The 52,886-nt window shown below is 50.8% G+C and carries 47 protein-coding genes and 3 tRNA genes; 31 read left to right on the top strand and 19 right to left on the bottom strand.

Going from position 1 to position 52,886, the window contains the following annotated elements; all coding sequences use genetic code 11:
• Positions 1-201 precede the first annotated feature (201 nt).
• The gene (gene katA, locus ACTHS8_RS10265; RefSeq protein WP_440373647.1) at positions 202-1,716 is read left to right on the top strand and encodes a catalase KatA; all 1,515 of its coding nucleotides are present in this window, start codon (positions 202-204) and stop codon (positions 1,714-1,716) included.
• 302 nt (positions 1,717-2,018) lie between these two features.
• On the opposite strand, the gene groL is transcribed toward katA, so the two are convergent.
• On the bottom strand, positions 2,019-3,653 hold the full coding sequence (groL, locus tag ACTHS8_RS10260) for a chaperonin GroEL (RefSeq protein ID WP_049322649.1): 1,635 nt from the start codon (positions 3,651-3,653) through the stop codon (positions 2,019-2,021).
• A gap of 98 nt (positions 3,654-3,751) precedes the next feature.
• Positions 3,752-4,039 carry a co-chaperone GroES gene (groES, locus tag ACTHS8_RS10255; RefSeq protein WP_003684150.1) on the bottom strand — a complete coding sequence of 96 codons (288 nt, stop codon included), beginning with the start codon at positions 4,037-4,039 and terminating at the stop codon, positions 3,752-3,754.
• 416 nt (positions 4,040-4,455) lie between these two features.
• Here groES and ACTHS8_RS10250 point away from each other — a divergent pair, with 416 nt between their 5' ends.
• The 7 genes from ACTHS8_RS10250 to ACTHS8_RS10220 all read left to right on the top strand — a co-directional run bounded on the left by ACTHS8_RS10250 (position 4,456) and on the right by ACTHS8_RS10220 (position 13,326).
• Positions 4,456-6,471: a TonB-dependent receptor domain-containing protein gene (locus ACTHS8_RS10250; RefSeq protein WP_440373646.1), complete on the top strand. Its 2,016-nt coding sequence runs from the start codon at positions 4,456-4,458 to the stop codon at positions 6,469-6,471.
• Between the two features lie 115 nt (positions 6,472-6,586).
• On the top strand, positions 6,587-7,549 hold the full coding sequence (locus tag ACTHS8_RS10245; protein ID WP_440373645.1) for a siderophore ABC transporter substrate-binding protein: 963 nt from the start codon (positions 6,587-6,589) through the stop codon (positions 7,547-7,549).
• 232 nt (positions 7,550-7,781) lie between these two features.
• Positions 7,782-8,750 (top strand): ABC transporter permease, encoded by a 969-nt coding sequence (locus ACTHS8_RS10240; protein WP_063068311.1) that lies wholly within the window; start codon positions 7,782-7,784, stop codon positions 8,748-8,750.
• Entirely contained in the window at positions 8,740-9,711 is a 972-nt protein-coding gene (locus ACTHS8_RS10235; RefSeq protein ID WP_440373644.1) for an iron chelate uptake ABC transporter family permease subunit, read from the top strand. The genes ACTHS8_RS10240 and ACTHS8_RS10235 overlap by 11 nt, the downstream gene beginning before the upstream one ends.
• 142 nt (positions 9,712-9,853) lie before the next feature.
• On the top strand, positions 9,854-11,719 hold the full coding sequence (locus tag ACTHS8_RS10230; protein WP_440373643.1) for an acyltransferase family protein: 1,866 nt from the start codon (positions 9,854-9,856) through the stop codon (positions 11,717-11,719).
• Between the two features lie 140 nt (positions 11,720-11,859).
• Positions 11,860-12,486 (top strand): FmdE family protein, encoded by a 627-nt coding sequence (locus tag ACTHS8_RS10225; RefSeq protein ID WP_004520976.1) that lies wholly within the window; start codon positions 11,860-11,862, stop codon positions 12,484-12,486.
• Positions 12,487-12,567: 81 nt separating this feature from the next.
• Positions 12,568-13,326, top strand: coding sequence for an iron ABC transporter ATP-binding protein (locus tag ACTHS8_RS10220; RefSeq protein WP_039862545.1), 759 nt, complete (start codon positions 12,568-12,570; stop codon positions 13,324-13,326).
• Positions 13,327-13,394: 68 nt separating this feature from the next.
• Here ACTHS8_RS10220 and ACTHS8_RS10215 read toward each other — a convergent pair whose 3' ends face one another.
• The 4 genes from ACTHS8_RS10215 to ACTHS8_RS10200 form a co-directional block, all read right to left on the bottom strand.
• Positions 13,395-14,687 (bottom strand): valine--pyruvate transaminase, encoded by a 1,293-nt coding sequence (locus tag ACTHS8_RS10215; RefSeq protein WP_004520973.1) that lies wholly within the window; start codon positions 14,685-14,687, stop codon positions 13,395-13,397.
• A 143-nt stretch (positions 14,688-14,830) separates the two neighbouring features.
• A complete protein-coding gene (locus ACTHS8_RS10210; RefSeq protein ID WP_039862543.1) occupies positions 14,831-14,989 on the bottom strand; it encodes a DUF1328 domain-containing protein in 159 nt (52 codons plus the stop codon).
• Positions 14,990-15,060: 71 nt separating this feature from the next.
• Complete coding sequence (locus ACTHS8_RS10205) at positions 15,061-15,255, bottom strand: CsbD family protein (protein WP_004520971.1); 195 nt, start codon at positions 15,253-15,255, stop codon at positions 15,061-15,063.
• Positions 15,256-15,556: 301 nt separating this feature from the next.
• On the bottom strand, positions 15,557-15,856 hold the full coding sequence (locus tag ACTHS8_RS10200; RefSeq protein WP_004520970.1) for a porin: 300 nt from the start codon (positions 15,854-15,856) through the stop codon (positions 15,557-15,559).
• Between the two features lie 94 nt (positions 15,857-15,950).
• On the opposite strand from ACTHS8_RS10200, the gene ACTHS8_RS10195 reads away from it, so the two are divergent.
• From ACTHS8_RS10195 to ACTHS8_RS10180, 4 genes are all read left to right on the top strand, one after another.
• The gene (locus tag ACTHS8_RS10195) at positions 15,951-16,781 is read left to right on the top strand and encodes a carbon-nitrogen hydrolase family protein (protein ID WP_004520969.1); all 831 of its coding nucleotides are present in this window, start codon (positions 15,951-15,953) and stop codon (positions 16,779-16,781) included.
• A 9-nt stretch (positions 16,782-16,790) separates the two neighbouring features.
• Positions 16,791-17,336, top strand: a complete 546-nt coding sequence (gene ruvC, locus ACTHS8_RS10190) for a crossover junction endodeoxyribonuclease RuvC (RefSeq protein ID WP_003684216.1) — start codon at positions 16,791-16,793, stop codon at positions 17,334-17,336.
• 77 nt (positions 17,337-17,413) lie between these two features.
• The gene (locus ACTHS8_RS10185) at positions 17,414-18,298 is read left to right on the top strand and encodes a lipid A biosynthesis lauroyl acyltransferase (protein WP_440373651.1); all 885 of its coding nucleotides are present in this window, start codon (positions 17,414-17,416) and stop codon (positions 18,296-18,298) included.
• Positions 18,299-19,068: 770 nt separating this feature from the next.
• A complete protein-coding gene (locus ACTHS8_RS10180) occupies positions 19,069-19,863 on the top strand; it encodes a 3'-5' exonuclease (RefSeq protein WP_039862538.1) in 795 nt (264 codons plus the stop codon).
• A gap of 84 nt (positions 19,864-19,947) precedes the next feature.
• Here ACTHS8_RS10180 and prmC read toward each other — a convergent pair whose 3' ends face one another.
• From prmC to tldD, 3 genes are read right to left on the bottom strand one after another with little or no spacing between them, the layout of a single operon-like run.
• Positions 19,948-20,760: a peptide chain release factor N(5)-glutamine methyltransferase gene (gene prmC, locus ACTHS8_RS10175; protein WP_440373642.1), complete on the bottom strand. Its 813-nt coding sequence runs from the start codon at positions 20,758-20,760 to the stop codon at positions 19,948-19,950.
• Entirely contained in the window at positions 20,750-21,211 is a 462-nt protein-coding gene (locus ACTHS8_RS10170) for a hypothetical protein (protein ID WP_440373641.1), read from the bottom strand. Before ACTHS8_RS10170 ends, prmC begins: the two co-directional genes overlap by 11 nt.
• 52 nt (positions 21,212-21,263) lie before the next feature.
• Positions 21,264-22,706: a metalloprotease TldD gene (gene tldD / locus ACTHS8_RS10165; RefSeq protein ID WP_440373640.1), complete on the bottom strand. Its 1,443-nt coding sequence runs from the start codon at positions 22,704-22,706 to the stop codon at positions 21,264-21,266.
• Between the two features lie 256 nt (positions 22,707-22,962).
• Here tldD and ACTHS8_RS10160 point away from each other — a divergent pair, with 256 nt between their 5' ends.
• Both ACTHS8_RS10160 and ACTHS8_RS10155 read left to right on the top strand, forming a co-directional pair.
• Positions 22,963-23,475 carry a DUF4189 domain-containing protein gene (locus ACTHS8_RS10160; RefSeq protein WP_440373639.1) on the top strand — a complete coding sequence of 171 codons (513 nt, stop codon included), beginning with the start codon at positions 22,963-22,965 and terminating at the stop codon, positions 23,473-23,475.
• A 215-nt stretch (positions 23,476-23,690) separates the two neighbouring features.
• Positions 23,691-24,224 carry a DUF4189 domain-containing protein gene (locus ACTHS8_RS10155; protein ID WP_440373638.1) on the top strand — a complete coding sequence of 178 codons (534 nt, stop codon included), beginning with the start codon at positions 23,691-23,693 and terminating at the stop codon, positions 24,222-24,224.
• A 363-nt stretch (positions 24,225-24,587) separates the two neighbouring features.
• Here ACTHS8_RS10155 and ACTHS8_RS10150 read toward each other — a convergent pair whose 3' ends face one another.
• The 6 genes from ACTHS8_RS10150 to ACTHS8_RS10125 all read right to left on the bottom strand — a co-directional run bounded on the left by ACTHS8_RS10150 (position 24,588) and on the right by ACTHS8_RS10125 (position 28,234).
• Positions 24,588-25,430, bottom strand: a complete 843-nt coding sequence (locus ACTHS8_RS10150; protein WP_440373637.1) for a cell division protein — start codon at positions 25,428-25,430, stop codon at positions 24,588-24,590.
• A gap of 15 nt (positions 25,431-25,445) precedes the next feature.
• On the bottom strand, positions 25,446-27,206 hold the full coding sequence (locus tag ACTHS8_RS10145; protein WP_440373636.1) for a bifunctional biotin--[acetyl-CoA-carboxylase] ligase/type III pantothenate kinase: 1,761 nt from the start codon (positions 27,204-27,206) through the stop codon (positions 25,446-25,448).
• Positions 27,203-27,709, bottom strand: coding sequence for a D-glycero-beta-D-manno-heptose 1-phosphate adenylyltransferase (gene rfaE2, locus ACTHS8_RS10140; protein WP_094192836.1), 507 nt, complete (start codon positions 27,707-27,709; stop codon positions 27,203-27,205). The genes ACTHS8_RS10145 and rfaE2 overlap by 4 nt, the downstream gene beginning before the upstream one ends.
• A gap of 258 nt (positions 27,710-27,967) precedes the next feature.
• Positions 27,968-28,043 (bottom strand) — tRNA-His (locus ACTHS8_RS10135).
• A 9-nt stretch (positions 28,044-28,052) separates the two neighbouring features.
• Positions 28,053-28,129, bottom strand: a tRNA-Arg gene (locus tag ACTHS8_RS10130).
• 27 nt (positions 28,130-28,156) lie between these two features.
• Positions 28,157-28,234, bottom strand: a tRNA-Pro gene (locus ACTHS8_RS10125).
• 201 nt (positions 28,235-28,435) lie between these two features.
• Between ACTHS8_RS10125 and folD the strand changes: the two genes are divergently transcribed.
• From folD to aroG, 13 genes are all read left to right on the top strand, one after another.
• Positions 28,436-29,287 carry a bifunctional methylenetetrahydrofolate dehydrogenase/methenyltetrahydrofolate cyclohydrolase FolD gene (folD, locus tag ACTHS8_RS10120; protein WP_440373635.1) on the top strand — a complete coding sequence of 284 codons (852 nt, stop codon included), beginning with the start codon at positions 28,436-28,438 and terminating at the stop codon, positions 29,285-29,287.
• 84 nt (positions 29,288-29,371) lie between these two features.
• Positions 29,372-30,445, top strand: a complete 1,074-nt coding sequence (locus ACTHS8_RS10115) for an AI-2E family transporter (protein ID WP_440373634.1) — start codon at positions 29,372-29,374, stop codon at positions 30,443-30,445.
• Between the two features lie 129 nt (positions 30,446-30,574).
• Complete coding sequence (locus ACTHS8_RS10110; RefSeq protein WP_440373633.1) at positions 30,575-31,816, top strand: aromatic amino acid transporter; 1,242 nt, start codon at positions 30,575-30,577, stop codon at positions 31,814-31,816.
• Positions 31,817-31,909: 93 nt separating this feature from the next.
• Entirely contained in the window at positions 31,910-32,362 is a 453-nt protein-coding gene (locus ACTHS8_RS10105) for a DUF7832 domain-containing protein (RefSeq protein WP_049336905.1), read from the top strand.
• An 11-nt stretch (positions 32,363-32,373) separates the two neighbouring features.
• Positions 32,374-32,952 carry a D-glycero-beta-D-manno-heptose 1,7-bisphosphate 7-phosphatase gene (gmhB, locus tag ACTHS8_RS10100; protein WP_440373632.1) on the top strand — a complete coding sequence of 193 codons (579 nt, stop codon included), beginning with the start codon at positions 32,374-32,376 and terminating at the stop codon, positions 32,950-32,952.
• An 83-nt stretch (positions 32,953-33,035) separates the two neighbouring features.
• Positions 33,036-33,767 (top strand): lysophospholipid acyltransferase family protein, encoded by a 732-nt coding sequence (locus tag ACTHS8_RS10095; protein WP_440373631.1) that lies wholly within the window; start codon positions 33,036-33,038, stop codon positions 33,765-33,767.
• Between the two features lie 65 nt (positions 33,768-33,832).
• Positions 33,833-34,528 carry a M48 family metallopeptidase gene (locus ACTHS8_RS10090; RefSeq protein WP_440373650.1) on the top strand — a complete coding sequence of 232 codons (696 nt, stop codon included), beginning with the start codon at positions 33,833-33,835 and terminating at the stop codon, positions 34,526-34,528.
• A gap of 172 nt (positions 34,529-34,700) precedes the next feature.
• Positions 34,701-35,072, top strand: coding sequence for a hypothetical protein (locus tag ACTHS8_RS10085; protein ID WP_049329501.1), 372 nt, complete (start codon positions 34,701-34,703; stop codon positions 35,070-35,072).
• Between the two features lie 156 nt (positions 35,073-35,228).
• A complete protein-coding gene (locus ACTHS8_RS10080) occupies positions 35,229-36,704 on the top strand; it encodes a surface lipoprotein assembly modifier (protein ID WP_440373649.1) in 1,476 nt (491 codons plus the stop codon).
• A 292-nt stretch (positions 36,705-36,996) separates the two neighbouring features.
• Positions 36,997-38,493, top strand: coding sequence for a subtype B tannase (locus ACTHS8_RS10075; RefSeq protein WP_440373648.1), 1,497 nt, complete (start codon positions 36,997-36,999; stop codon positions 38,491-38,493).
• Positions 38,494-38,751: 258 nt separating this feature from the next.
• The gene (locus ACTHS8_RS10070) at positions 38,752-39,249 is read left to right on the top strand and encodes an XAC2610-related protein (RefSeq protein ID WP_440373630.1); all 498 of its coding nucleotides are present in this window, start codon (positions 38,752-38,754) and stop codon (positions 39,247-39,249) included.
• Between the two features lie 242 nt (positions 39,250-39,491).
• Entirely contained in the window at positions 39,492-40,169 is a 678-nt protein-coding gene (locus tag ACTHS8_RS10065) for a TIGR02117 family protein (RefSeq protein WP_063076720.1), read from the top strand.
• A 279-nt stretch (positions 40,170-40,448) separates the two neighbouring features.
• The gene (gene aroG, locus ACTHS8_RS10060; protein ID WP_049329504.1) at positions 40,449-41,492 is read left to right on the top strand and encodes a 3-deoxy-7-phosphoheptulonate synthase AroG; all 1,044 of its coding nucleotides are present in this window, start codon (positions 40,449-40,451) and stop codon (positions 41,490-41,492) included.
• A 187-nt stretch (positions 41,493-41,679) separates the two neighbouring features.
• Here the strand turns inward: aroG and ACTHS8_RS10055 are convergent, their stop codons facing one another.
• Positions 41,680-43,860: a TonB-dependent siderophore receptor gene (locus tag ACTHS8_RS10055; protein ID WP_440373629.1), complete on the bottom strand. Its 2,181-nt coding sequence runs from the start codon at positions 43,858-43,860 to the stop codon at positions 41,680-41,682.
• Positions 43,861-44,073: 213 nt separating this feature from the next.
• Positions 44,074-44,679 (bottom strand): NAD(P)H:quinone oxidoreductase, encoded by a 606-nt coding sequence (gene wrbA, locus ACTHS8_RS10050; protein WP_295863806.1) that lies wholly within the window; start codon positions 44,677-44,679, stop codon positions 44,074-44,076.
• Between the two features lie 99 nt (positions 44,680-44,778).
• Here wrbA and ACTHS8_RS10045 point away from each other — a divergent pair, with 99 nt between their 5' ends.
• From ACTHS8_RS10045 to xth, 4 genes are all read left to right on the top strand, one after another.
• Complete coding sequence (locus ACTHS8_RS10045; protein ID WP_295863803.1) at positions 44,779-45,981, top strand: YihY family inner membrane protein; 1,203 nt, start codon at positions 44,779-44,781, stop codon at positions 45,979-45,981.
• Positions 45,982-46,080: 99 nt separating this feature from the next.
• Positions 46,081-47,862, top strand: a complete 1,782-nt coding sequence (locus ACTHS8_RS10040) for an extracellular solute-binding protein (protein ID WP_440373628.1) — start codon at positions 46,081-46,083, stop codon at positions 47,860-47,862.
• Positions 47,863-48,276: 414 nt separating this feature from the next.
• The gene (locus ACTHS8_RS10035) at positions 48,277-48,555 is read left to right on the top strand and encodes an ArsR/SmtB family transcription factor (RefSeq protein ID WP_254342413.1); all 279 of its coding nucleotides are present in this window, start codon (positions 48,277-48,279) and stop codon (positions 48,553-48,555) included.
• A gap of 167 nt (positions 48,556-48,722) precedes the next feature.
• Positions 48,723-49,493: an exodeoxyribonuclease III gene (xth, locus tag ACTHS8_RS10030; protein ID WP_440373627.1), complete on the top strand. Its 771-nt coding sequence runs from the start codon at positions 48,723-48,725 to the stop codon at positions 49,491-49,493.
• A gap of 236 nt (positions 49,494-49,729) precedes the next feature.
• Here xth and ACTHS8_RS10025 read toward each other — a convergent pair whose 3' ends face one another.
• Together ACTHS8_RS10025 and uvrB are read right to left on the bottom strand one after the other, a co-directional pair.
• Positions 49,730-50,536 carry a hypothetical protein gene (locus ACTHS8_RS10025; protein ID WP_295863787.1) on the bottom strand — a complete coding sequence of 269 codons (807 nt, stop codon included), beginning with the start codon at positions 50,534-50,536 and terminating at the stop codon, positions 49,730-49,732.
• Between the two features lie 91 nt (positions 50,537-50,627).
• Complete coding sequence (gene uvrB, locus ACTHS8_RS10020; RefSeq protein ID WP_440373626.1) at positions 50,628-52,655, bottom strand: excinuclease ABC subunit UvrB; 2,028 nt, start codon at positions 52,653-52,655, stop codon at positions 50,628-50,630.
• Between the last annotated feature and the right edge of the window lie 231 nt (positions 52,656-52,886).

The raw sequence follows: 52,886 nt of genomic DNA, 5'->3' as shown, positions 1-52,886 counted from the left end.
ATTAGATTATTAATTAATAATATTTATTCTAAATCGGTTTCATAGTTCCAATAGTGAAAATCTTTCTGTATAGTTTGATTCATAGCTTGAAACAAACTATATTTAAATATCGATATTGAAAATTTATTATATTTTGTATAGAAGCATTCCATCCTGGAAACCATCTCATCAACCTATAACAACTTCACAAAGGAAATCACTATGTCTATCTCTAAATGCCCAGTCACCCATCTGACCATGAACAACGGCGCGCCCGTTGCCGACAATCAAAACAGCCTGACCGCAGGCCCACGCGGCCCTCTGCTGGCGCAGGATTTGTGGCTGAATGAAAAACTCGCCGACTTCGTGCGCGAAGTCATCCCCGAACGCCGTATGCACGCCAAAGGTTCGGGCGCGTTCGGTACGTTCACCGTGACACACGACATCACAAAATACACCCGCGCCAAAATCTTCAGCGAAGTCGGTAAGAAAACCGAGATGTTCGCCCGTTTCACCACCGTGGCAGGCGAACGCGGCGCAGCCGATGCGGAACGCGACATCCGTGGCTTTGCGTTGAAGTTTTATACCGAAGAAGGCAACTGGGATATGGTCGGCAACAACACGCCCGTGTTCTTCCTGCGCGACCCGCGTAAATTCCCCGACCTGAACAAAGCCGTCAAACGCGACCCGCGCACCAATATGCGTTCTGCCACAAACAACTGGGACTTCTGGACGCTGCTGCCCGAAGCCCTGCACCAAGTTACCATCGTCATGAGCGACCGCGGTATCCCAGCCAGCTACCGCCATATGCACGGCTTCGGTTCGCATACTTATAGCTTCTGGAACAAAGCAGGCGAACGTTTCTGGGTGAAATTCCACTTCCGTAGCCAGCAAGGCATCAAAAACCTGACCAACGAAGAAGCCACGAAAATCATCGGAGACGACCGCGAAAGCCATCAGCGCGACCTGTACGAAGCCATCGAGCGCGGCGAGTTTCCGAAATGGACGATGTACATTCAAGTCATGCCTGAAGCTGATGCGGAAAAAGTACCTTATCATCCGTTTGACTTGACCAAAGTTTGGCCGAAAAAAGACTATCCGCTGATTGAAGTGGGCGAATTCGAGTTGAACCGCAATCCCGAAAACTTCTTCGCCGATGTGGAACAATCCGCCTTCGCACCGAGCAACCTTGTTCCCGGTATCGGCGCCAGCCCGGACAAAATGCTGCAAGCCCGTTTATTCAACTATGCCGACGCGCAACGCTACCGTTTAGGCGTGAACTTACACCAAATCCCCGTCAACCGCCCACGTTGTCCTGTTCACAGCAACCAGCGCGACGGACAAGGCCGTGCCGACGGCAACTACGGCAGTCTGCCGCACTACGAACCCAACAGCTTCGGCCAATGGCAGCAACAGCCCGACTTCGCCGAACCGCCTTTGAAAATCAACGGCGACGCGGCGCACTGGGACTACCGCCAAGACGATGACGACTATTTCAGCCAACCGCGCGCCTTGTTCAACCTGATGAACGACGCGCAGAAACAAGCTTTGTTCGGCAATACCGCCGCAGCCATGGGCGACGCCCCCGACTTCATCAAATACCGCCACATCCGCAACTGCCACCGTTGCGACCCGGCATACGGCGAAGGCGTAGCCAAAGCCCTTGGACTGACTGTCGAAGATGCCCAAGCGGCACGAGCCAACGACCCGGCTTTAGGTCAACCTGGTTTACTGTAAGGAGGCATTATGTGGATAGAAATTGAAGAAATCTTGTCTCAAGCTGTCCGATACAGCCGTTCAAGCAAAAAGTAACGGTTTAGATCATTAAGCAGGCCGTCTGAAACACAAAATAAAGTTTCAGACGGCCTTTTTTAATGATGAAGTTTATTTGATGGCTTCTGATTCAATGGAACTGGCAACCCTTATTTCTCTGTAAATCATGGCATGCCCTCACCATCTCACGCTTCTACTGGCAAATAAAAAACCGCACGGCTGATTACCGTGCGGTTTTGCTTTTTATCTGAAGGTTTCAGACGGCCTTACATCATGCCGCCCATACCACCCATGCCGCCCATATCAGGCATAGCAGGTTTTTCTTCAGGGATTTCAGCGATCATGCAGTCTGTGGTCAACATCAGGCCGGCAATAGATGCGGCGTGTTGCAGCGCAGAACGGGTTACTTTGGCAGGGTCGAGTACGCCCATTTCAATCATATCGCCGTATTCGCCGGAACCTGCGTTGTAACCGTAGTTGCCTTTGCCTTCCAACACTTTGTTCACAACCACGCTAGGTTCGCCGCCTGCGTTGGCAACGATTTGGCGCAGCGGAGACTCAACGGCGCGCAAGACGATTTGTACGCCTGCGTCTTGGTCGGCATTGCCGGTATGCAGGTTTTCCAAAGCGGCACGGGCACGCAACAGGGCTACGCCGCCGCCGGCAACCACGCCTTCTTCAACGGCTGCGCGGGTAGCGTGCAGCGCGTCTTCCACGCGGTCTTTTTTCTCTTTCATTTCCACTTCGGTAGCGGCACCGACTTTGATCACTGCCACACCGCCAGCCAATTTAGCCACGCGCTCTTGCAGTTTTTCTTTGTCGTATTCGCTGGTTGCGGTTTCGATTTGTTGGCGGATTTCGGCAACACGCGCTTCGATTTGGGCTGCGTCGCCGAAGCCGTCGATGATGGTAGTGTTTTCTTTACCGATTTCGATGCGTTTGGCTTGACCCAAGTCGTCCAAAGTCGCTTTTTCCAGAGACAGGCCGACTTCTTCGGAAATCACCACGCCGCCGGTCAGGATGGCGATGTCTTGCAACATGGCTTTGCGGCGGTCGCCGAAGCCAGGGGCTTTAACGGCAACGGTTTTCAGGATGCCGCGGATGTTGTTCACGACCAAGGTCGCCAAGGCTTCGCCTTCTACGTCTTCAGCGATAATCAAGAGCGGACGGCTGGCTTTAGCCACTTGTTCCAAAACAGGCAGCAAGTCGCGGATGTTGCTGATTTTTTTGTCGAACAACAATACAAACGGATTGTCCAAAGCAGCAATTTGTTTTTCAGCGTCGTTGATGAAGTAAGGAGACAGGTAGCCGCGGTCGAATTGCATACCTTCAACCACGTCCAGCTCGTTTTCTAAAGATTTGCCGTCTTCAACGGTAATCACGCCTTCTTTGCCGACTTTTTCCATCGCTTCGGCGATAATCGCACCGACTTGTTCGTCAGAGTTGGCGGAAATAGAGCCGACTTGGGCGATTTCTTTAGAAGTGTCGCAAGGTTTGGCAATGTTTTTCAGCTCGTCAACCAAAGCGGCAACGGCTTTATCGATACCGCGTTTCAGGTCGGTCGGGTTCATGCCGGCGGTAACGTATTTCATGCCTTCGGCAACGATGGATTGCGCCAATACGGTTGCAGTAGTGGTACCGTCACCGGCCACGTCGTTGGTTTTAGACGCAACTTCTTTCACCATTTGCGCACCCATGTTTTCGAATTTGTCTTTCAATTCGATTTCTTTTGCAACAGACACACCGTCTTTAGTGATGTGCGGGCCACCGAAAGCGCGGTCGAGTACCACGTTGCGGCCTTTAGGGCCCAGAGTTACGCGTACGGCGTTTGCCAATACATTAACGCCGTTTACCATTTTTTGGCGAACTTCATTGCCGAATTGTACGTCTTTTGCTGCCATTTAAATTCTCCAAATCAATATTAAAAATCTGTTCGAGGCCGTCTGAAAACTTCATGTTTGATTCAGACGGCTTTTGGTTCTGAAACTTAATTCAACAATTATTCAACGATACCGAAGATGTCTTCTTCACGCATTACCAACAGCTCTTCGCCGTCGGCTTTTACAGTTTGGCCGCTGTATTTGCCGAAGATCACTTTGTCGCCGACTTTAACATCCAGCGGACGGCGCTCGCCGTCTTTACCGATTTTGCCCGCACCCACGGCGATTACTTCGCCCATGTCGGGTTTTTCAGCAGCCGCACCTGGCAAAACGATACCTGATGCAGTTTTTTCTTCAGCTTCTAAGCGTTTGACGACTACGCGGTCGTGTAAAGGGCGGATGGTCATGTCTTAATGCTCCGATAAATAAATAGATTGAAAACAATTGTCTGTCGGACATGACAGACACGGTTTGCTTGGAAATAGCGACACGCTTATGGAAAGCCTGCCTTAATGGCGGGTAGATTTGGGTTGTTTGCGACAAATTCAAGGGAAAAAGTAAAAATTTCTATGCAGTCTTTCCAAATATTTTCATACGCAAAAATGCCCGATCACATATTTTTCAGACAGCCTGATATACCAACTGCAAAGTTCGTTTAAAAACAAGCTACTTTCTTTACAAATTCAATACAACTCTTTACAACCGTTTCTTTTATATGCATTATTATAAATGATGATTATTATTAATTGCATATTTTAAAGATAATTTCTCTTTATTTGCTTTTATTTTTTTATTACTGTCATTTTATTAAGGACATTTCTCAATGAATACGCCCCTGTTCCGACTGAGCCTGCTGTCACTGACACTGGCAGCCGGTTTTGCACACGCAGAAAATGAAGCCAAAGACAATGTTGTGCTTGATACCGTTACCGTTAAAGGTCAGGCCACAAGCGCCACACATCGTGTAACGACAAAACGTATGGAAGAAACGACTTCCACTGATTTAAAAGACGTATTGTTCAACGAACCCTCTATCAGTTTCGGCGGCGGCAACGGTCAGTCGCAGTGGGTAACCATCCGCGGCATGGGTCAAGACCAAATAGACTATAAAGTTGACGATACCTACACCGACAGCCAGATTTTCCACCACAACGGCCGCTTTATGCTTGACCCCGCATTGGTAAAAGTCGTTGCCGTGCAAAAAGGTACGGGTTCGGCCTCAGCAGGCATCGGCGCAACCAGCGGCGCGATTGTTGCCGAAACGGTTGAAGCCAAAGATTTGCTGAGAGAAGGTCAAAACGTCGGTTTCAAAGTCAATGCCGGTATCAGCAGCAATAAAGGCTATTCGCGCGGCGCAAGCGTTTATGGTCAGGCAGGCGGTTTTGATGCTTTGGTTTCAGGCAATTTCGTACGCGACAAAGAATACACGGCAGGCAAAGGCTACCGTAATCTGCTTGGAAGCGATAAGGTTTTAAACAGTGGATTGGGTTCACGCGGCTTGTTGGGCAAAATCGGCTATCGTTTCAACGAAGACAACCGTATTGAATTAAGCCACCGCCAAGAGAAACAATATGGGGAACGCGCCCTGCGCGAAGAGTTCGATTTCTCGCAAGTCTTCCAAACCGACCGCCGTACGGGTCAATACGTTTTGGATGCCAACGGCAACCGTATTCCGAATACCGCTAACAACTCGCCGCGTTACCGCACGCTGACCCAAGACACCACCAACTTGGAATTCAAAGGCGGAAACTTGGGCTTTATCGACAAAATCAAAGCCAATGTTTACCGTTTGAACACCAAACGTGACGAAGTCCCCAATCCAAATTATGAATTAGACGGCGAAGTACGGACATACGGAGCCAATCTGAATCTCGACAGCCGTCTATTTGACCGCCATACCTTAAAATACGGAGTAAACTGGCGCACTCAAAAAAGCAGCTCAAACGGAGAAAACAACGAGAAGAAAAGCGATGCCGGCGTATATGTAGAAGGCATTTGGGATTTCTCTCCGGTTACGCTGACCACAGGTTTGCGCTATGACCGCTGGAAAATGAAAACCAGCAGTAATACAGAAAATTCAGACGGCAACCTCAATCCAAGCATCGGGTTGGTTTATGACATTACCCCTGATTTTTCCATCAACACCAGCCTGAACTATGCAACCCGCAGCCCTCGCCTGTACGAAGCGGCTTTAATGAGTTCCAGATCAATTATCTCATCTCCTGATTTGAAAGCGGAACGCTCGCGAAATGCAGAAATCGGCTTCAACTATCACTGGAATTCCGCCCTGACATTGTCCGGCAGCTATTTCCATCAACAAATCAAAGATGTACAAGCTATCCGCCAAGCAGGGCAAAACTATGTTTGGTTTAACGGCGGCAAGCTGAAAAACAGAGGTTACGAACTGAACGCCGCCTACCGCTGGAAAGGTCTGACCGCACGTGCAGGCGTAGCTTACAGCAGACCGAAGCTGAACGGCGATACTGCCGACATCGTGACAACCGCCATCCCTATGGGACGCACATGGACAACAGGTCTGTCTTACCAATTCGACAATCCGAATCTGGAAATCGGCTGGCGCGGACGTTATGTCCAAAATGCAGGCTATGCACCGACCTCGCGCGGCTCTGATGTGGCTCTGAATGTCGTCCGCGCAGGCTACGGCGTCAACGATATCTTCGCCAACTGGAAACCGACAGGCAAAGACGACTTGAACGTCAACTTCTCCGTCAACAATGTCTTTGATAAAAACTACAAGCCGCACAGCCAGCGCGCAGGTGCCAATTCTCTGCCTGAACCAGGCCGCGATGTCCGCTTGAGCGTAAACTACCGCTTCTAAGCAATCAGCTTGAAAAGGCCGTCTGAAAACAAAAGTTTTCAGACGGCGTCTAGCTTTATAGCCCGATACAAGTTATCATTTCGATTTACTTTATTTCCGACCACGGAGAGACTCTATGTTACGTTTGACTGCTTTAGCCGTATGCTGCGCCCTCGCTTTGGGTGCGTGTTCACCGAAAGATTCTGCTTCCAATCAGGCGCAAACTGCTTCCGCTTCTGCCGCCCAAACCGAAGGTGCAAGCCTGACGGTGAAAACCGCGCGCGGCGATGCGAAAGTGCCGCAAAATCCAGAGCGTATCGCCGTTTACGATTTGGGCATGCTCGATACTTTAAACAAATTGGGCGTGAAAACCGGTTTGTCCATCGACAAAAACCGCCTGCCCTACTTGGATGAATATTTCAAAACCACCAAACCTGCCGGCACACTGTTTGAGCCTGACTACGAAGCACTCAACGCTTACAAACCGCAGCTCATCATCATCGGCAGCCGTGCAGCCAAAGCGTTTGATAAGTTGAACGAGATTGCACCGACCATCGAAATGACCGCCGAAACCGCCAATCTGAAAGAAAGTTCCAAAGAGCGCATCGACGCGCTGGCGCAAATCTTCGGCAAACAGGCCGAAGCGGACAAACTGAAAGCGGAAATCGATGCTTCGTTTGAAGCGGCGAAAACCGCTGCGCAAGGCAAAGGCAAGGGTTTGGTGGTATTGGTCAACGGCGGCAAGATGTCGGCTTTCGGCCCTTCCTCCCGTTTGGGCGGTTGGTTGCATAAAGACATCGGCGTTCCCGCTGTTGATGAATCGATTAAAGAAGGCAGCCACGGCCAGCCTATCAGCTTTGAATACTTGAAAGAGAAAAACCCTGATTGGCTGTTTGTTTTGGACCGCGGCGCGGCCATCGGCGAAGAAGGTCAGGCGGCAAAAGATGTGTTGAACAATCCACTGGTTGCCGAAACGACCGCTTGGAAAAAAGGACAGGTGGTTTACCTTGTTCCTGAAACTTATCTGGCGGCCGGCGGCGCACAAGAATTGCTGAATGCTTCTAAACAGGTAAGCGATGCGTTTAATGCCGCCAAGTAATTCGGCGCGGGCATAGCCGCCCGCTTCTTTCAGACGGCCTGAACGGTTTGATGATGCACAGGATCAAGCTGCTTGACCTGAAGTCATTGGATCTAGGCCGTCTGAAAATACATGGTGCAAATGGACAATTTTTGCCTGTTTGCATCTGTTTTTATGATGGGCAAACCTGCCCTTTTTTGCCAAATACCTTAACCCTTCGTTCAGACGGCCTTATTTTTTTCCGAACCATTTTATGTTTCACAAACCTTCATTTTTAAATGCGGTCAACGGTGTGGCGCTGCTGATATTGTTTGCCGTCAGCCTGTCGGTCGGCGTGGCCGAATTCAAATGGTCCGCCCTGTTTTCGCTATCCGACAGCCAGCAAGTCATGTTCATCAGCCGCCTGCCGCGCACGTTTGCGATTGTGCTGACGGGTGCGTCGATGGCAGTGGCCGGCATGATTATGCAGATTTTGATGCGCAACCGTTTTGTCGAACCGTCGATGGTGGGCGCAAGCCAAAGCGCGGCTTTGGGTTTGCTGTTGATGACCCTGCTACTTCCGGCCGCGCCGCTGCTGGCAAAAATGTCGGTTGCCGCCGTTGCCGCGCTGATCGGGATGTTGGTCTTTATGCTGCTGATCCGCCGCCTGCCGCCGACCGCGCAACTGATGGTGCCTTTGGTCGGGATTATTTTCGGCGGTGTGATTGAGGCGGTGGCCACCTTTATCGCGTATGAAAACGAAATGCTGCAAATGCTGGGCGTGTGGCAACAGGGCGATTTTTCCGGCGTGTTGCTCGGGCGGTATGAATTGTTGTGGGCAACGGGGATTTTGGCTTTGTTTGCCTATTTAATTGCCGACCAGCTGACGATTTTGGGTTTGGGCGAAACAGTAAGCGTGAATTTGGGGCTGAACCGGACGGCGATTCTGTGGTCGGGGCTGATTATTGTGGCACTGATTACGTCTTTGGTGGTCGTGACGGTCGGCAATATTCCGTTTATCGGCCTAGTCGTGCCGAACATCATCAGCCGCCTGATGGGTGACAAGCTGCGCCAAAGCCTGCCTGCGGTGGCCTTGCTGGGCGCGTCTTTAGTATTGCTGTGCGATATTGTCGGACGCGTGATTGTGTTTCCATTTGAAATTCCGGTCTCTACGGTTTTTGGCGTGATGGGGACGGTTTTGTTTTTGTGGCTTTTATTAAGGAAACCTGCTCATGCCGTCTGAAAAAAATATCGGTTTTATGGCAGGAAGCAGCCGTCCGTTGTGGGTCGCCTTTGCGCTGTTGCTGGTTTCCTGCATTCTGTTTATGACACTCAACGTCAAAGGCGACTGGGACTTTGTCTTGCACCTGCGCCTGACCAAGCTTGCCGCGCTGCTGATGGTCGCCTATGCGGTCGGCGTGTCCACGCAACTCTTCCAAACGCTGACCAACAATCCGATTCTGACCCCTTCGATTTTGGGTTTCGATTCGCTGTATGTGTTTTTGCAGACCTTGCTGGTGTTTACGCTCGGCGGCGTGGGCTATGCTTCCTTGCCGTTGACGGGCAAATTCGGCTTTGAACTGGTCGTCATGATGGGCGGCTCACTGCTGCTGTTCTACACGCTCATCAAACAGGGGGGGCGCGATTTGTCGCGCATGATTTTAATCGGCGTGATTTTCGGGATTTTGTTCCGCAGCCTGTCATCGCTGCTTTCGCGCATGATTGACCCCGAAGAATTTACCGCGGCGCAGGCGAATATGTTTGCCACCTTCAATACCGTCCACTCGGAATTGTTGGGCATCGGCGCAGTCGTGTTGCTCATCAGCGCCGCCGTGATCTGGCGCGAACGCCACCGCCTCGACGTTTACTTGCTCGGCCGCAATCAGTCCATTAATTTGGGCATCAACTACACGCGCAATACCTTATGGCTGCTGCTCTGGATCGCTGCGCTGGTTGCGACCGCGACCGCCGTTGTCGGCCCGGTAAGCTTTTTCGGCCTGCTGGTCGCCGCGCTGGCCAACCATTTTTCCCCGTCGGTGAAACATTCCGTCCGCCTGCCCATGACTTTTTGTGTCGGCGGCATCCTATTGGTCGGCGGGCAAACCATCTTCGAACACTTCCTCGGCATGCAGGCCGTATTGAGCGTAGTCGTCGAATTTGCAGGCGGATTGGTATTTTTATATTTGGTGTTGAAAAAGAAATAAATTAAACGTGCCCAAACGCTCGCAAAAATAAATTCAGGCCGTCTGAAATCCATGTTTTCAAAATATTTAATCCTTGAAATGAAACTAAATTTCTGACATGTACTCATAGTAAACATTACTGGATTTACTAAAATTACAAAAAATGAGCACGACATTAAAATACCGTCCCGACTTGGACGGCATCCGGGCGTTGGCAGTCTTGGCTGTCATTATTTTCCACATTGATGCCGCTTGGCTGCCCGGCGGCTTTCTCGGCGTGGATATGTTTTTCGTCCTGTCAGGCTATCTGATCACCACCATCATCAGCCGCGAAATGCAAAACGGCAGTTTTTCGTTTTTAGAGTTTTACAAACGCCGCGCGAAGCGCATTTTGCCCGTTTTCTCCTGCGTATTGCTGTGTACGAACTTGGCCGCCGCAATCTTTTTCTTGTCGTTTGACCTGCGCCAATACGTCAAATCCGCAGTGTTTGCGTTGCTGTTTTCGGCCAACCTGTTTTTTGCACGGCGCGGCGGTTATTTCGATGCCGATGCAGCGGAAAAACCTTTGCAACACATTTGGTCTTTATCGCTAGAGGAGCAGTTTTACTTTGTTTTTCCAGTTTTGCTGACTGCTTTTTTCCGATTCAGCAAAGGGCGCAACATCCGCCAATTCATCCTTTTGCTGATTGTATTGAGCCTGTTGTCCGTCTTTTTGCCCACCTTCGGCATGGATCCTTATTTCCTGCCTTATGTGCGCGCATATGAGCTGCTGATCGGCGCACTTTTTGCCTTTATTCCGCCCTCCCAAACCAACGACCGTTTCAGCACACCTGTGGTCGGCTGGGCGATGATGGCGGTGATTGCCGCCATGTTGCTGCTTCCTTACGGCGTATTGCCCGGCGAAGGCAATATCGAACGGCTGCTGTGCTGTACGGCGGTTGGCGGCTTGATTTACTCGGGCAAAACCCTGCAAACGCAAAACGGCTTCAATACCGCCAAACTGTTGAGCCTCAAGCCTGTTGTGTTTATCGGTTTGATTTCCTATTCGCTGTATCTGTGGCATTGGGTGGTCTTAGCCGTCATGCGCTATGTTTACATGGACAACGCTTTGCCAATGTCCGCGATTGTATTGGCAGTGGTGCTGATGTCCGGCTTGTCTGTTTTGTCCTATTACTTTGTCGAAACACCGGCGCGACGGATAAAGAATTTCACCACCCAAAAATTCATCGGAGTAATCGCTGCCTATTTCGCCCTGCTGATTCCTGCCGTCGGCTACCTGCTGACTGCCAAACCGGCCGCATACGAGGCAAACCTATATACGGTTGACGAAAGTAAAATCTGCGCGGATACCTTGACCAAAACCGACTGCGCTGTCGGCGCGGAAAACCAAAGCAGCAAAGTCCTGCTGATGGGTGACTCCCACGCCGCCCACCTGACGCCCTTTATCGATATGGTGGGCAAACAGGAAGGCTTTGCCGCCGACATTATCTCGTCCAACAGTTGCGGCGTTGCCTTCGGCTTCCTCCTGCCGCAAAGCGACCGCCGTGCCAACCGTTGCAACCCTTACAACCGCTTTATCGCACAAAAAGTCGAAAACTATCCGGTGGTCTTTATCTCGCAACGTTGGTTCCTGTATACCGACAAGCCTGGTTTTACGGAGCATTTCGGCAAAATGCTCGACACCCTGATTCAACAGGGTAAACAGGTTTACGTCTTTGCCGACACGCCGATGAGCGCGCAACTGCCCCTGCGCCATTACTACCTGAAACAGCGTCTCGGCATCGATATGCAATACGTTTCCGAGCATAAAAAAGCGGAAATTGCCCGCTCCGCCGAAGCGGAAAAAACCATAGAAAACATAGTCAAACAGCGGCCTGCCGTGCATTGGGTCAACATCATGGAGCCTATTCCGGCAGACAAAACCATAGACGGCCTGCCGATATATTTCGACACCAACCACCTCAACACCCACGGCGCGACAAAACTGGCGGAAAAATTTATACAGGACAAAAAAATACTCCTAAAATAACACCGCAGTTTCAGTCCGAAACCTTTGCCGCAATACTGAATGCAAATGCCGCTCAAAGCGCAGCAAACAGTATGCCGCAAAGGTTTCAGGCCGTCTGAAACCTTCAGGCGGCCTAAGCAAACCCATAAAGGATAACCCTCATGACACAAGAACGCCTCCCTTCATTCTTCGATGACGCCCCGACCATTACCGTCCAAGACGCATTGGCCGACTTCCTCGGCGCGGCCGAAAACGGCATCCTCACTTACCGCTACGCCGATGCCGTGCGCCTGTGCGGCCACTCCTGCCCGACCGTCGCCGGTGCCTACCTGATGGTGGTCAAAGGCCTGAAAGCCCTTTACGGCGAAGAGCTGCCGCAACGCGGCGACATCGAAGCCTTTATGCAGGGCGAGCGTGACGAAGGCACGACCGGCGTAACCGCTTCCGTCGTCCAACTCCTTACCGGCGCGGCACCCGAAACCGGCTTTGGCGGCGTAGGCCCAGCCGGACGCTTTGCCCGCCGCCACCTCTTGTCCTTTGGTGCAGGCGAAATCAACGGCACACTCGCGCTCCGCCGCCGCGATACCGGCAAAACCGTTGCCGTCAGCCTCAACGCCGCGCTCCAACCCTTTGCGCCGCAAATGCGCGACATCATGCCCAAAGCCGTCAGCGGCAGCGCAAGTACCGACGAACTCAAACAATTCGGCGAGCTTTGGCAAGAACGCGTCCGCGCCTTCCTGATCGACCAAGCCGACAATCCCGAATTTGTCACCGTCAGCGAAATCTAAAACGTCATAATCAATAAGTTTCAGACGGCCTTAAAACTCAAGGCCATCTGAAACCCCAATTTCCCATTTTCGGACCCGCCTATGATTACCATCCGCAACGTCAGCCACACCATCGGCAGCAACCCCATCCTCAACGACGTCAGCCTCGACATCCCCGAAGGCGGCATTACCGCGCTGATCGGCCCGAACGGCGCAGGCAAGTCCACCCTCCTCTCTTTTATGGCGCGCCTGCAGCCCTTGGTACGCGGCGACATCAGCTACGCAGGCAAAGACATCAAAACCACCCCCACCGCCGAACTCGCCCGCACGCTTTCCATCCTCACCCAAGAAAACAGCATCATGAGCCGCATTACCGTGCGCGACCTGCTCATGTTCGGCCGCTATCCCTACCACCAAGGCAGGCCGTCTGAAACGGATAAAACCATCGTCGAAGAAGCGCTCACCGAGTTCCACCTGCAAGACTTTGCCGACCGCTACCTGACCGAGCTTTCCGGCGGCCAACGCCAACGCGCCATGATTGCCATGGTGTTCTGCCAGCGCACCGACTACGTTTTGCTGGACGAACCGCTGAACAACCTCGACATGTATCATGCCCGCTCCCTCATGCAAATCCTGCGCCGACTGACCGACGAACACAAACGCACCACCGTCGTCGTCCTACACGACATCAACCAGGCCGCCGCCTACGCCGATTACGTCGTCGCCATGAAAAACGGCCAAGTCGCCATGCAGGGCAAGCCCAACGATATTTTCACCGCCGAAAACATCAAAACCTTATTCGATATGGACGTCAACGTCCTCGATTACGAAGGCAAAAAACTGGTTATCCACCATATCTAAATCCGACAAAAAGGCCGTCTGAAACCTGATTACCCACGTTTCAGACGGCCTTTGCCTATTCAAAGCATTTATTTTTTATCATACAAACCGCGCACCACGCGACCGATCGCGGCAATGCCTTTTTCCAGCGTTTCCGCGTCCTGCGCAATGCTCATGCGGATGCACTCGCGGGCGTGCGGGTAATCCTGCGTGTCGATGCCGACGAAGAAATGCTCGCCCGGAATAATCAGCGTGCCTTCGGCTTTAAGCATTTCGTACAAGGTTTGCGACGAAACAGGCAGGTTTTCAAACCAAAGCCACAAGAAAATCGCACCTTCAGGCTTGTGGATTTTCAACGGATACGCGCCCAATTCGCGTTTGAGCAGGGAAACCGCCGTTTGCGCCTGCCGACGGTAAAACGGCTGAATCACTTGGTCGGCCAGCTGTTTCAGACGGCCGTCGTTTAACAGCGGAGCCGCAATCGCCGCGCCGAAACGCGTAGGCGACAGGTTCACAATCGCATTCAAACTGCTGACGGCTTTGACCACTTCCGGCGCAGCGACAATAATGCCGGTACGCACGCCGGGCAGGCCGATTTTAGAAAGGCTGAAGCAGAGGATGATGTTTTCGTGCCAGTTGAGCGTCACATCACTGTAAGTAATATTCGGGAACGGCATTCCGTAAGCGTTGTCGATAATCAGCGGAATCCCATGCTCCTGCGCCAAAGCGTCCAAACGCGCCATCTCTCCGTCGGTCAACACATTGCCGGTCGGGTTGGTCGGGCGCGAACAGCAAATCGCACCAATTTTGCCCTCTTTCAATTCAGGCAGGCTCTCCAGCGCGTCAAAGTCCACGCGGTATTTGAAAAAGCCTGCTTCGCCTTCGTGTTCGACATTTTCGATTTTCGGCTTCACCGAAATAAAATGCTGCCCTTCGACATGCACGTCGGCATAACCGATATATTCAGGCGCAAGCGGCAACAAAATGGCTTTCTCAGCCGTTTGGCCGTCTGAAAGATTGAATTTGCCGCCAAACAGGTTGAACAAATAGAAAAACGCGTTTTGCGAACCATTGGTCAGCGCGATATTGTCCGCCGTCAGGTTCCAGCCGTATTCGCGGTTGAGAAACTCAGTCAAAGCCGCAATCAGCGCCGCATCGCCCTGCGGATTGGAATAATTGCCGATATTCTCAACAGCGTGTTCCGCCGCCAGTTTAGAAAACACATCGGCGAACACCGCATTGACTTCAGCAATCTTCGCCGGATTGCCGCCGCCAAGCATGTTGACGGGCTTGTCACTTTTGAGCGCATCGCCCAAATCGTCCATCAACTGCAAAATACCGCTGTGTTGTGTGAATTTTTCACCGAATGCTGAAAACTGCATGGAAACTCCGTTGCTAGGTGTGTGTGGAAACAATAAACCGCTATTATAAGAACAAAGGCCGTCTGAAAACCAGTTATCCTGATTGTTCAGACGGCCTATTTGACGGAATGGTGGCTTGATACAACCTTATTGGTTTACAGGTATTATTTCTTCCTGCCAAAAATCAGTGATATCACCGACAAGATCAAGAAACCGGCAAATAAAATTTTGGCTATGCCTGCCGCACTACCTGCAATACCACCGAAACCTAATACAGCTGCAATAATAGCGATTATAAAGAAAACGATCGAATAATGAAGCATGATTTTTTCCTTTCGGTTTAATATAAAACGGTCGAGGGGGATACGACCGTTTATTATGAAATTCAACGGTCTTAGCTGTTCAACCAATCATCAATTTCTTTTTCAGCTTCATCTTTAGTGCGACCGTAACGCTCTTGGATTTTACCAGCCAACTGATCGCGCTTGCCTTCGATGATGTCCAAATCGTCGTTTGTCAGCTCGCCCCATTTTTCTTTGGCTTTACCTTTAAGTTGCTCCCATTTTCCTTTGATAATATCTTCATTCATAGTTATATAATCCTATCTTATTGATTAATATTTAATTCACTGATAAAACCGCTTGCATTTAACCTTACTTGATAATTTTTTAATTTGCAAGCAATGCCAATGCTGATTTTTTAATCAGCTACCCAATATTTTATTAATTTTATAAATAATCAATAAGTTATATAAAATTGTTAAATTTTGAAAATATTAAGATATTATTGATTACCGCCTTTTACGTGTATTCTTTAAATCAATCGACCTCACTATAAAAAACAGGCCGTCTGAAAATCTTTCAGACGGCCTTTACTATCCAATCTTTCCTTTAACGGCCAAAATTATCTCGGCGTTCGCGCCAGTCTTGGCGGATGGAGCCGCTTTTGCCGACCGGTGTGTCTTGTTCGACTTCCCAAATAAAATTCGTTCCGCCGCCAATCGGATGCGAGCCGCGTAAACCGATGTGGCTGCCTTGGTCGGCAACGGCAGTTCGGCTGTATGTTTGGCCGCCAAAACGGGTTTGCGAGGTTTCGATGCCGCTTTTGATGCTGCCGTAAAGCTGTACGTCGGCATGTGCGGCCAGTGCGGCGGTGGAAAGTGCGGCAGTGAGGAGAAGTTTCAAGTTCATGGTTTATCCTTTTTTGGAGAGGAATTGTGAGGCGATTGTATCGGCCTTGTGCGTAAACAAGTTACAATTCTTGCAAAATCTGACAGGAGTTTTGATGATGCACTCTTTACGCGCTGCCGCGGTGCAAATGGTGTCGTCCACCAACCCCGAAACCAATATTGCCACGATGAAACGCCTTGTCCGCGAGGCGGCCGAACAAGGGGCGGATTGGGTGTTGCTGCCCGAATATTGGCCGCTGATGGGCAAAAACGATACGGACAAGCTGGCATTTGCCGAGCCTTTGGACGATGGACGCGTCGGCGAAACCTGCGACACCCGTTTTCAGACGGCCTTAAGCGAAACGGCAAGGGAATGCGGCGTGGTGTTGTTTGGCGGTACGGTTCCGCTGCAAAGCCCAGACGCGGGCAAGGTGATGAACACGATGCTGGTGTATGACCGCGACGGCAACCGAGTCGGGCTTTACCACAAAATGCACCTTTTCGGCTTTTCCGGTTTGGGCGAACGCTACGCCGAAGCCGATACGATACTGGCAGGCAGCGATGTGCCGAAATTGAGCGTGGACGATGTTCCGCTGGCGGCCGGCGTCTGCTACGATTTGCGCTTTCCTGAGTTTTTCCGCGCCCAGCAGCCGTTTGATGTTTTGCTGTTGCCGGCCGCGTTTACCTACACGACCGGCAAGGCGCATTGGGAATTGCTGCTGCGCGCCCGCGCAGTGGAAAACCAATGCTACGTCATCGCGTCGGCACAAGGTGGACTGCATGAAAGCGGCCGCCGCACATTCGGCCACAGTATGATTATCGACCCTTGGGGCGATGTGTTGGCGACGTTGTCGGAAGGCGAAGGCGTAATTTGTGCCGATTTGGATACCGCGCGACTGCAAAGCGTGCGCACGCGCCTGCCTGCCCTGAAACACCGATTACTTTAAACACGCACTATGTCCCAGTTCCAACCTACACGCATTCTCGGCATCGACCCCGGCAGTCGCGTAACCGGCTTCGGCGTTATTGATGTCCACGGCCGCGAACATCATTATGTTGCTTCCGGCTGTATCAAAACGCCGACCGGCGCGTCGCTTTCCGAACGCATCGCCGTGATTGTCCGCCATATCGATGAAATCATCCGCCACTATCAGCCGCATCAGGCAGCCATCGAACAAGTGTTCGTCAACGTCAACCCAGCCGCGACGTTAATGCTCGGTCAGGCGCGCGGTGCCGCGATTGCCGCTTTGGTCATGCACGATTTGCCCGTGTTTGAATACACCGCGCTTCAGGTCAAGCAGGCGGTGGTTGGCAAGGGTAAGGCCGCCAAAGAGCAGGTGCAGCATATGGTGGTCCAAATGCTTGCACTTTCAGGTACACCGCAAGCCGATGCCGCCGACGGACTCGCCGTCGCCCTCACCCACGCCCTGCGCAATCACGGATTGGCTTCGCAACTCAACCCCGACGGCTTGCAGGTCAAGCGCGGCCGTTTTCAATGGTAGGCCGACATTCAGGCCGTCTGAAATATGTTCCAGCCCGTTTTCAGACGGCCTTTCGGTTATAATAGCCCTTTGCCCACATACAGCGAGCCTTCATGAAAGCCGCCTTCCTTTTTCTCTATCTCATCCGCCTGCTGCCTTTTTGCGTGTTGCACAAGATTGCCGACGCGATCGGTATTCTCGCCTATTACGCAGTCAAACCACGCCGCAAAGTCGGCGAGGTAAACCTCAAAAAATGCTTTCCCGAGCTAAACGACAGCCAGCGCACTGCCCTGCTCAAACGCCATTTCCAACACATGGCCAAGCTGATACTCGAATACGGCCTCTACTGGTACGCGCCTGCGGACAAGCTGCGCTCGTTGGTACGCTATCAAGACAAACACCATCTTGACGAAGCCCTCGCCGCCGGCGAAAAAGTCATCATCCTCTATCCGCACTTTACCGCATTTGAAATGGCGGTTTACACGCTCAATCAGGATGTGCCGCTGACCAGCATGTATTCGCACCAAAAAAACAAAGCCCTGGACGAGCAGATCCTGAAAGGCCGCCACCGCTACAACAATGTTTTCCTGATCGGCCGCACAGAAGGCCTGCGCGCCATCATCAAACACCTGCGCAAAAGCGATGCGCCCTTTCTTTATCTGCCCGACCAAGACTTCGGCCGCAACGATTCCATTTTCGTCAATTTCTTCGGCATTCAGACGGCCACGATTACCGGCCTCAGCCGTATCGCCGGCATGACCAAAGCCAAAATCATTCCCGCCATTCCCACGCGCGAAGCCGACAATACCGTAACCCTGCGCTTCTATCCGGCTTGGGACAATTTCCCGACCGAAGATGTCGAAGCCGATACCCAGCGCATGAACGACTTCATCGAAGAGCGGGTACGCGAGCATCCCGAACAATATTTCTGGCTGCATAAACGCTTCAAAACCCGTCCCGAAGGCGAAAGCAGCTTTTATTGACTACATTGAATTACAATTTGAATATGCAAAAAGCGACGAAATCCTTCTTTCGCCGCTTTTTCATTTTAATTGAATCAAACCGAAACTCATGTTTGGTTTTAAACAATCAAATAATATTCTGCTTTAAATGCTTTAAAAACAACTTTTTTCATCGTGATTGAAACTTTCAAACAACCCTATATTTTTTCTCAAATGAAAAACATCAGGCCAATACACTTTTTTCATTTACATATTAAATTTAATTTCTTTTAAAAACAATATATTAAAAAACAGTCCATCTGAAAATATACATTTTAATCATTCAAAATATGAAATAAAATTAAATTAAAATTTAAAAAAACAAAATAAATATCTAAATTTAAAACAATTATGAAATATAATTGCAAAAATATGACAATACCTGAAATTTATACCGAAACTAGCCTTCAGAAAAAAATACTTGGCAAACTGTAAAAATTCGCGTAAATTTCACTACATCAAATTACAAAACGTTCAGACGGCCTCGCCGGTTTTAGATACTTTTGTAAGCAATTTTCTGATATTGCAAGAAATTGCGGTATTTTAGAGGATTTCGGTGCAATGCCCGAAATGAAAGTTTACCGATGCAGAGTTGAGCTGCATCTGTAAAGCCGCAGGTGAAAGCCTGTATTGTTTGTGAAGCGTAAATCTCTGATTTGAGGTATTGGGGCAATCCTGTGGGGGATTGCCTCTTTTTTTATCTGCGCCGTCATGCCACAATGACATCATCCCTTATCCAACCCGATCACGCCATGACTCCGATACTTGCCTTCGACATCGAAACCATTCCCGACGTAAACGGCATCCGCCAGCTTTACGATTTGCCTGCCGATTTGCCCGACAACGAAGTCGTCCTGTTTGCCCAGCAGCAACGCCGCACCAAAACCGGCAGCGACTTTATGCAACACCATCTGCACCAAGTCGTCGCCATCTCCTGCTGTATGCGCTGGGGTCAGGACAAAATCCGCGTCAGTACCATCGGCGATCCCGAAGACAGCGAAGAAGTCATGATTGCCAAATTCTTCGAGGTCATCGAAAACTATACGCCGCAACTCGTCAGCTGGAACGGCGGCGGTTTCGACCTGCCCGTCCTCCACTACCGCGCCCTGATACACGGCATCAGCGCCGCCCGTTATTGGGACATGGGCGACGGCGACTTTGGCGACAGCCGCGACTTTAAGTGGAACAACTACATCAGCCGCTACCACTCCCGCCATTGCGACCTGATGGATTTGCTCGCCCTCTACCAACCGCGTGCCAGCGTGCCTTTGGACGATATGGCCAAACTCTGCGGCTTCCCCGGCAAACTGGGCATGGACGGTAGCAAGGTCTGGGACGCTTATCATGCAGGCCGTCTGAAAGACATCCGCGACTACTGCGAAACCGATGCCGCCAATACCTACCTGATGTATATGCGCTTTCGCATGATGAGCGGCGCGCTCGATGCCGACGAATACGAAGTCGAAATCAAACGCATCAAACATTATCTGGCCGCACAAGCCGAAGAAAAACAACACTGGGCGGAGTTCGTCGCTGCTTGGCGTTAAATCAGGCCGTCTGAACAGCTAAACCAAAAAACCAAAAGGGCGTGATCGACACGCCCTTTTTTATATTTCGACAAACCATGCCCATTAAGCAGGCAAACGCCCCAGCGTGACCCTGTCCAATCCAGCCAAATCCTGTTCGGTTGCCACTTCGGCAAAACCGTTCTCCAACATAATGTTCCGTACTGCTTCGCCTTGGTCATAGCCGTGTTCAAACAGCAGCCAGCCGTTAGCTTTCAGGTATTTTGGGGCTTCTTGAATAATGTGGCGGATATGGCTGAGGCCGTCTGAAAAGTCGGTCAACGCGTTTTGCGGTTCAAACCTCAAATCACCTTGCGACAAATGTTCATCGCCGTTCTCGATATACGGCGGATTGGAAACAATCACATCGTATCGGCCTTCAGACGGCCTGTCGGTATCAAACCACGAACCCTGCGCAAACTCGACTTTTGCACCCAATTCTGCCGCATTTTGACGGGCGGTATCCAAAGCACCGACGCTGATGTCGGATGCGCGAACATCGGCATCAACGCGTTCAAGCGCGACGGTCACGGCAATGGCGCCGCTGCCCGTTCCCAAATCCCACACGCGGCCTTGCTGTGGCAAGCGTTTGAGCACGGCTTCCACCAAATGCTCGGTTTCAGGGCGTGGAATCAGCACATGCGGATTGACGGCAAAGCGTCGTCCGTAAAACTCGCGTTCGCCCAACAGATAGGCCATCGGCTCGCCTTGCAAACGGCGTTGCGTCAAAATCTCCAAGGTTTGCAGGGCGGATTCTGCCAAATCGTCCGTACCGCGTGTCACTAGCTGCGCGCGCGTATAACCCAGCGCATATTGCAACAACATCCGCGCTTCGTTTTTGGGCAGTGCCGATTGGCGCAACCATTCATCAAGCGTCATTTTTCGTCCCATCTGCCAGCGTTGCGGCTTTTCTTTCCCTATTCTTTCCGGCAAACGTGCCGATGGTGGCAACCGCAAATGCGGCATACCACAAATAAAATCCAGCACCGTAGCGCACAATATCCGCTGTATTCCCTGCTTCATCGACGTGTACGGCTTTCACACTGAAAGCCACCAGCGCCAAGCCCCAAAGCGCCGCATGGACAGGCACGACCTTCTTCCGCAACGCCAGCAAAACAATGGCCGCCAACCAAACATAATTGGCATAGGCCGCACAATACCTGATATCCAAAGAAGCAAATATCGACCCCAAAATCAAAACGGTTACACCCTTCATGCTTTCATGATTGCCCAAATAAAATGCAACATTGGACAAAGATGCTATCCAAAGGGCAACCGACACCAGCAACATCACTATGGGAAAACTTGATTTCCGATTCTCTTCCTGCATGGTTTTATCCTAATGTAAAAGGCCGTCTGAAACCTTTCAGACGGCCTGCCGTTTAAATTTCGCTACCACCGACGGTCAGTCCGGCATCAATCCTCAGGGTCGGTTGTCCGACGCCGACAGGAACGCTCTGCCCTTCTTTGCCGCAGACGCCGATGCCGCTATCGAGCGCGGAGTCGTTGCCTATCATGGAAACGTGTTTCAGCACTTCGGGGCCGTTGCCGATAATGGTCGCACCTTTGACAGGATATTGCAGCTTGCCGCCTTCCACCCACCACGCTTCGGATGCGCTGAACACAAACTTGCCGCTGGTAATGTCCACTTGTCCGCCGCCGAAGTTGACCGCGTAAATGCCCTTGTCGATGGACGCGATGATTTCTTCCGGCTCATAGCCGCCGTTTTCCATAAAGGTATTGGTCATGCGCGGCATAGGTGCGGAAGCGTAACTTTCGCGGCGGCCGTTGCCGGTCGATTGCGTGCCCATCAGGCGGGCGTTGGTTTCGTCCTGCATATAGCCGACCAAAATACCGTCTTCAATCAATACCGTACGGCGGGTTTCGTTGCCTTCGTCGTCGATATTGAGCGAACCGCGTCTGTCGGCAATATCGCCTTGATCCACAACGGTAACGCCTTTGGCGGCCACGCGCTCGCCGATTCGACCGGAAAAAACGCTGGTTTCTTTGCGGTTGAAATCGCCTTCCAAACCATGTCCGACCGCTTCATGCAACAACACGCCCGGCCAGCCGTTGCCCAAAACAACGGTCATCTCGCCGGCAGGCGCAGGACGGGATTCGAGATTGGTTAGGGCTTGTTTGACGGCGGAATCGACAAACCGATGCACCAAGTTTTCATCGAAATACGCCAAATCATAACGTCCGCCGCCGCCCGCGCTGCCCTGCTCGCGACGCTCGCCCTGCTTGGCAATGACGGTTACGTTCATGCGCACCATCGGGCGGATGTCGGCAGCGTGTTTACCGTCCAGACGGGCGATGTACACCATGTCGTATTCGCAGGTCAAACCGGCCATCACTTGCACGATACGCGGATCGGCGGCTTTGGCCAGCGTTTCGACTTTGTTCAACAGCGCGACTTTGGCAGCGGAATCAAGGCTGGCAATAGGGTCAATCGCCATGTGGACAGGCTTGCCGTAGGCAGGTGTCGGCACTTTGACACTGGCCTCGTTGCCGGCCGCACCAATCACGCGCACGGCTTTGGCAGAGCGGTTGATCGAATCGATACACAGGCTGTCGGCGTAGGCAAAAGCAGTTTTATCGCCCGAAACGGCACGCACGCCCACGCCCTGATCGATTTGAAAACTGCCCGATTTAACGATGCCTTCTTCCAGATGCCAACTTTCATAGGCAGTGCGCTGACAATAGATGTCGGCATAATCGACATGGTTGGCGCCGATAATGCTCAGGCTTTGGGCGAGCAAATCGGGGGAAAGATGGTTGGCTTCGAGCAAATCTCGCTGTACGGCGGCGTAGGTTTGTTGCATAATTTTTCAGACGGCCCGACAAGCAGGCAAAGTTAATTTGGCCTTGATTATACGGTATTTTATATGGCTTTGGATATGTTGATTGCTTGGGTTTATGAGTGATTGAAACAAATCAAAAGGCCGTCTGAAATATAGGGTCGAAATGTTTGCTTTACCCTAGTTCAACGTCAGCCGCGTAGAGAAGATAACAAATCATCGTATGATTGATGCAGCGCAGGCTGATAAAGATTCAAATAATAAATAGATTGGAATTAAAATGAAAAAGTTACTTGTTGTATTGCTAGGACTGGCAAGTCTTAATATTTGCATTGCTAATCCTACCTATGATGCAACTAGGGGCGCATTACAAAATGACCCTGGTTTATGTCAATACGGATATAACCGTAATTGTGGCTCATCTGGTTACCACCAACAAAGACGAACTACGGAAATCGTTAATATCAATGTCCCTTCAAAATACGGTGCATGGGCAATCAATCCTAAAACAGGTATATCAGGTGGCGCACTCGAGATGGATTCGCTTGCCTCTGCAAAAAAACAAGCTATTAAAACCTGCGAAGAAGGTGGAAAAAATAAACCATGTAAAGTTGAGGCTTGGGTTCGCAATGGCTGTATCGCTGTCGCTCAAGGAAAAGATGGTTCAGCTTTTTTTGGTATAACCTCCTATCCAGGGATGGCTGAAGATGAAGCCTTGAGAAAATGTCAAGAAAATGGAGCTTTACAATGTAGAATTATTGCCACCGAAGGTTGCTCTATGCCTAAATTCTAATAGACAAAGTGCCGTTATTTTATATGGCTTTGGATATGTGATTGTTTGGGTTTATGAGTGATTGAAACAAATCAAAAGGCCGTCTGAAACATGGGTCGAAATGTTTGCCTTACCCTATTTCAACGTCAGCCGCTTAAAGAAGATAACAAATCATCGTAGGATTGATGTAGCGGCAGGCTGATAAAGATTCAAATAATAAATAGATTGGAATTGAAATGAAAAAGTTACTTTTTTTATTGCTAGGACTGGCAAGTCTTAATGTTTATGCCAACGGCTGTGGCGGTGAATACCAACCGGCAACTGGAACCTGTCGTATTATCGACAGCTCCGGCAGACAAATTTTATATAACGTTGGCAGACCACAATCTTCTAATAATGGTTATTCTCAAAACCAACCAAGCGTTGTCAATATCGATGTTCCTTCAAAATACGGTGCATGGGCAGTTAACATTAAAACAGGTATTTCAGGCGGTGCAATCGAGATGGATTCACTTGCTGCTGCAAAAAAACAAGCCATCAAAACTTGTGAACAGGGTGGCCGTAATGCACCATGTGTAATTGGAGTATCTGTTAGAAACGGCTGTATCGCCGTTGCTCAAGGACAATCTGGCAAAAAGGTAAAAACGTTCTATGGAACAGAGCCCTCTATTGGACAAGCAGAACCGGCAGCCTTAAGAAAATGTCAAGCTTCGGGAGCTGTACAATGTAGAATTACCACGCCTGAGGGATGCTCACTGCCTAAATTCTAATAGACAAAAGGCCGTCTTTATTCAGACGGCATTTTCAATCACGGCAAAGCCGATACCGAAATTTAATTTCCATACAAAACAAATCATTACGACAAAACCTATTATTTTTTCAATTTTGCTATTGATAATAGTTATTATTAGCGTATAATCAAAACCACTCGGAAGACGTCCTAATCCGAGCCATTAAACGACAGATTTTATCCCCCTCTTCCCCATTATCTCTTAATACTCGGAGTGCGCATATACGAAACATACCTGTTCCCCTTTATATCAGATACTCAAAACCGAAAAACATGAAACCCACTGCCGATACAGTGGGTTTCGTGTTTTATGGCGTTTGGTTTATCATGCCGTCTGAAACTATTATCGGCAGGTTTTCATGTTCAACTTGCCATAACGGCCGACAATGTTTCTGATGTCTTGGGCATCGCGCTCGTCAACCGCCATAAAGACCACGGTCATGCGCGCCACGCTCAAACCGGTATCGGGTGCGCTTCTGTCTTCCTGTTCGACAATGCGCGCGCCGCCGAAACCTGCGCTGGACAAGCGTGAAATCAAAACTTGGGCGGAAGAGCGGCTGCGTGTTACGTCAATGCTGATTTCGCCGTTGTGAATGCTGCCGCTAAAGCCGCGGCTGCCCAAGGCATCAAGCTGGGCGGAGGTGTCGCCGTCGGCAGGCAAGACCACGCGGAAGGTTTTGGAAGCAGTCTCGCCACCGGATGCGCCGTTGCGTTTTTCGATACTGCGGCTGGCGGCATGAGGCCATTTGCCCAACAGGCCTTTGATGCGGTGGTAATCGTCTTCATCCATCACCACAGTGGCGCTGCTGGTACACAAGCGTTCCACGCCGGCCGCGCCCATTTCTTCTTCAGCGGCGCGACGCTCTTGCGCCTCTTTCTCGCGGCGCATTTTTTCTTTTTTCTCTTTCAACTGCTGTGCTTCTTGCTTTTTACGCAAGGCTTCCGCTTCTTCGGATTCAGGTTCGGCCATAATCAGGCCGTCTGATTCGACCACCACCCAATCGGGTTGCGATGCCTGCTGAGGCTCGGCTTTGGACACGTCCAAAGAAGACGGGCGCAATAATTCGTGCGTACCGCCTTCCAAAGCAGATTCGGGTTTGGTGGTTTTATGTTGTGTTCGATAGGCAACCATGCTGCCAAAAACAATGATGTTGAGTGCGACCAAGACCGCAAACAGCCATTTCATGATGCGTTTTCCTTTTTATTGCCCGTTGCGATGGGCAATCCAATGCAAGAGCCCGTGAATCACGAGATTATCGACGATTTTCACCTGATTGTCATGAACGAATGACTCCGGCAGCGCCTGCACGACTCTGGCCGCGCCGCCGCCCGTGATAATAATATCGACCGGTTTGCCCTTGCCCGTTTTGTCTTTCAGACGGCCATGCATCATCATCAACGCGCCGCAAACGGCATCCATCATGCCGCTGGCAATGGCGTTCGGCGTTGTGGTTGGGAACGGATATACCTTGCCGATTGGGCGGTTGAGATTGGCGGTCTTGAGCGCCATCGCCTCTTTCATCAAGTGGAAACCGGGCATGATGGTGCCACCGAGATAATGATTGTCTTCCGTCAGCGCGTCGGTGGTTACGGCGGTGCCGCAGCTGACGACGACGCAGGCGTTTTGCGTAAAGCGGCGGCTGCCCAACGCATTAAACCAACGGTCGGAGCCATGTTCTTCAGGGCGGCGATAATGGTTGCGGATACCCAAGGCCTGCGGCATGGAAGACAGCCATTCGACCGGACGGGTTAATTGTTCTTCCACCATCGCTTTTTTTACCGAACCACACACGGCGCAACCGACAATCTTTACATCTTCATCGGCAAATTGCAGCCATTCTTCGCCCAGCTGGGTCAAATCACGATACGGCGCGCGGCCGACTTCGGAAAATGTGCCGTTCTCTACCCACGCCCATTTCAACTGACTGTTGCCGCCGTCCAGCAGCAAAAAGCGTTCTGGTTTCGCAGCGGCAGGTTGTGCCGGGCGGTTATCCGGGCGCAAACTGATCTCGCCGCTGACGATGGTTTTTTCGCCTTTGTCCGTCTGCAAACGCAACGCGCCTTGCGCATCCACGCCTTTGACCACGCCTTCGTGGACAACACGTCCTTCCTGAAGCAACAATACTGGTCTGCCCGTGTCGCGGTTGGCGGCATCGTATTCGCCGACACATGACGCGAATCCGTTTTGCGCGTATTCGTTCAACAGCGCATCAAGTTGCGCCAATACCGCATTCAACAAGGTTTTGACGCTTACGCCCTGCTTAGAGGCCGCCTGAAACAAGGCCTGCACGGAAGTGGCGTTTTCAACTTCTTTCGGCAATACAAAATTGATGCCGATGCCGATGACGGCGACGGTTTTATTCTCTACCCGCGCCGTTTCAATCAAAATACCGGCCAATTTATCGTTGGCTACGACCAAATCGTTCGGCCACTTGATCTTCACGTCCAAACCAATATCGGCAAGCGCACGGCGGCAAGCCAATGCCACCACCAACGCCAGCGAACCCAGCTCATATTGCGGCTTATCAAACGTCCAGCCCAAGCTGAACATCAGACATTCGCCCTGTCGGTTGACCCAACTCCGCCCTTGCCGTCCGCGTCCTTTAGTTTGGAAATGCGCCACACACAAGGCCTTATGCGCCAAGTCCGCCGACTGGCGCGCCAATGCCATGATTTCATCGTTGCTGGACGAACATTCGTGTTTCAACTGCGCACGAAAACCCTGTTTTCCGGCCATTTGTTGCAGAGATTCTTCGGAAAACACAGCCAAAGGGCGAACCAAACGCCATTGCCCGTCGTGCTGGCGCAGCAAACCGCGGATATGGCCCGGCATCTGCTGCCAGAATCCGTTTAATTGTTGCGGCTTCATCCCGACCACTCGCGCCAACTGAGAAACGTGTTGCGGCAGGCCGTCTGAAAGCGCGGCGAGCAAGGCCCAATGGCGGCTGTTCAAATCCGTCATTCGCCTCCTCCGGCTTCGCGGATTTTCGCCAACGTTTTGGTGGTCGAAGTCTGGTGTAAAAACGGAATCGAAAATACTTTGCCGCCACGCGCAAACGTCTCGGCCGCACCGACAATCTTATCCACAGGCCAGTCGCCGCCTTTAATCAATACATCGGGTTTGACCATTTCAATCAACGCGGCCGGCGTGTCGTCATCAAACCATGTGACCAAATCCACGCTCTCCAATGCCGCTGCCACTGCCGCGCGGTTTTCCAAAGGATTAATCGGACGGTCGTCCCCTTTGCCCTGACGGCGCACCGACGCATCGGTATTCAACGCCAATACCAAAGCCGCACCGGCCGATCGCGCCTGCGCCAGATAGGTTACATGGCCCCTATGGAGAATATCGAAACAGCCGTTGGTAAACACCAGCGGACGGGGCAATGCCGCCAAACGCTCCGCCAGCTTTTCGGGCGGACAGATTTTGGATTCAAATTCTGGAGCTGACCATTCGGACATGATGCGGTTCCTTTGTGAATGAAACAGAAAATAACCGGGATATTATAAAGGATAACGGCGAAACGCCATAAAAAGATACCAAACGGTACAATATTCGGGTTTGACTGCGTATTCATTGATATTTGATAACACAGCAAACGCCATTTTTTCCGATGCCATGATGAAACGGTTTGATAAATACTTTTTTGAAACCCAATTAAATCTGAAGTAAAATTCGGGTATAAATGGAAAAAGCCTGCATACAATATGCAGGCTTTCATCTGGGGTGGCTGATGGGGCTCGAACCCACGACAACTGGAATCACAATCCAGGGCTCTACCAACTGAGCTACAGCCACCGTAAAAATTGGCACGCCCGACAGGAATCGAACCTGTAACCCCCGACTTAGAAGGTCGGTGCTCTATCCGGTTGAGCTACGGGCGCTCATGCCGATTCGTGCGAAGAATTTTGTGGTCGGGGCGGTGGGATTCGAACTCACGACCCTCTGCTCCCAAAGCAGATGCGCTAACCGGGCTGCGCTACGCCCCGACTGAAGACCTGAACTATACAGACCCTTTTCAACCCGGTCAACACCTACTTTGCTTTATTTTTTCATTTTTTGTTTATCTTATTATTTTTAATCGTTATTTATTTTTATGTTTCGTGACCAGGGTCACTCTTTTGTGTCAGGCCGTCTGAAAAATGCGATAATTTAAACGCAATTTTTGTCCCTATTTAGGAGGAAAAATCATGGCTGCACAACTTATAGACGGAAAAAAAATCTCCCAGCAACGCATCGAGGCGGTCGCGCAGGCGGTAAAAGCGCGTCAGGGAAAAGGTTTGCACACGCCTTGCTTGGCGGTGGTATTGGTTGGCGACGACCCTGCCAGCGCGGTTTATGTACGCAATAAAAAACTGGCCTGCCAAAAAAGCGGCATCGAATCGCGCTCTTATGAGCTGCCGTCTGAAACCACGCAAGACGATTTGCTGAAACTGGTGGACGAATTAAACGGCGACCCTGCCGTCGACGGTATTTTGGTGCAACTGCCGCTGCCGGCACACATCGACAGCCAAGCGGTTTTGGAGCATATCGAGCCGCATAAAGATGTGGACGGCTTCCACCCTTACAACGTCGGCCGCCTGGTCGTCAAAATGCCGCTGATGCGCCCTTGCACGCCCAAAGGCGTGATGACTTTGTTGGAAGCCTACGGCATCGACCCGAAAGGCAAAAAAGCCGTCGTCGTCGGCGCGTCCAATATTGTCGGCCGCCCGCAGGCGTTGGAATTGCTGCTGTCCCGCGCAACGGTAACCATCTGCCACAGTGCTACGCAAAACCTTGCCGATGAAGTTGCGGCCGCAGATATTTTGGTGGTCGGCGTAGGTATTCCGAATTTCGTTAAAGGCGAATGGGTCAAACCCGGCGCAGTCGTTATCGATGTGGGCATCAACCGCTTGGACAACGGCAGCCTGTGCGGCGACGTTGAGTTTGATGTCGCCAAAGAACGCGCGTCCATGATTACGCCCGTTCCCGGCGGCGTCGGCCCGATGACGATTGCCACTTTGTTGGAAAACACGGTACACGCGGCCTCATTGCACGATTAATCGCTGTCATTAAGTTAGGCCGTCTGAACATGGTTTTTCAGACGGCCTGACCTGTTTTTTTGCTTTTTACCTTATTGGCTTCACATGTCCTTACTCTCTTCCCATATCGACAACCCGACTTTCCGCAACGCTTCCTATATCCTGATGGGTTTGGCCTTACTGATTGTCTTGCACTACCATTTTCTGCCGCTGCTACTGTCGGTTATTCTGACCTATATCTTTATTACGCGCACCAACGGCGTCATCCTCAAACTCCGCCGCCGTGTTTTGCCGCGCAACACGCGGCTGCATAAATCGCTCAACGCGCACAATATCAACCTGATTTCCACCACGCTGACGCTGGCCATTGTGTTCAGCATCATCACGATGATGTCTTTGGGCATTTACCACCTGATACACGGCGGACACGTCGGCTTTATGCTGGCGAAGCTGGCGGCGATTTTGGAAGACACCAAAAACAGCCAAGACCTGCCTGCGGCCATTCTCAATATGCTGCCCAACAATATGGCCGAAATCAAAGCCTCGGCAATCAAACTGATTGAAGAATACCGCGCCGCGCTGACCCGTATCAGTAAAAACAGCATCACATCCTTCGTGTACATCCTCATCGGCATCATCATTGGCGCCATGCTCAGTTTCCACCGCCTGAAAATGCGCAAAAACCGCCACAAAATGCCGCTGTTTAAAGCCGAATTGATGCGACGCATCGTCAATTTTGAAACCAGCTTTGAACGCGTGTTCCTCGCCCAAGTCAAAATCTCGCTGATCGACACCTTTCTGACCGGCCTGTACCTCTACTTGGTTTTGCCGCTGTTCGGCGTTGACCTGCCGTTTAAAATAACCGTCTTGATCGTCGCCTTTATCGTCGGCCTGATTCCGGTGGCGGGCAACCTGATTTCCAACACCATCATCATTATTTTGAGCCTCGGCGCATCGCTGTACGTCGCACTCGCCTCGCTGGTTTTCCTTGTTGTCATCCATAAACTCGAATATTTCCTCAACGCCAAAATCATCGGCTCGGAAATCGAATCCAGCGCATGGGAATTGCTGGTGGCGATGGTCGTCTTTGAACGCATTTTCGGCATCGGCGGCATCATCGTCGCGCCGGTTTATTACGCGTATCTGAAAAATGAATTGAAACTGCGAAAATTTATTTAATCAGTTGCATTTGTACACATCAAAGGCCGTCTGAAAACGACAATCGGGTTTTCAGACGGCCTTTACTTTACCTTTTCTTACACTTTACGGCATAATGGCAGCCACGCATTTCTAGAAGAAAGATAAACAATGTCAACCAAAACCCCTTCCCTATTCGGCGGCGCGATGATTATCGCCGGTACGGTTATCGGCGCAGGCATGCTTGCCAACCCGACCGCCACATCCGGCGTATGGTTTACCGGCTCGCTGGCCGTGTTGCTGTACACCTGGTTTTCCATGCTCTCCAGCGGTCTGATGATTTTGGAAGTCAACACCCATTATCCGCACGGTGCCAGCTTCGACACCATGGTTAAAGACCTGCTCGGCCCGGCTTGGAACGTCATCAACGGCGTTGCCGTCGCTTTTGTTTTATACCTGCTCACTTACGCCTACATCTTCGTCGGCGGCGACCTGACCGCCAAAGGCATCGGCAGCGCGGTAGGCGGCGAAATCTCGCTCACCGTCGGCCAACTCGTCTTCTTCGGCATTCTCGCCTTTTGCGTTTGGGCATCCGCACGCTTGGTTGACCGTTTCACCAGCATCCTCATCGGCGGCATGGTATTGACCTTTATTTGGGCAACCGGCGGCCTAATTGCCGATGCCAAAATGCCTGTCTTGTTCGACACTCAAGCCCCTGCCGGCACCAGCTACTGGATTTATGTCGCCACCGCCCTGCCCGTCTGCCTTGCCTCATTCGGTTTCCACGGCAACGTTTCCAGCCTGCTCAAATACTTTAAAGGCGACGCGCCCAAAGTAGCCAAATCCCTGTGGTCGGGTACGCTGATTGCCTTGGTGATTTACGTCCTCTGGCAAGTCGCTATCCAAGGCAACCTGCCGCGCAGCGAGTTCGCACCGGTTATTGCTGCAGAAGGCCAAGTTTCCGTCCTGATCGAAACGCTGTCCAAGTTCGCCCAAACCGGCAGCATGGACAAAGTGTTGACCCTGTTCTCCTACATGGCGATTGCAACGTCCTTCCTCGGCGTAACGCTCGGCTTGTTCGACTACATCGCCGACATCTTCAAATGGAACGACAGCATCTCCGGCCGTACCAAAACCGCCGCACTGACCTTCCTGCCGCCTTTGATTTCCTGCCTGCTCTTCCCTACCGGCTTCGTTACCGCCATCGGCTACGTCGGCCTGGCCGCAACCATTTGGACAGGCATCATCCCCGCCATGCTGCTCTACCGCTCGCGCCATAAATTCGGCGTCGGCAAAAACTACAAAGTTTACGGCGGATTCTGGCTGATGGTTTGGGTCTTCCTCTTCGGCATCATCAACATTGCCGCCCAAATACTGAGCCAAATGGAGCTTGTTCCCGTATTTAAAGGTTAAATTCCCTTAAGGCCGTCTGAAGCACCCTCTTTCAGACGGCCTAATTCATTATTTTCCGCTACAATACCCCCTTTCCCCCAACAAACACCGTCCATGTACGACAATATCCGTTTCCATCTCGACGAAGACTATCCCGACCAACTCCCACCCGAAAACGCCGCCACCCATATCGGCATGTACTGGCAGTGGGCAGCGCAGGCAGGCCTCGTCAACCCCGTCTGGCAAACCGCCCCCGAAACCGCAGCCGACTTCGCCGCCATGACCTCGGGCAAAATCAGCGGACGGCACTTCCTGCTCAAACACATGGACGGCGCATTGACGGCGGACGACTTTACCGAACTCGGCCAACGGTTTACCGAGTTCTACTACACCGATGAAGAAGACGGCTACGGCGCATTTATGGAAGACTACGTCCTCGCCCTCGACACGCCCTCGCTCGGCGGCTTCTACCACGTCAAAAACACCCCGGAAACCTTCGCCAAACTGACACCCGTTTTTCAGACGGCCTTTGAAAAATGGAAAAGCAGTTTGAAAGCAGAAAAATAAGAGCCCACACCATGAAACTCATCATCCTCGACCGCGACGGCGTCATCAACCAAGACCGCGACGATTTCGTCAAATCCGTTGACGAATGGATTCCCATCGAAGGCAGCATGGATGCCATCGCCTTTTTAACGCAGGCAGGCTACACCATCGCCGTGGCCACCAACCAATCCGGTATCGGCCGCAAATACTTTACCATGCAAGACCTGACCGAAATGCACGCGAAGATGCACCGCCTTGCCGTTCAAGCAGGCGGTACCATCGACGGCATTTGGTTTTGCCCGCACACTGCCGCCGACAACTGCGAATGCCGCAAACCCAAGCCCGGCATGATTATCGACATCATCGAACGCTTCAAGGCCAATGCCGCCGAAACCTGGCTGGTCGGCGACAGCCTGCGCGACCTGCAAGCCATTGAAGCCGCAGGCGGCAAATCCGCGCTCGTCCTGACCGGCAAAGGCAAGAAAACCCTGTCGCAACAGGAAAAAGAATTGCCTGAAAACACCCAAATCTTCGACAACCTGCTCGCCTTCTCCCAATACATCATGCACGAAACCGCACAAGACTGTGCAGACGGACAGGCAAACCCATAAATACACAAGGTCGTCTGAAATCATGTTTTGCCCCATTTCAAGCCCGAACAAGATTTCAGACGACCCATCCGACAGGTAAAAACATGCTCCTCATCCGCAACCTGATTTACTGGTTCATCCTTTCCTCCAGCATTATTTTGCTGTTCCCCTTTATGCTGCTTGCCCTGCCTTTCCAAGGCGGCGCACACAAAATGGCGCAAATTTGGGTGCGCATCCTCAACTGGTCGCTCAAGCACATCATCGGTTTGAACTACACCTTAAGCGGCACGGAAAACATTCCAAACCACCCCTCCATCATCTGCGCCAAACACCAAAGCGGCTGGGAAACCCTCGCCCTGCAAGAGATTTTTCCGCCGCAAGTTTATGTTGCCAAACGCGAACTCTTCAAAATCCCTTTCTTCGGCTGGGGCTTGAAGCTGGTTAAAACCATCGGCATCGACCGCAGCAACAGCCGCGAAGCCAACAAACAACTTTTAGAACAAGGCCTTGCGCGTAAAAACGAAGGCTATTGGATTACCATTTTCCCCGAAGGCACACGCCTTCCGCCCGGTGAAAAAGGCCGCTACAAGCTTGGCGGCGCGCGCATGGCAAAAATGTTCGAGATGGACATCGTCCCCGTCGCGCTCAACAGCGGCGAGTTTTGGCCGCGCAACTCCTTCCTCAAATACCCCGGCACGGTCAGCGTCATCATCGGCAAACCCATTGCCCACAACAACGGCAATGAAGCCGAACTCATGGCCCAATGCGAGCAATGGATTGAAAGCCAACAGCCCCTGATTACCGGACAAGGCCCGTTCGCCCTCAAAACCAAATAAATCATTCCATCGGGTGGGCCGCTATGCCCGCCCTTTTCATATCGTCCAATCTTTCCCTCAATATCATGCCTCGCCTCCATACCCACACCCTTTCAGACGGCCTCACTATTCATATCCAGCTCAAACGCAGTGCCAAGAAAAATCTCATCTTGCGCCCCGTTTCCCCCGATACTGTCAGCATCAATATCCCTCCGTTTGTTACCCAGCACACCTTTATCCAATGGCTGAACGACAACGAAGCCATCCTGCGCCGTACTCTAAACAAAACACCGGCCCAACAAACACCTACCGGCTCGCTTCCCGAATGGATTTGGTATCAAGGCGTTCAGACGGCCTTGTCCGTCCACGCAGCAAACCATATCCAAATTAGGCCGTCTGAAATTCTGTTGCCCGAAAAAGAAAACGCCGCCCAACTCATCCATTTGCGCCGCTTCCTGCACGAGCGTGCACACGAATATCTGCTGCCACGCCTCGAAGGCCATATCCGAAACACCCGCCTAACCCCGAGCGCCATTTCCCTTTCCAACGCCAAAACCTTCTGGGGCGTTTGCCGCCACACCACCGGCATCCGCCTCAACTGGCGGCTCATCGGTGCGCCCGAATATGTCGCCGACTACGTCTGCCTGCACGAACTCGCCCACCTGCGCCATCCCAATCACAGCCCTGCATTTTGGGCTCTGACCCACTCGCTCACGCCGCATGTTGACCAAGCCGAACAATGGCTGAAGGCGCACGGCAGCGAATTGTTCCGCCTCGGCTAAGTCTTATCCGGCAGCATTTTTCTGCAAGCAAACACCAGCCCAAAGCAAAGAACCAACGTCCTCCAAACAAATCATGTAGCCGTGCGTAAAATCGAGTTTATCCGCTTGCCGCCCCTCATACCTGCCGATAAGATGATGTCGTTCTCAAAACCCTTTTCAGAAAGGAAAACCGATGACCAAAGCAAAATCGTTACTGGCCACCGGCATTTTGGCTCTTTTCTCCGCCACGGCATTCGCCTCCCCGCTGCCTTCCGAAATCTACCGTCCGGATGGCGCGCACACCATCAAAGCCGATCATCAAGGCAACGGCGAATTTGAATACGAAGCCGAACTTTCCGGCCAACGCAATTCCATTCCTTCCTTGGCCAAAAAAGTGATCGCCCACGCGCGCAGCAAAGGTTTCCATGTGGTCGAGTCTGAAATCAAACACGACGATGCCGATCTGAAATTCAAACGCGGCAAACAAGAGCTGGACGTTTCCATTGAAGACAAAGGCCAAGGCCGTATCGAATACAAAGCCGATTTGGACTTGGACAAAAACTAAATCCGACTCGCAAATAAAGGCCGTCTGAAATCCCACCGGGTTTCAGACGGCCTTTTGTTGTCTTTATCAGATAAAATGGCAATCGGTTTACAAAGTTTCCGACTCAAAACATTGTACAATCTGCCCACTTATACCGATAACATCCCAAACATTGCCATGAAAAAACGTCTGTTCCTCCTTACCATCCTTCCCCTCTCCCTTCACGCCGCCGATGTGCCGCCTGATGTAAAACCCGAGCTTCAAGTCAACACAGCCGAGCCCCAACAACCCGAAACGCACAACATCCCTGCCGAGCAGACAAACAGGCCGTCTGAAAAAATCATCAACGTCGATGCCGACACCCTGCTTGCCAACACCGAATTACTGGCACGCGCCATGTATTCCGCCATCGTCGCCCACAACATCCCCGGCATCAAAGCCGTTTTGCCCATTTACGAACAATGGCCCGAACACGACCGCGCCATGGCTAGCTATGCCAAAGGTTTGCTTGCCCAATCCGAAGGACGCGCCGCCGAAGCCGTCGGCCATTACCGCCGCTTTATCGCCGAGCAACCCGATGCCTCCGCCGTCCGCTGGCAGCTTGCGACCGCCTTGTTTGAAGACAAACAAAACGAAGCTGCAGCCGACCAGTTCGACAAACTGCAAACCGAATCCCTCCCGCCTGCCTTGCAAGAACGCATCGAAACCTACCGCAAAGCCCTGCGCGAACGCGATTCATGGCAATTCAACGTCGGCTTGAACATCACGCGCGAACAAAACATCAACCAAGCCCCCGGCCAACGCCGTCTGGGCAACCACCTAAGCGATGAACAATGCCGCGCCGTGCGCCTAGTCTATCCCGACGACGACTGCTTCCGAGGCTGGACATTCCCCGAACCCATCGATGCCACCGCCGTCCATTACCAAATCGGCGCAGAAAAAAAATGGTCGCTGCCCCGCGGCTTCTATGCCACGGCAGGCGCAGACCATTACGGCAAAATCTATCCCAAACACACCAACTACAACGACCTCACCACACGCTTTTCAGCAGGCATCGGCTATGCCGACCAGCGCAACGATATCGGCATTACCCCGTTCCACGAGCGCCGCTTCTACGGCAACGACCCCTACACCTACACCAACGGTGCACGCCTCCACTACAACCATTGGTGGCAACCCAAGCTGCAAACCCTCAGCGCATTTGAAGCAGGCCGTCTGAAAAACAGCCGCCGCGAGCATTCCAACAATACCAGCCAACTGCTCAGCAATTCTATCGTGTACTACCGCAACGCGCGCCAATACTGGGTAGCCGGTATCGACCTCTACCGCGAACGCAACCGCGACGACAAAAGCGACAGCTTCAACCGCTACGCCCTGCGCACCACATGGGGACAAGAATGGCCCAAAGGCCTCTCCACCATCCTACGCCTCAGCGCCGCCCAACGCCGTTACCAAGCCCCCGGCTTCTTCAGCAACGAACAAAACCGCCGCGACAAAGAAGCTTCCGCCTCCCTGAGCGTATGGCACCGCGCCCTCCATTTCAAAGGCATCACCCCGCGCCTGACCATTGCCCACAACAAAACATGGAGCAACGACAAGTTCTACGAATACGGCAAAACCAAAATGTTTGTCGAATTGAGCAAAACGTTCTGACAAGCAGAACCAATCTGTGAAGAAAGCAAGAATGCCAGTCCCGCATACTGATTTACAAGACAGATTCAAACTTTTACAGATACCGAATCAATAGATTTTTTAAGGCACAACGCCTTATTAAATTCATATTTATCAAATAGATGAAATTTAAGCCAATATTACTTTATCAACGTAACGTACAACACCGCATAACGTTACAAAAAAATCAGGCCGTCTGAAACCCGACTTAGCGTTTCAGACGGCCTTAGTATTTGTTATCATATCCGTTCACGCCTCTTCAGAAAGTATGATGATGAATGCCCTGAACAAAACCCTCTTATCCGTTTCTGTCGCACTGGGATTGAGCGCCTGCGCTTCCGTCAAAACCGCAGACACCTACGACCTAGACTTCTCCAAACAAAAATACACCGAACAAAGCATCGAAGTGAACGGTCAAGCCGTCAAATTCCGCGCTTACGAAGGCGTGGTTTACGTCCGCAATCCTGTCGATACCCGTTACGAAATCATCAATATTTATGTCCCCGAGGCCTATTACAACGGCGGTGAGATAGACGGTTTCAACGCCGAAACCGCACCGATTTTCCTGCCCAACCAAATCGGCGGCTATATGCCGGCCGAACCGGGCAAACCCGCTTTAGAAGGCAAACGCGGCGAGCCTGAAGACGGCCAAAAATCGCCTAACGCCGCCCTGGTTGCCCTCTCCAAAGGCTACGTCGTCGCATCCCCTGGTGCACGCGGCCGGACAGAACCCACCGGTAAAGCACCTGCCGCCATTGTCGATTTGAAAGCCGCCGTCCGTTACCTGAAAGCCAACGACAAAGTTATGCCCGGCGATGCCGAAAAAATCATTTCCAACGGCACAAGCGCGGGCGGTGCGATGTCCGCCCTCTTAGGCGCAACAGCCGACCAAAAAGATTACGAAAAATATCTGAAAGCATTGGGTGCGGCAGACGGCAGCGACAAAGTTTTCGCCATATCCGCCTACTGCCCGATTACCGATTTGGAGCATGCCGATATGGCTTACGAATGGCAGTTCAACGGTATCAACGACTACAAAAAAATGAACATTTCCATGCTCGACTACCGCGTCAAACGCGAGCTGGTCGCAGGTACACTGACCGATGACGAGAAAAAACTGTCCAACCTCCTCAAACCCCTATACCCCGCATACCTCAACAGCCTGAACCTGAAATCCCCCGAAGGCAAACCCCTGACACTGGACGCCCAAGGCAACGGCAGCTTTAAAAACCATATTGCCGGCCTGCTCGCCCAATCCGCACAAACCCAGCTTGATGCAGGCAAAGACCTAAGCGACCGCTCTTGGCTGACTGTCCGTAAAGGCAAAGTCGTCTCCGTTGATTTCAATGCCTACGCCAAAGCCGCCGGCCGCCAAAAAACACCGCCCGCCTTTGACGGTATAGATTTAAGCGCGGGCGAAAACCAACTCTTCGGCACCAATACCGTTGACAAACGCCACTTCACCGCGTTCTCCATGACACACAACACCGCCGCCAACGCCGAAATCGCAGATGAAAAAACCATCAAAATTATGAACCCGCTCAACTACATCGGCAAACCGGGCGTAAACCTGCCGCAAAACTGGCGTATCCGCGTCGGCACCAACGACCGCGACACCTCACTGGCAGTCTCCGCCGTCTTAGCCGCCAAACTGCAAAACAACGGCCAAACCGTCGACTACGCCCTGCCTTGGGATGTCGGCCACGGCGGCGATTATGACTTAGACGAACTGTTTGCCTGGATGAAACAGGTCAGCAATTCTGCAAAATAAGCGTTCGCAATAGAGGTTGAGATGAGATTTGGTATCCCGTTTTAATTGGAAAAAGGCCGTCTGAATATTTTCAGACGGCCTTATGTCTCTTTTTTATCTTTAAAAGGTTAGTAAATATGAATGAATCAATATTGCATATTCAGATATAATCTTTGAAGTCTAAGAAGCAAAGTTATCCAATATAATGACTAGAATCCTAAACATCTATAGGAACTTGTTTAATTCGTTTTGAACTATTTTATTAGCCTGAGGTATTTTATGAAAAAACTGCTCATTTTTGTATTATCAATTCTGTCTGTCGCTACTTATGCAACACAGCCACTAAAAGAAAGTGTTTATCCTCCAGTAACAAATTTTCCTTTTGAAATTAGAGTCAATCCGCTTTCTGATATAAATTATAAAATTAGTATTACAAATAAAAAAAATAAACAAACCCAAACCATTGAGAGTATGTCAAATCCTCCGCTTACCGCAGATCATTTGATTCAAATAAAAGATCTAAATAATGACGGATACCCTGATATTATCTTAAAGGGCTTTCCTGTTGCAGCATCGGCAATTAATGGCAATGAACTTTACATGTTTAATCCCAAAACTGAACAATTTGTGGAAACTGAAGATATTACACAGCTCGGGGAAATTCATGCTAATAGAAAAAATTGTATTTATGTTGATTATCGAAAAAATGCAATGGAATACGCTCAAGACCATTATTGCTGGCGTAATGGAAGATGGAATTTTATTAAAACCAAGTGAATTTTTATAAGAGATAAAAAATAAGAACGGCTGTTAAAACCAGCGACTTTTATTCTAAATAAACAACTTAAGGTATTTTAAACTCACAAGGCCGTCTGAATATTTCAGACGGCCTTTTTTATTCAAATTCAACAATCATTTTTATCATTAGTCGCAAGATACCATCTACTCATTCCTAATGAAAAAAGTACAAATTTAATAGAAAATATACACCTTCAAACTTAATCGCCTTTAAGAAACGAATGCACGTCTTTCTTCACATCCTCAAGAAAATCGGCAAAATAGCGCTGATTATCCCTATTTTTGCTCTATTGTATTTTTTATCTGCTTGGATTATGGCTTCATTGCCGCTTAATGAAGAGCAGCCAAAAGGGGAAATTACTTTATTTTTAGTCAGTAACGGTGTGCATACTGATGTAGTCATGCCGCTGAAGAATGATATTTTTGATTGGTCGGATGTCGTCAATCCAAAAGACACGCTCACTGCTGATCCTCAAATAACGCATATCGGTTTAGGCTGGGGGGAGCGCAATTTTTATTTATACACGCCTGAATGGAAAGATTTGACGTTCTCCAATGCTTTAGGTGCATTAAGCGGGCTGAACCGTACGCTGATTCATGTTACTTATTATCCTTTTGAACCACGAGAAAATAGCCACGTCGTCAAATTTATGGTCACGCCTGAGCAATACAGGAATTTAACCAAATCGCTCTTGGCCGGTTTTCAACAAGAAAATGGGCAACCCATCTTGCTAAAAGGAGTTCATCATCAATCTAACGATGCTTTTTACGAAGCCAAAGGGCGCTATCATTTATTCAATACTTGTAACACTTGGCTGAATGATAAATTGGTGAAAAGCGGCCTGAAAGGCGTTTATTGGACTCCTTTTTCTTCGCCTTTGCTAGAACAATACCGATAGCCTCCACGCTTCTCAATTTTTGGGTCTATGTAAAACTTCAGGCCGTCTGAACCTTTTCAGACGGCCTGTATTTTGATAAAAACCCACAGCCCTTTATTATATAAATGAAATTTTTTAATAGCATTAAATATTAATTTTTATAAATAAACTGATTTTAAATTCTATAAAATAATTAAAATAAAGAAATTTTAGAATAAAATTGCTAAAACAAAAAACTAAGCCTTGTTTAATTCTGCTAAAACCTGTAACCTGTATCAAAAATAAACAAGAGAGTTCATCATGTCCCAACACCACCCTACCGACGATATTAAGATCAAAGAAGTCAAAGAGTTACTCCCTCCAATCGCACATTTGTATGAGCTGCCTGTTACGCCTCAAGTTGCCAATTTGGTTTATAAAACACGTCATGAAATTGCGGATTTGGTTCACGGCCGTGACAACCGTTTGCTGGTCATCATCGGCCCATGCTCGATTCACGATACTAAGGCGGCGGTAGAATATGCGCAAAAATTGCTGCCCTTGCGCAAAAAATATGAGAAAGAGCTGCTGATTGTAATGCGCGTGTATTTTGAAAAGCCGCGTACAACCGTTGGCTGGAAAGGCTTGATTAACGATCCGCACTTGGACGGTACGTTTGACATCAACTACGGCCTGCGCCAAGCGCGTCAGTTGTTGCTGACTTTGAACGAAATGGGCATGCCTGCTTCGACTGAATTCTTGGACATGATTACGCCGCAATACTACGCCGACCTGATTTCTTGGGGCGCAATTGGGGCGCGTACGACTGAAAGCCAGGTACACCGCGAATTGGCCAGCGGCCTCTCCTGCCCTGTCGGTTTTAAAAACGGTACGGACGGCAATCTGAAAATCGCCATCGACGCCATCGGTGCCGCCAATCATCCGCACCACTTCTTGTCTGTAACCAAAGCCGGGCATTCCGCGATTGTCCACACCAGCGGCAACCCTGACTGCCATGCGATTTTGCGTGGCGGTAAAGAACCTAATTACAGTGCGGAACACGTTAAAGACGCGGTTGCACAGCTTCAAAAAGCCGGCGTAAGCAGCAAACTGATGGTGGACTGCAGCCATGCCAACAGCCGTAAAGACTTCCGCAAACAAATGGATGTGGCGCGCGATGTTGCGGCGCAGCTGAAAGCCGGTGAAGAAAACATTATGGGCGTGATGGTGGAAAGCCACTTGGTTGAAGGCCGTCAAGACAAGCCTGAAGTTTACGGTCAAAGTATTACGGATGCCTGCATCGGTTGGGATACAACTGAAGAATTGCTGGCCCTGCTTGCCGAAGCGAAAGGTTACCAAGCGTAAGTGCGAAATCATTAAAAAGACCGGATATCTTCCGGTCTTTTTTGTGTCTGTCATTTTGATTTCTTTGCTCAAGATACCGAGCAAATTTTAGTCAGGTTTAACATCAAAACAATATGAGAAAAATTCAGGCCGTCTGAAAACCTGATAATTTAGGTTCTCATACAGCCTGCACTATTTTTCTTTTCAATTAAAACGTATGTTTAACCGTTGCAGTCACACTACGCGGCGTGCCGTAAACGTGAATATCCGGCATGGGGCGGTAGCGTTTGTTGAACACGTTTTCAAAGTCCAAACCGATGCGGGTGGATTTGCCGATTTTGTAATGCGCGGTCAAGTCCAGCGTAGCGTATGGGCGTTGGGTCAGTGCGGCAGAGGCAGCCGGATTGATATTTTCGGGATATCCATCATCCAGCGTATGAGTGAGGCTTTGCCAGTTGACGTTTGCACCTAAGTTCAAACGGTCGGTTATGTCATACGCAGTGAAGAGCTTGAACAAATGAACAGGATAAGACGCATGCAATTGGTTGCCTTCGCTGTCTTTGATTTTGGAATGTGCATAAGAAGCATTAAGCAACCATCTGTCGTTCAAGCGTCCGCCAATGGCAAGCTCGCCGCCTTTGGTCGTAGTTTTATTGACCGCGCGGAAGTATTCTTCGCCGTTCGGAAATTCTCCTGCTTTAACACCCACATGATCGCGTTTGTTCATAAAGACGGACGCGGAAGCATTCAGACGACCGTCAAACCATGAGGCTTTCAAACCGGTCTCGTAGGTTTTGCCGCGTTGCGGTTCGAGCGCCACGCCGTCTTTGGTCAGGTTGCGCACTTGTGGGCGGAAGATGGTGGTGTAGGACGCGTAGGCAGTCAGGTTGTCGTCTAGATCATAAGTTACACCCAAATAAGGAATGAAAACTTTTTGTTTGTGGCTGCTGTAAGCGAATTTGTTACGGTCAGTGCTGTAACGGTACCGCCAATCTACAAAACGTCCGCCGCCGATAAAGGCAAGCTTGTCGGTCAGTTTGAAACGGGTCGAGCCGTAAACCGACAGGTTTTTCATATCGGTAAAACCGTCGCGCAAATACGGCATATCGGGCTGCGCAACATTGCCGTCAAATTGGCGCAAATCAGGAATAATCGATTCGCCTTCCTGATAGAAAGACAGGTTTTCTCGGTTGCCCTGATAGCTGATGCCTGCATTAAATTCATGCGAACGGCCCAGCGCCGGATAATCACCGTCCAAAATCAGGGAAAAATCTTGGTCGCGGTATTTGCTGCGGTCGCGATCTGAAGTGAAAAGCGCAGAGTAGTCGGGTTTGATTACGAATGCACCGGCGATACCTGAAAGGATGTCGCTTTTACCTGTCAGATAGCTGTAATCGCCCGTCAGCCTCCAGCCGTTGGCAAACTCATGGCTGAGGGAAGTGAATACTTCGGCGCTGTTGTCTTTGCCGTATGCCCAGCGTGCAGATGAATTGTTGCGCGGCGAAGATTCAAACGGCTTGAACCCGTCTTTTCGGTTTCCTGCTACGGTCAGATAGCTGAAAGGCGAGCTGCCGGTATTGCGGAAACGGTGGATTTCCGTACCGATATTCCACTGAGTCTGAGGGGCAATGTCGTAGGAGAGAATGCCGTAGAACGTATGATTGTGGCGCGAAGTGTTCGGCAGGTAATCGCCTCCGTGGTCGCTGACCCAAATAGTGCGGCCGCGCAAGGTATTGTCTGCATTTAAAGGCTGATTGGCATCAAGGACGAAGCGGTAGTGCTTCCACGAACCGACACCGGCTTCGACGCTGACGGCAGGTTTGGCAGTCGGTTTTTTGCGTTCCAAAGCAACCGTACCGCCCGGCTCGCCCATACCGCCGTTGGACAAACCGCTTGCGCCGCGTACGACGACGACTTGGTCATACAATGCGCTGTCCAGGTTGTTGGTGCCGCGGCGGATGGCTTTGTAGTCGTAAAGGAATTTGGGCGCGCCGTCCACGGTAATACTGTCAATCGCCTGACTGCGCGAAATAAACTCGCTGTGACCGGAGACGTTGTTGCCCATTTTGCTGTGGAACACGCCCGGTGTTTGTTTCAATACGTCCTGCAAGCTGTCCAAGCCTTGGTCCTCGATTTGTTTTGCCGTTACGACAGACAGGGATTGCGGTGTTTCACGTTGGGTCAGCTTGATGCCTGTGGCTGCAGATGAGGCGGGGATGGTGTAGTTGGAAGTAGTCTGTTTTCCGACACTTTGGACGGTAACTGTCGGTAAATCGACACGCTCTTGCGGCTGGGTATTTTCTACTTCGATCGCGAAAGAATACGCCGAACACAGCGCCAGACTGACGGCAAAGCTTAATTTGCCATAGGGAAATACAGGTAGTGACATAGCCTCTCCAATTAGCTTATCTTTACAATTTGGTCGCAGATTCTATCAAAAAGATGTAGTCCGATAAAACTATGTTCTAATCACTATTTTCTAAGTATTTCGTTTAATTCAAAATATTTATTTTTAATCTAGAACCAATTAACTAAAAAGGCCGTCTGAAAACCTGATGATATGGGTTTTCAGACGGCCTTAATCTTTTTTATTACAAGGTAATCAGTCTGCCAATTTTCGTGCCAACTCTGCCAAACGCTTACCTTGCGCAAAGGCAATATCGTTTTCTTCGGCAGTCAATGCCGGCTTGCTGTCGTGGCCGGAAACATGGCTTGCGCCATAAGGCGTGCCACCGCTTTGGGTATTGCTGAGCGCGGACTCGGTATAGGGAATGCCGCTGATGACCATGCCGTGGTGCAACAGGGGCAGCATCATGGTCAGCAGGGTGCTTTCTTGGCCGCCGTGCAACGAAGATGTGCTGGTGAATACGGTGGCAGGTTTACCGACGAGTTCTGCGCCGAGCCAAAGGGGAATGGTGCCGTCGATAAAGTATTTCATCGCGGCGGCCATATTGCCGAAACGTGTCGGGCTGCCGAGCGCAAGGCCGGCGCAGTTTTTGAGGTCGTCGGCAGTCGCATATGGTGCGCCTTCGGCGGGAATGGCTTTTTCAACGGCTTCGCAAACGGTGGAAACTTTGGGAACGGTTCGCAACACGGCTTCGCAACCATCCACGCTTTCGATACCGCGTGCGATTTGGCGGGCAAGGTTGCGCGTGCTGCCGTTTTGGGAATAAAAGAGGACGAGGATTTTCAGGGGATTTGGGTTCATTTGGGGTTTCCGTTACAATGCTGTCAGGTTTCAGACGGCCTTTTAAATACTCGGGCCGTCTGAAAAGAAAAAATTTCAATTTAGAAGTGGGAAAAGGTTATGCCGTTTTCGCAATGGTGGCAAGGTTTTTTAAAGAGTAAAGGCGTGGCGTTCGCTTGGTTTGTCGTGCGCCGTTTTGATGAGGAGCGTGTACCGCAGGTAGCGGCAAGCATGACGTTTACGACGCTTTTGGCTTTGGTGCCCGTGTTGACGGTGATGGTCGTCATCGCTTCTGCCTTCCCCGTTTTCGACCAATGGTCGGGGGAATTTGTCTCTTTCATCAACCGCACCATCGTTCCGCAGGGCGCGGACATGGTGTTTGACTACATCAATGCGTTCCGCGATAAGGCTACCAAGCTGACGGCGATCGGTAGTGTGATGTTGGTCGTAACCTCGCTGATGCTGATTCGGACGATAGACAATGCGTTCAACCGGATTTGGCGCGTCAATTCGCAACGGCCTTGGATGATGCAGTTTTTGGTGTATTGGGCGTTGCTGACGTTTGGGCCTTTGTCTTTGGGCGTGGGCCTGTCAGTCATAATCGGCCAGGTGCAAGTGGTGGGTGGCTCGGAATGGCTGAGGGTTATAACCGCAGTTTCATTTATTACGCTGCTGCTGTGGGGTTTATACCGCTTTGTGCCCAACCGTTTCGTGCCTGCCAGCCATGCTTTGGTCGGCGCAGCCGTCACGGCGTTTTGCTTGGAAACGGCACGCTTTTTGTTCGCTTGGTACATGGGCAACTTTGACGGCTACAAATCGATTTACGGCGCATTTGCCGCAGTACCGTTTTTCCTGTTGTGGCTCAACCTGTTATGGACGCTGGTATTGGGCGGCGCGGTTTTGACCTCGTCCCTTTCCTACTGGCGCGGCGAAGCGTTCCGCCGCAGCCTGGATGCGCGCGGCCGCTTTGACGATGTATTGAAAATCCTGCTGCTGCTCGATTCTGCCCAACAAAACGGCAAAGCGTTGCCGGTGCAGGAGTTCAGACGGCATATCAATATGGGCTTTGATGAATTGGGCGAGCTTTTAGAAAAACTGGCGCGACACGGTTATGTCTATTCCGGCCGTCAGGGCTGGGTCTTGAAAATGGGGGCGGAGTCCATCGACTTGGCGGAGCTGTTCAAACTCTTCGTCTACCGTCCGCAAACGCTTAATAAAGACAAGGTCAATCAAACAGTTGACCACATTATGCAGCCCTGCTTGGAAACCTTGAACATGACGCTTGCCGAGTTCGGCGCCCATACGAAAAAACAATCCTCTTAAACCTGACGCCGTCTGAAAGCAAAAATATCAAGTTTCAGACGGCCTTTGCTATAATCGGCACACTACTGAATATTACATTCGACCTACAAGGATAAATAGATGAAAACACCAGCCCTACTCTCTCTGCTCGGTCTGATTCCATCTGCCGCCTTTGCCGCCCACGGCGTAGGCCTTGGCCAACCACCCAAATATCCGGCCAACTTCACCGCTTTCGAATACGTCAATCCCAACGCCCCCAAAGGCGGCACATTTACCACGCCTTTCCTCGGTGCTTTTGACACGCTCAACCCCTTTACCCTCAAAGGCAACCACGAATACGGCATCAGCATGCTGACACTCGACACCCTGACCGAGCAAAGCATGGACGAACCGTACGCCGTTTACGGCCTGATTGCCGAAGACATCGCCCTGGCTCCGGACGGCCTTTCCGTTACCTTCAAAATCAACCCCAAAGCCAAATTCCACAACGGCGACCCCGTTTTGGCCAAAGACGTTGCCGCTTCATTTAACATCCTGACCAAAGACAAAGCCGCCGCCCCCATGTACCACTTCTACTGGAGCGACGTGGCCAAAGTGGAAACGCCCAGCGACCGCACCGTCGTGTTCCGCTTCAAACAGCGCAACTCAGAATTGCACATGATTCTCGGCAGCCTGCCCGTCTTCTCGCATAAAAGCTATCCCAAAGGCCTGGCCGCCGCACCCAACAGCCTGCCGATCGGCTCCGGCCCCTACCGTTTTGCCAAAGCTGAAAACGGCCGCATCAGCGAGTTTGTCCGCGACAAAAACTACTGGGCGCAAAATCTGCCCGTACGCAAAGGCCGCTACAACTACGACCACATCCGCATCAAATACGTCAAAGACAAAGTTGTCCGCATCGAAGGGCTGAAAGGCGGGCAATATGACTTCGTACAAGAAAACGTCGCCCGCAACTGGGCGCGTGCCTACTCCGACGAAGTCCTCAAAAAACGCAATCTGTCCAAACACGAATGGGTACAAAACAGCACAGCCGGCATGCAAGGCTTCGTTATCAATATGCGCCACAAGCCTTTGGACAATATTTACGTCCGCCGCGCCTTGATTGAAAGCTTCGACTACGAAAGCGTCAACAGCCGCATCTTCTACGGCGCATACCGCCGCACCGACAGTTTCTTCACCAACAGCACCATGGCCGCAACCGGCAAGCCTGACAGCGCGGAAACCGCATTGCTCAAATCATTGGGCGCCAAACTGCCCGACGGCGTATTGGATCAAGACGTCCCTATGCCGCCGGTTACCGATCCCAAACTGGGTGTGCGCCCGAACCTGCTCAAAGCACGCGCCCTGCTTGAAAAAGGCGGCTATCAATACAAAAACGGCAAAGCAGTCGACAAACAAGGCAAACCGCTGACCTTTGAATTCCTCGCCCCAAGCAAAAACTACGAACGCATTACCGCCAAATGGCAGCGCGACCTCGCCAAAATCGGCATCACCATGAACGTGCGCACCGCCGATTCCGCCGTGTACCAAAAACGCATGAACGACTTCGATTTTGACGTGACCACCGGCTACTACGGCAACAGCGAAAGCCCCGGCAACGAGCAATACGACTACTTCAGCTGCGCCGCCGCCAAAACCGAAGGCAGCCGCAACCTATCCGGCGTCTGTCATCCTGCGGTTGAAAAACTGTTGACCCATTTCAACAGCTTTACCAACCGCAAAGAGCTGCAAACCACCTCGCGCGCGCTCGACCGACTGATCCGCCACCAATACACCATCGTTCCAAACTGGTTCGCCGACCGCTACCGCGTCGTGTACCGTAACGATGTCGGCATTCCGTCCAAGCTGCCGAAATACTACGACCCCATCACCTTCGCCATGACCGCAGGCTGGAAGAAAAAATAGTCGCATTTCGACAACACGTCCAAGTGTCTGACAAGCCCTTGGCGTGTAGTCCTAAGCATAGAATCATAAAATCTTGTTGTTTGTTTAAAAACAATCAATCGGCTGATTCCTAACAAACATAAAAGAAAAAACAACTTAAAGCCAAAACAAAGGCCGTCTGAAACATCCGTTAGCAAAATCATCTGTAACGGAACATTTCAGATGGCCTTTTCGTCTCTTTTCAATCCATTTTCGCAACCGAAGCAAAATATCGGAAATGAACAAAAAATTGCAAAACAATGCCCTCAACTTTTACAAAACCGTGTACACTGCAAGGTAAGAGTTTGAATTATAAGGTTAATCTTAATAAAAACTACAATCATCCAAATTTAACCCAAATCAAGCGTTCATATAACAGACAAAAGGAACAATAATATGGAAATCAAGCGTCTCTCTACCATTCTCAAACTGATTGCCAACCCCGAACGCATGGCCATCCTCTTTCTGCTGCTTGACGGCGACCGCAGTATTACCGAACTGGCACAGGCACTCGACTCCTCCCCGACCGGCATCGCCAACCACCTCGCACGCCTGCGCACCGAAGGCATCATCGATTTCACGCGCTACCACCGCATCATCGAATACCGCATCATCTCCGAAGAAGCCACTACCATCCTCAATACCCTGCGCACGCTCAAAGACCCAGCAGCATAAACAAATTATTCCACATCGCAACATCAAGGCCGTCTGAAACATCAGCTTTCAGACGGCCTATCCCTTTCAGCCCATATCGAAAAATAAACCAATCCGCTATACAATACCGCTCATTCCCACAGGCGCAATCCGCTGCCTTCCCACCCAACAGCACACACGGAAACATCATGAAAATCGCCACTTGGAACGTCAATTCCCTCAACATCCGCCTACCCCAAGTACAAAACTGGCTGGCCGACCACCAAGCCGACATACTCGCCTTACAAGAACTCAAACTCGACCAAGACAAATTCCCGGCCGCTGCCCTGCAAATGATGGGCTGGCACTGCGTCTGGAGCGGCCAAAAAACCTACAACGGCGTCGCCATCATCAGCCGCCATGAACCACAAGACGTACATTGCGGCCTTCCCGCCCTACCCGACGACCCGCAACGCCGCGTCATCGCCGCCACCATCAACGGCGTGCGCGTCATCAACGTCTATTGCGTCAACGGCGAAGCCCTGGACAGCCCAAAATTCCAATACAAAGAACAATGGTTTGCCGCATTGACCGAGTTCGTCCGCACCGAAATGGCCGTACACCCCAAACTCGTCCTGCTCGGCGATTTCAACATCGCCCCGACCGATGCCGACTGCTACGACCCCGAAAAATGGCACGAAAAAATCCATTGTTCCTCCATCGAAAGACAATGGTTTAAAAACCTGCTCGACCTCGGCCTGACCGACAGCCTGCGCAAAATCCACCCCGAAGGCGCGTTCTACACATGGTTCGACTACCGCGGCGCCATGTTCCAACGCAAACTCGGCCTGCGCATCGACCACATCCTCACCAGCCCCGAACTCGCCGCCACCCTTACCGACGTCACCGTCGACCTAGAAACCCGCGCTCAAGAACGCCCCAGCGACCACGCGCCGGTGATCGCCGAGTTTGACTGTTAGATTTTAAAGCAATATAAACAATAAGGCCGTCTGAAAACTGGATTTCAGACGGCCTTTGCACTAAGAGGTTTTCAGACAACGTTTGAGGTTGTCTGAACGTTTGAAATAATGATTTGAACAGCAAAAAACGCGTGCGTGCGTACCGCACACACCCTACACTTCAGTTTTAAAGTTTGTGCCACCGTAGGTGGGGTGGCACGCGGTTGGTAGAGAAGCGGACTACGGCTTGCTGCTTTTTAATAACAAGTTACAAATGCTAATTCATCAATCACAATATATTTTTTATTATTTTGCGATATTTTTAAATCTCCCAAACATAAAATATAGGATCCCACTAAATCTTCCACATCATTGATATCAAATCGTTCGAAGAAAATTCGTTGCATTTGTGACGGCAAGCATAGACTAACATCATCTCGCGTACCAGAATTAAGCCAAATAGCCTCATAATTTCCCTCTTTAACATCAGCAATTTGCCCCCAGTATCCACAAAACCGGTCTATATGAGTTTGGTTAATCTCATGGAATGAGACAAAAAAATTAGATATAGTTCGAATTTCATCTTCAATTTCAATCTCTTGTTCTGAAACTCGAAACGCTGGATTAATAACTAGGCTTCTTAACATAGTACTTAAACGGCGATGGGCTACTGCATTAGGACGATTACCATTTCCTCTAAATCGTACTCCTCTCCCTGCTCCATTTTCATTCATATCATCATTAATATGATTTACCGCTTCTGCTGCACCATAGTTAAGGTCTAATACAATCCGCTGCCCATCATTATGCAAAACATCTTCATCATCATTTTCTCCATTGATCAATCTACTTAATGGAGCACTTTCAATACACCCATCATTATGAGGGCGAGCTCCAAAACAGGCAGCCTGCCCATTTCTAGCCGCTTTTCTAAAAAAAGCGGGAGCATGGCAAGTCGGACATTCAAGGAATCTCCTTAATTGAGAGATAGTCCCTATATCAAGTTGAGAAAATTGATACGCATTGTAAGTTTGGTTATTTATAGTACAAAAAGCATTATCCATCACAGCTCCTCTAATTTATTTAGATTGAAGATCATCTTTATATAAATTGGACTATTTACATAAATTTCAAGAATAATATCAAACTTATCCGTCACTCCGCTCCAAAAAGCAAATTCTCCTTAATCCCCCGAATCCTATCCCTTAACACCGCCGCCTCTTCAAACTGCAAATCCCTGGCTGCCTGCTGCATGGCTTTTTCCAGTTTGGCGATTTCTTTAATCGCGTCTTCTTCATTGTGGATTTCGCCGACTTTGACCTTGTTTTTGCCTTTCAGACGACCTTTGCCGCTGTCTTCTTCGTGGTACACGCCGTCGATGATGTCTTTGACTTGTTTTTTAATCTGCTGCGGTACGATGCCGTGTTCTTCGTTGAATTTAATCTGTTTTTCGCGGCGGCGTTCGGTTTCGTCGATGGCGGCTTTCATGGAGTCGGTGATTTTGTCGGCGTACAGGATGGCGACGCCGTTCACGTTGCGCGCGGCGCGGCCTATGGTTTGAATCAGGCTGCGGTGGGAGCGCAAGAAGCCTTCTTTGTCGGCGTCGAGGATGGCGACGAGGGAGACTTCGGGGATGTCGAGGCCTTCGCGCAAGAGGTTGATGCCGACGAGTACGTCAAACAGTCCGAGCCGTAAATCTCTAATGATTTCAACGCGCTCAACGGTGTCGATGTCGCTGTGCAGGTAGCGCACTTTGATGCCGAGTTCGCTGTAATAGTCGGTGAGTTGCTCCGCCATGCGTTTGGTGAGGGTGGTAACGAGTACGCGTTCGCCTTTTTGGATGCGGTCGTTGATTTCGCTCATTAAGTCGTCGACTTGGGTGGCAACAGGGCGGATGATGATTTGGGGGTCGACCAACCCTGTGGGGCGGACGACTTGTTCGACCACTTGTCCGGCGTGTTCTTCTTCGTATTTGGCGGGGGTGGCGGAAACGAAGACGGTTTGCGGCATGACTTTTTCAAATTCGTGGAATTTGAGCGGGCGGTTGTCGCGGGCGGAAGGCAGGCGGAAGCCGTAGTCGACGAGGTTTTGCTTGCGCGATGCGTCGCCTTTGTACATGCCGCCGATTTGGGTGACGGTAACGTGGCTTTCGTCGATGAACATGATGGCGTTGTCGGGCAGGTAGTCCATCAGTGTGGGCGGCGGTTCGCCTTCTTTTTTGCCGGAGAAGTGGCGGGAGTAATTTTCGATGCCTTTGCAGAAGCCCATTTCGTAGAGCATTTCGAGGTCGAAACGGGTGCGTTGTTCGATGCGTTGTTGCTCGACGGGGCGTTGTTCGCGGGCGAAAAATTCAATGCGTTCGCGCAATTCTTCTTTGATGGACTCGCAGGCGCGCAAGACGGTGTCGCGCGGGGTAACGTAATGGCTGGACGGGAAGACGGTGTAGCGGCCGACGCGCTGGTGCAGGCTGCCTGAAAGCGGGTCGAACATATCGAGACGGTCGATTTCGTCGTCAAACAGGCTGATACGCAAGGCGTTTTCAGAGCTTTCGGCGGGGTACACGTCAATCACGTCGCCGCGCACGCGGAAGCTGCCGCGTTTAAAGTCCAAATCACCACGTTCGTATTGCATGGAAACGAGGGTAGCGATGATGTCGCGCTGCTCGATGGTGTCGCCTTCTTTGACGGATAGTACCATTTGTTGATACTCGGTCGGGTCGCCAATACCGTAAATAGCGGACACGGTGGCGACGATAATCACGTCGTTGCGAGTCATCAGATTTTTGGTGGCGGAAAGGCGCATCTGCTCGATGTGTTCATTGATTGCGCTGTCTTTTTCGATGAACAAATCGCGGCTGGGCACATAGGCTTCGGGCTGGTAATAGTCGTAGTAGGAGACGAAATATTCCACCGCATTTTCAGGGAAAAACTCGCGCATTTCGGCGTAGAGCTGGGCGGCAAGGGTTTTGTTGTGCGCCATGATGATGGCGGGGCGGCCGCTTTGTGCAATGACGTTCGCCATGGTGTAGGTTTTGCCCGAACCTGTTACGCCGAGCAGGGTTTGGTAGGCAAGGCCGTCTGAAAGCCCTTCGAGCAGGCCGGCAATGGCAGTGGGCTGGTCGCCGGCGGGCGGGAAGGGTTGGTGGAGTTTGAAGGGGGAATTGGGGTATTGAATGACTTCCATAAGACGGCCTGTTTTATGTTCAGGTAAAGAGAGGATTATAACAAAGGGCCGTCTGAAAATTGATAGTGTGCCAATCTGACGAAACTAAATATTTCATCTCCTTCCTTAGCTAACTGAGATTGGTTGTGTTAGCAGGAACAATACTTGGATGCTGGGCTGGGTCAGCTGGAGCGAATAACCCCTCCCCCCAAAGGACGTGCCTGAGCACGTCCTTTTTCTTTATCCGCATTC

It is taken from the genome of Neisseria sp. P0016.S008, assembly GCF_051957775.1.
Classification (GTDB): domain Bacteria; phylum Pseudomonadota; class Gammaproteobacteria; order Burkholderiales; family Neisseriaceae; genus Neisseria; species Neisseria flavescens_B.
Note: the sequence above shows the minus strand (reverse complement) of the source record. Positions and strands in the feature narration are given on the sequence as shown.

Bases quoted from the DNA above. Each gene is read 5' to 3' on its own strand.
- katA (WP_440373647.1), top strand. From the start codon at position 202: ATGTCTATCTCTAAATGCCCAGTCACCCATCTGACCATGAACAACGGC.
- groL (WP_049322649.1), bottom strand. From the start codon at position 3,653: ATGGCAGCAAAAGACGTACAATTCGGCAATGAAGTTCGCCAAAAAATG.
- groES (WP_003684150.1), bottom strand. From the start codon at position 4,039: ATGACCATCCGCCCTTTACACGACCGCGTAGTCGTCAAACGCTTAGAA.
- ACTHS8_RS10250 (WP_440373646.1), top strand. From the start codon at position 4,456: ATGAATACGCCCCTGTTCCGACTGAGCCTGCTGTCACTGACACTGGCA.
- ACTHS8_RS10245 (WP_440373645.1), top strand. From the start codon at position 6,587: ATGTTACGTTTGACTGCTTTAGCCGTATGCTGCGCCCTCGCTTTGGGT.
- ACTHS8_RS10240 (WP_063068311.1), top strand. From the start codon at position 7,782: ATGTTTCACAAACCTTCATTTTTAAATGCGGTCAACGGTGTGGCGCTG.
- ACTHS8_RS10235 (WP_440373644.1), top strand. From the start codon at position 8,740: ATGCCGTCTGAAAAAAATATCGGTTTTATGGCAGGAAGCAGCCGTCCG.
- ACTHS8_RS10230 (WP_440373643.1), top strand. From the start codon at position 9,854: ATGAGCACGACATTAAAATACCGTCCCGACTTGGACGGCATCCGGGCG.
- ACTHS8_RS10225 (WP_004520976.1), top strand. From the start codon at position 11,860: ATGACACAAGAACGCCTCCCTTCATTCTTCGATGACGCCCCGACCATT.
- ACTHS8_RS10220 (WP_039862545.1), top strand. From the start codon at position 12,568: ATGATTACCATCCGCAACGTCAGCCACACCATCGGCAGCAACCCCATC.
- ACTHS8_RS10215 (WP_004520973.1), bottom strand. From the start codon at position 14,687: ATGCAGTTTTCAGCATTCGGTGAAAAATTCACACAACACAGCGGTATT.
- ACTHS8_RS10210 (WP_039862543.1), bottom strand. From the start codon at position 14,989: ATGCTTCATTATTCGATCGTTTTCTTTATAATCGCTATTATTGCAGCT.
- ACTHS8_RS10205 (WP_004520971.1), bottom strand. From the start codon at position 15,255: ATGAATGAAGATATTATCAAAGGAAAATGGGAGCAACTTAAAGGTAAA.
- ACTHS8_RS10200 (WP_004520970.1), bottom strand. From the start codon at position 15,856: ATGAACTTGAAACTTCTCCTCACTGCCGCACTTTCCACCGCCGCACTG.
- ACTHS8_RS10195 (WP_004520969.1), top strand. From the start codon at position 15,951: ATGATGCACTCTTTACGCGCTGCCGCGGTGCAAATGGTGTCGTCCACC.
- ruvC (WP_003684216.1), top strand. From the start codon at position 16,791: ATGTCCCAGTTCCAACCTACACGCATTCTCGGCATCGACCCCGGCAGT.
- ACTHS8_RS10180 (WP_039862538.1), top strand. From the start codon at position 19,069: ATGACTCCGATACTTGCCTTCGACATCGAAACCATTCCCGACGTAAAC.
- prmC (WP_440373642.1), bottom strand. From the start codon at position 20,760: ATGACGCTTGATGAATGGTTGCGCCAATCGGCACTGCCCAAAAACGAA.
- ACTHS8_RS10170 (WP_440373641.1), bottom strand. From the start codon at position 21,211: ATGCAGGAAGAGAATCGGAAATCAAGTTTTCCCATAGTGATGTTGCTG.
- tldD (WP_440373640.1), bottom strand. From the start codon at position 22,706: ATGCAACAAACCTACGCCGCCGTACAGCGAGATTTGCTCGAAGCCAAC.
- ACTHS8_RS10160 (WP_440373639.1), top strand. From the start codon at position 22,963: ATGAAAAAGTTACTTGTTGTATTGCTAGGACTGGCAAGTCTTAATATT.
- ACTHS8_RS10155 (WP_440373638.1), top strand. From the start codon at position 23,691: ATGAAAAAGTTACTTTTTTTATTGCTAGGACTGGCAAGTCTTAATGTT.
- ACTHS8_RS10150 (WP_440373637.1), bottom strand. From the start codon at position 25,430: ATGAAATGGCTGTTTGCGGTCTTGGTCGCACTCAACATCATTGTTTTT.
- ACTHS8_RS10145 (WP_440373636.1), bottom strand. From the start codon at position 27,206: ATGACGGATTTGAACAGCCGCCATTGGGCCTTGCTCGCCGCGCTTTCA.
- folD (WP_440373635.1), top strand. From the start codon at position 28,436: ATGGCTGCACAACTTATAGACGGAAAAAAAATCTCCCAGCAACGCATC.
- ACTHS8_RS10115 (WP_440373634.1), top strand. From the start codon at position 29,372: ATGTCCTTACTCTCTTCCCATATCGACAACCCGACTTTCCGCAACGCT.
- ACTHS8_RS10110 (WP_440373633.1), top strand. From the start codon at position 30,575: ATGTCAACCAAAACCCCTTCCCTATTCGGCGGCGCGATGATTATCGCC.
- ACTHS8_RS10105 (WP_049336905.1), top strand. From the start codon at position 31,910: ATGTACGACAATATCCGTTTCCATCTCGACGAAGACTATCCCGACCAA.
- gmhB (WP_440373632.1), top strand. From the start codon at position 32,374: ATGAAACTCATCATCCTCGACCGCGACGGCGTCATCAACCAAGACCGC.
- ACTHS8_RS10095 (WP_440373631.1), top strand. From the start codon at position 33,036: ATGCTCCTCATCCGCAACCTGATTTACTGGTTCATCCTTTCCTCCAGC.
- ACTHS8_RS10090 (WP_440373650.1), top strand. From the start codon at position 33,833: ATGCCTCGCCTCCATACCCACACCCTTTCAGACGGCCTCACTATTCAT.
- ACTHS8_RS10085 (WP_049329501.1), top strand. From the start codon at position 34,701: ATGACCAAAGCAAAATCGTTACTGGCCACCGGCATTTTGGCTCTTTTC.
- ACTHS8_RS10080 (WP_440373649.1), top strand. From the start codon at position 35,229: ATGAAAAAACGTCTGTTCCTCCTTACCATCCTTCCCCTCTCCCTTCAC.
- ACTHS8_RS10075 (WP_440373648.1), top strand. From the start codon at position 36,997: ATGAATGCCCTGAACAAAACCCTCTTATCCGTTTCTGTCGCACTGGGA.
- ACTHS8_RS10070 (WP_440373630.1), top strand. From the start codon at position 38,752: ATGAAAAAACTGCTCATTTTTGTATTATCAATTCTGTCTGTCGCTACT.
- ACTHS8_RS10065 (WP_063076720.1), top strand. From the start codon at position 39,492: ATGCACGTCTTTCTTCACATCCTCAAGAAAATCGGCAAAATAGCGCTG.
- aroG (WP_049329504.1), top strand. From the start codon at position 40,449: ATGTCCCAACACCACCCTACCGACGATATTAAGATCAAAGAAGTCAAA.
- ACTHS8_RS10055 (WP_440373629.1), bottom strand. From the start codon at position 43,860: ATGTCACTACCTGTATTTCCCTATGGCAAATTAAGCTTTGCCGTCAGT.
- wrbA (WP_295863806.1), bottom strand. From the start codon at position 44,679: ATGAACCCAAATCCCCTGAAAATCCTCGTCCTCTTTTATTCCCAAAAC.
- ACTHS8_RS10045 (WP_295863803.1), top strand. From the start codon at position 44,779: ATGCCGTTTTCGCAATGGTGGCAAGGTTTTTTAAAGAGTAAAGGCGTG.
- ACTHS8_RS10040 (WP_440373628.1), top strand. From the start codon at position 46,081: ATGAAAACACCAGCCCTACTCTCTCTGCTCGGTCTGATTCCATCTGCC.
- ACTHS8_RS10035 (WP_254342413.1), top strand. From the start codon at position 48,277: ATGGAAATCAAGCGTCTCTCTACCATTCTCAAACTGATTGCCAACCCC.
- xth (WP_440373627.1), top strand. From the start codon at position 48,723: ATGAAAATCGCCACTTGGAACGTCAATTCCCTCAACATCCGCCTACCC.
- ACTHS8_RS10025 (WP_295863787.1), bottom strand. From the start codon at position 50,536: ATGGATAATGCTTTTTGTACTATAAATAACCAAACTTACAATGCGTAT.
- uvrB (WP_440373626.1), bottom strand. From the start codon at position 52,655: ATGGAAGTCATTCAATACCCCAATTCCCCCTTCAAACTCCACCAACCC.